Annotated in this window: 55 protein-coding genes (1 of these 55 only partly in view); 18 read left to right on the forward strand and 37 right to left on the reverse strand. The window is 68.7% G+C overall.

Annotation, left to right across the window (positions count from 1 at the left end; genetic code table 11):
• The 3 genes from AUL34_RS03955 to iolE form a co-directional block, all read left to right on the forward strand.
• Positions 1 to 1,413 (forward strand): PfkB family carbohydrate kinase (locus tag AUL34_RS03955; RefSeq protein WP_061931445.1); only part of this gene is annotated, 1,413 nt, incomplete at its 5' end.
• A gap of 42 nt (positions 1,414 to 1,455) precedes the next feature.
• Positions 1,456 to 3,309 carry a 3D-(3,5/4)-trihydroxycyclohexane-1,2-dione acylhydrolase (decyclizing) gene (gene iolD / locus AUL34_RS03960; protein ID WP_061931447.1) on the forward strand — a complete coding sequence of 618 codons (1,854 nt, stop codon included), beginning with the start codon at positions 1,456 to 1,458 and terminating at the stop codon, positions 3,307 to 3,309.
• Positions 3,310 to 3,343: 34 nt separating this feature from the next.
• Positions 3,344 to 4,246 (forward strand): myo-inosose-2 dehydratase, encoded by a 903-nt coding sequence (gene iolE, locus AUL34_RS03965; protein ID WP_061931449.1) that lies wholly within the window; start codon positions 3,344 to 3,346, stop codon positions 4,244 to 4,246.
• Here iolE and AUL34_RS03970 read toward each other — a convergent pair.
• From AUL34_RS03970 to AUL34_RS04010, 10 genes are all read right to left on the reverse strand, one after another.
• Entirely contained in the window at positions 4,243 to 4,782 is a 540-nt protein-coding gene (locus tag AUL34_RS03970) for a hypothetical protein (RefSeq protein ID WP_061931450.1), read from the reverse strand. The genes iolE and AUL34_RS03970 overlap by 4 nt on opposite strands.
• 62 nt (positions 4,783 to 4,844) lie before the next feature.
• Complete coding sequence (locus tag AUL34_RS03975) at positions 4,845 to 5,696, reverse strand: fumarylacetoacetate hydrolase family protein (protein WP_061931453.1); 852 nt, start codon at positions 5,694 to 5,696, stop codon at positions 4,845 to 4,847.
• An 11-nt stretch (positions 5,697 to 5,707) separates the two neighbouring features.
• The gene (locus AUL34_RS03980; protein WP_061931456.1) at positions 5,708 to 6,454 is read right to left on the reverse strand and encodes an SDR family NAD(P)-dependent oxidoreductase; all 747 of its coding nucleotides are present in this window, start codon (positions 6,452 to 6,454) and stop codon (positions 5,708 to 5,710) included.
• A 66-nt stretch (positions 6,455 to 6,520) separates the two neighbouring features.
• Positions 6,521 to 7,543, reverse strand: a complete 1,023-nt coding sequence (locus tag AUL34_RS03985) for a LacI family DNA-binding transcriptional regulator (protein ID WP_061931457.1) — start codon at positions 7,541 to 7,543, stop codon at positions 6,521 to 6,523.
• Positions 7,544 to 7,633: 90 nt separating this feature from the next.
• Positions 7,634 to 7,792, reverse strand: a complete 159-nt coding sequence (locus AUL34_RS22140) for a hypothetical protein (protein WP_156420773.1) — start codon at positions 7,790 to 7,792, stop codon at positions 7,634 to 7,636.
• Positions 7,793 to 7,873: 81 nt separating this feature from the next.
• Entirely contained in the window at positions 7,874 to 8,716 is an 843-nt protein-coding gene (locus AUL34_RS03990; protein ID WP_061931459.1) for a metal ABC transporter permease, read from the reverse strand.
• A complete protein-coding gene (locus AUL34_RS03995) occupies positions 8,713 to 9,576 on the reverse strand; it encodes a metal ABC transporter permease (RefSeq protein WP_061931460.1) in 864 nt (287 codons plus the stop codon). Before AUL34_RS03995 ends, AUL34_RS03990 begins: the two co-directional genes overlap by 4 nt.
• On the reverse strand, positions 9,573 to 10,376 hold the full coding sequence (locus tag AUL34_RS04000) for an ATP-binding cassette domain-containing protein (protein WP_082653143.1): 804 nt from the start codon (positions 10,374 to 10,376) through the stop codon (positions 9,573 to 9,575). The genes AUL34_RS03995 and AUL34_RS04000 overlap by 4 nt, the downstream gene beginning before the upstream one ends.
• Complete coding sequence (locus AUL34_RS04005) at positions 10,373 to 11,272, reverse strand: metal ABC transporter substrate-binding protein (protein WP_061931462.1); 900 nt, start codon at positions 11,270 to 11,272, stop codon at positions 10,373 to 10,375. The genes AUL34_RS04000 and AUL34_RS04005 overlap by 4 nt, the downstream gene beginning before the upstream one ends.
• A gap of 163 nt (positions 11,273 to 11,435) precedes the next feature.
• The gene (locus AUL34_RS04010) at positions 11,436 to 13,037 is read right to left on the reverse strand and encodes an alpha-amylase family protein (RefSeq protein ID WP_061931464.1); all 1,602 of its coding nucleotides are present in this window, start codon (positions 13,035 to 13,037) and stop codon (positions 11,436 to 11,438) included.
• 196 nt (positions 13,038 to 13,233) lie between these two features.
• Here AUL34_RS04010 and AUL34_RS04015 point away from each other — a divergent pair, with 196 nt between their 5' ends.
• Positions 13,234 to 14,025: a thermonuclease family protein gene (locus AUL34_RS04015; protein WP_061931466.1), complete on the forward strand. Its 792-nt coding sequence runs from the start codon at positions 13,234 to 13,236 to the stop codon at positions 14,023 to 14,025.
• Here AUL34_RS04015 and AUL34_RS04020 read toward each other — a convergent pair.
• Complete coding sequence (locus AUL34_RS04020; protein ID WP_061931468.1) at positions 14,014 to 15,663, reverse strand: lysine--tRNA ligase; 1,650 nt, start codon at positions 15,661 to 15,663, stop codon at positions 14,014 to 14,016. The genes AUL34_RS04015 and AUL34_RS04020 overlap by 12 nt on opposite strands.
• Before the next feature lie 112 nt (positions 15,664 to 15,775).
• Positions 15,776 to 16,642 (reverse strand): transporter substrate-binding domain-containing protein, encoded by an 867-nt coding sequence (locus tag AUL34_RS04025; RefSeq protein ID WP_244492434.1) that lies wholly within the window; start codon positions 16,640 to 16,642, stop codon positions 15,776 to 15,778.
• A gap of 137 nt (positions 16,643 to 16,779) precedes the next feature.
• Here AUL34_RS04025 and AUL34_RS04030 point away from each other — a divergent pair, with 137 nt between their 5' ends.
• Entirely contained in the window at positions 16,780 to 18,651 is a 1,872-nt protein-coding gene (locus tag AUL34_RS04030) for a glycosyltransferase family 2 protein (protein ID WP_192845683.1), read from the forward strand.
• A gap of 24 nt (positions 18,652 to 18,675) precedes the next feature.
• On the opposite strand, the gene AUL34_RS04035 is transcribed toward AUL34_RS04030, so the two are convergent.
• Entirely contained in the window at positions 18,676 to 18,933 is a 258-nt protein-coding gene (locus AUL34_RS04035) for a DUF2188 domain-containing protein (RefSeq protein WP_061931473.1), read from the reverse strand.
• Positions 18,934 to 19,245: 312 nt separating this feature from the next.
• On the opposite strand from AUL34_RS04035, the gene AUL34_RS04040 reads away from it, so the two are divergent.
• Positions 19,246 to 22,167, forward strand: a complete 2,922-nt coding sequence (locus AUL34_RS04040; RefSeq protein WP_061931474.1) for a calcium-binding protein — start codon at positions 19,246 to 19,248, stop codon at positions 22,165 to 22,167.
• 271 nt (positions 22,168 to 22,438) lie between these two features.
• Here the strand turns inward: AUL34_RS04040 and AUL34_RS04045 are convergent, their stop codons facing one another.
• The 6 genes from AUL34_RS04045 to AUL34_RS04070 all read right to left on the reverse strand — a co-directional run bounded on the left by AUL34_RS04045 (position 22,439) and on the right by AUL34_RS04070 (position 30,386).
• Positions 22,439 to 22,669: a hypothetical protein gene (locus AUL34_RS04045; RefSeq protein ID WP_061931476.1), complete on the reverse strand. Its 231-nt coding sequence runs from the start codon at positions 22,667 to 22,669 to the stop codon at positions 22,439 to 22,441.
• A gap of 419 nt (positions 22,670 to 23,088) precedes the next feature.
• Positions 23,089 to 24,423, reverse strand: a complete 1,335-nt coding sequence (locus AUL34_RS04050) for a DUF4167 domain-containing protein (protein ID WP_192845684.1) — start codon at positions 24,421 to 24,423, stop codon at positions 23,089 to 23,091.
• Between the two features lie 329 nt (positions 24,424 to 24,752).
• Positions 24,753 to 25,640 (reverse strand): peptide chain release factor N(5)-glutamine methyltransferase, encoded by an 888-nt coding sequence (prmC, locus tag AUL34_RS04055; RefSeq protein WP_061931554.1) that lies wholly within the window; start codon positions 25,638 to 25,640, stop codon positions 24,753 to 24,755.
• Positions 25,641 to 25,647: 7 nt separating this feature from the next.
• Positions 25,648 to 26,721 carry a peptide chain release factor 1 gene (gene prfA / locus AUL34_RS04060; protein ID WP_061931481.1) on the reverse strand — a complete coding sequence of 358 codons (1,074 nt, stop codon included), beginning with the start codon at positions 26,719 to 26,721 and terminating at the stop codon, positions 25,648 to 25,650.
• 52 nt (positions 26,722 to 26,773) lie between these two features.
• Entirely contained in the window at positions 26,774 to 29,041 is a 2,268-nt protein-coding gene (ptsP, locus tag AUL34_RS04065) for a phosphoenolpyruvate--protein phosphotransferase (RefSeq protein WP_061931483.1), read from the reverse strand.
• Between the two features lie 91 nt (positions 29,042 to 29,132).
• Entirely contained in the window at positions 29,133 to 30,386 is a 1,254-nt protein-coding gene (locus AUL34_RS04070) for an aspartate kinase (RefSeq protein ID WP_061931484.1), read from the reverse strand.
• Between the two features lie 234 nt (positions 30,387 to 30,620).
• Here AUL34_RS04070 and ubiG point away from each other — a divergent pair, with 234 nt between their 5' ends.
• The 3 genes from ubiG (at position 30,621) to AUL34_RS04085 (ending at position 32,728) form a co-directional block, all read left to right on the forward strand.
• On the forward strand, positions 30,621 to 31,364 hold the full coding sequence (gene ubiG, locus AUL34_RS04075; RefSeq protein WP_061931486.1) for a bifunctional 2-polyprenyl-6-hydroxyphenol methylase/3-demethylubiquinol 3-O-methyltransferase UbiG: 744 nt from the start codon (positions 30,621 to 30,623) through the stop codon (positions 31,362 to 31,364).
• Positions 31,365 to 31,470: 106 nt separating this feature from the next.
• On the forward strand, positions 31,471 to 31,947 hold the full coding sequence (locus tag AUL34_RS04080; RefSeq protein WP_061931488.1) for a hypothetical protein: 477 nt from the start codon (positions 31,471 to 31,473) through the stop codon (positions 31,945 to 31,947).
• 298 nt (positions 31,948 to 32,245) lie between these two features.
• Positions 32,246 to 32,728 (forward strand): Dps family protein, encoded by a 483-nt coding sequence (locus tag AUL34_RS04085; protein ID WP_061931490.1) that lies wholly within the window; start codon positions 32,246 to 32,248, stop codon positions 32,726 to 32,728.
• Between the two features lie 74 nt (positions 32,729 to 32,802).
• Here the strand turns inward: AUL34_RS04085 and AUL34_RS04090 are convergent, their stop codons facing one another.
• The 6 genes from AUL34_RS04090 to AUL34_RS04115 are packed head-to-tail and all read right to left on the reverse strand — an operon-like array spanning position 32,803 to position 35,788.
• Positions 32,803 to 33,084: a DUF1289 domain-containing protein gene (locus AUL34_RS04090; RefSeq protein ID WP_082653146.1), complete on the reverse strand. Its 282-nt coding sequence runs from the start codon at positions 33,082 to 33,084 to the stop codon at positions 32,803 to 32,805.
• A 35-nt stretch (positions 33,085 to 33,119) separates the two neighbouring features.
• Positions 33,120 to 33,413 carry a DUF1289 domain-containing protein gene (locus AUL34_RS04095; RefSeq protein WP_061931494.1) on the reverse strand — a complete coding sequence of 98 codons (294 nt, stop codon included), beginning with the start codon at positions 33,411 to 33,413 and terminating at the stop codon, positions 33,120 to 33,122.
• Positions 33,414 to 33,431: 18 nt separating this feature from the next.
• Complete coding sequence (locus AUL34_RS04100; RefSeq protein ID WP_061931496.1) at positions 33,432 to 33,875, reverse strand: DUF1178 family protein; 444 nt, start codon at positions 33,873 to 33,875, stop codon at positions 33,432 to 33,434.
• The gene (locus AUL34_RS04105; RefSeq protein WP_061931498.1) at positions 33,872 to 34,732 is read right to left on the reverse strand and encodes a carbon-nitrogen hydrolase family protein; all 861 of its coding nucleotides are present in this window, start codon (positions 34,730 to 34,732) and stop codon (positions 33,872 to 33,874) included. The genes AUL34_RS04100 and AUL34_RS04105 overlap by 4 nt, the downstream gene beginning before the upstream one ends.
• A gap of 11 nt (positions 34,733 to 34,743) precedes the next feature.
• Complete coding sequence (gene grxC, locus AUL34_RS04110; protein ID WP_061931500.1) at positions 34,744 to 35,001, reverse strand: glutaredoxin 3; 258 nt, start codon at positions 34,999 to 35,001, stop codon at positions 34,744 to 34,746.
• A 37-nt stretch (positions 35,002 to 35,038) separates the two neighbouring features.
• Positions 35,039 to 35,788, reverse strand: a complete 750-nt coding sequence (locus tag AUL34_RS04115) for a ComF family protein (RefSeq protein WP_156420776.1) — start codon at positions 35,786 to 35,788, stop codon at positions 35,039 to 35,041.
• A 115-nt stretch (positions 35,789 to 35,903) separates the two neighbouring features.
• On the opposite strand from AUL34_RS04115, the gene AUL34_RS04120 reads away from it, so the two are divergent.
• Positions 35,904 to 36,776: a methyltransferase domain-containing protein gene (locus tag AUL34_RS04120; protein ID WP_061931504.1), complete on the forward strand. Its 873-nt coding sequence runs from the start codon at positions 35,904 to 35,906 to the stop codon at positions 36,774 to 36,776.
• 9 nt (positions 36,777 to 36,785) lie between these two features.
• Here the strand turns inward: AUL34_RS04120 and AUL34_RS04125 are convergent, their stop codons facing one another.
• The 6 genes from AUL34_RS04125 to AUL34_RS04150 form a co-directional block, all read right to left on the reverse strand.
• Complete coding sequence (locus AUL34_RS04125; protein WP_061931507.1) at positions 36,786 to 36,989, reverse strand: Flp family type IVb pilin; 204 nt, start codon at positions 36,987 to 36,989, stop codon at positions 36,786 to 36,788.
• Complete coding sequence (locus tag AUL34_RS04130) at positions 36,983 to 37,243, reverse strand: hypothetical protein (RefSeq protein ID WP_061931509.1); 261 nt, start codon at positions 37,241 to 37,243, stop codon at positions 36,983 to 36,985. Before AUL34_RS04130 ends, AUL34_RS04125 begins: the two co-directional genes overlap by 7 nt.
• Positions 37,244 to 37,362: 119 nt before the next feature.
• Positions 37,363 to 37,770 (reverse strand): (deoxy)nucleoside triphosphate pyrophosphohydrolase, encoded by a 408-nt coding sequence (locus AUL34_RS04135; RefSeq protein ID WP_061931512.1) that lies wholly within the window; start codon positions 37,768 to 37,770, stop codon positions 37,363 to 37,365.
• Between the two features lie 75 nt (positions 37,771 to 37,845).
• Positions 37,846 to 38,646: a GNAT family N-acetyltransferase gene (locus AUL34_RS04140; protein ID WP_061931514.1), complete on the reverse strand. Its 801-nt coding sequence runs from the start codon at positions 38,644 to 38,646 to the stop codon at positions 37,846 to 37,848.
• On the reverse strand, positions 38,615 to 39,847 hold the full coding sequence (gene argJ, locus AUL34_RS04145) for a bifunctional glutamate N-acetyltransferase/amino-acid acetyltransferase ArgJ (protein ID WP_061931516.1): 1,233 nt from the start codon (positions 39,845 to 39,847) through the stop codon (positions 38,615 to 38,617). The genes AUL34_RS04140 and argJ overlap by 32 nt, the downstream gene beginning before the upstream one ends.
• Positions 39,848 to 40,010: 163 nt before the next feature.
• Positions 40,011 to 40,997, reverse strand: a complete 987-nt coding sequence (locus AUL34_RS04150) for a peptidylprolyl isomerase (protein ID WP_061931518.1) — start codon at positions 40,995 to 40,997, stop codon at positions 40,011 to 40,013.
• Positions 40,998 to 41,305: 308 nt separating this feature from the next.
• Between AUL34_RS04150 and secA the strand changes: the two genes are divergently transcribed.
• Positions 41,306 to 44,038, forward strand: a complete 2,733-nt coding sequence (gene secA, locus AUL34_RS04155; RefSeq protein ID WP_061931520.1) for a preprotein translocase subunit SecA — start codon at positions 41,306 to 41,308, stop codon at positions 44,036 to 44,038.
• A gap of 89 nt (positions 44,039 to 44,127) precedes the next feature.
• Here secA and AUL34_RS04160 read toward each other — a convergent pair whose 3' ends face one another.
• The 4 genes from AUL34_RS04160 to AUL34_RS04175 all read right to left on the reverse strand — a co-directional run bounded on the left by AUL34_RS04160 (position 44,128) and on the right by AUL34_RS04175 (position 47,648).
• Positions 44,128 to 45,162, reverse strand: a complete 1,035-nt coding sequence (locus AUL34_RS04160) for a murein L,D-transpeptidase family protein (RefSeq protein ID WP_156420777.1) — start codon at positions 45,160 to 45,162, stop codon at positions 44,128 to 44,130.
• Between the two features lie 246 nt (positions 45,163 to 45,408).
• Positions 45,409 to 46,368, reverse strand: coding sequence for an acetyl-CoA carboxylase carboxyltransferase subunit alpha (locus AUL34_RS04165; RefSeq protein ID WP_061931524.1), 960 nt, complete (start codon positions 46,366 to 46,368; stop codon positions 45,409 to 45,411).
• Between the two features lie 144 nt (positions 46,369 to 46,512).
• Complete coding sequence (locus AUL34_RS04170; protein ID WP_061931526.1) at positions 46,513 to 47,469, reverse strand: site-specific tyrosine recombinase XerD; 957 nt, start codon at positions 47,467 to 47,469, stop codon at positions 46,513 to 46,515.
• A complete protein-coding gene (locus tag AUL34_RS04175; RefSeq protein ID WP_061931528.1) occupies positions 47,466 to 47,648 on the reverse strand; it encodes a hypothetical protein in 183 nt (60 codons plus the stop codon). Before AUL34_RS04175 ends, AUL34_RS04170 begins: the two co-directional genes overlap by 4 nt.
• Positions 47,649 to 47,847: 199 nt before the next feature.
• Between AUL34_RS04175 and AUL34_RS04180 the strand changes: the two genes are divergently transcribed.
• Both AUL34_RS04180 and aroB read left to right on the forward strand, forming a co-directional pair.
• Positions 47,848 to 48,426, forward strand: coding sequence for a shikimate kinase (locus AUL34_RS04180; RefSeq protein WP_061931531.1), 579 nt, complete (start codon positions 47,848 to 47,850; stop codon positions 48,424 to 48,426).
• A gap of 3 nt (positions 48,427 to 48,429) precedes the next feature.
• Positions 48,430 to 49,560, forward strand: coding sequence for a 3-dehydroquinate synthase (aroB, locus tag AUL34_RS04185; RefSeq protein ID WP_061931533.1), 1,131 nt, complete (start codon positions 48,430 to 48,432; stop codon positions 49,558 to 49,560).
• 100 nt (positions 49,561 to 49,660) lie between these two features.
• Here the strand turns inward: aroB and AUL34_RS04190 are convergent, their stop codons facing one another.
• Positions 49,661 to 49,963, reverse strand: a complete 303-nt coding sequence (locus tag AUL34_RS04190) for a BolA family transcriptional regulator (RefSeq protein ID WP_061931535.1) — start codon at positions 49,961 to 49,963, stop codon at positions 49,661 to 49,663.
• 137 nt (positions 49,964 to 50,100) lie between these two features.
• Between AUL34_RS04190 and AUL34_RS04195 the strand changes: the two genes are divergently transcribed.
• The 5 genes from AUL34_RS04195 to AUL34_RS04210 all read left to right on the forward strand — a co-directional run bounded on the left by AUL34_RS04195 (position 50,101) and on the right by AUL34_RS04210 (position 55,437).
• Positions 50,101 to 50,727, forward strand: a complete 627-nt coding sequence (locus tag AUL34_RS04195; protein ID WP_061931537.1) for a J domain-containing protein — start codon at positions 50,101 to 50,103, stop codon at positions 50,725 to 50,727.
• 94 nt (positions 50,728 to 50,821) lie between these two features.
• A complete protein-coding gene (gene cobS, locus AUL34_RS04200; RefSeq protein ID WP_061931556.1) occupies positions 50,822 to 51,808 on the forward strand; it encodes a cobaltochelatase subunit CobS in 987 nt (328 codons plus the stop codon).
• Positions 51,809 to 51,912: 104 nt separating this feature from the next.
• Entirely contained in the window at positions 51,913 to 52,548 is a 636-nt protein-coding gene (locus AUL34_RS22145; RefSeq protein WP_156420778.1) for a hypothetical protein, read from the forward strand.
• Positions 52,508 to 54,400 carry a cobaltochelatase subunit CobT gene (cobT, locus tag AUL34_RS04205; protein WP_061931539.1) on the forward strand — a complete coding sequence of 631 codons (1,893 nt, stop codon included), beginning with the start codon at positions 52,508 to 52,510 and terminating at the stop codon, positions 54,398 to 54,400. The genes AUL34_RS22145 and cobT overlap by 41 nt, the downstream gene beginning before the upstream one ends.
• 2 nt (positions 54,401 to 54,402) lie before the next feature.
• On the forward strand, positions 54,403 to 55,437 hold the full coding sequence (locus AUL34_RS04210; protein WP_244492436.1) for an esterase-like activity of phytase family protein: 1,035 nt from the start codon (positions 54,403 to 54,405) through the stop codon (positions 55,435 to 55,437).
• A 4-nt stretch (positions 55,438 to 55,441) separates the two neighbouring features.
• On the opposite strand, the gene AUL34_RS04215 is transcribed toward AUL34_RS04210, so the two are convergent.
• A protein-coding gene (locus tag AUL34_RS04215; RefSeq protein ID WP_061931560.1) for a queuosine precursor transporter crosses the window boundary here: on the reverse strand, positions 55,442 to 55,563 show its end. Its footprint extends 571 nt past the window's final position; 122 of the gene's 693 nt are visible here — the last part of the coding sequence; its start codon lies off the right edge, out of view; it ends in the stop codon at positions 55,442 to 55,444.

The raw sequence follows: 55,563 nt of genomic DNA on the forward strand, positions 1-55,563 counted from the left end.
GTCTTCGACATCGACTACCGCCCCAACCTCTGGGGCCTCGGCGGCCACGACACCGGCGACAACCGCTATGTCGCCTCCGCCGAAGTCTCGGCGCACCTGCGCACGGTGCTGTCCGACTGCGACCTCATCGTCGGCACGGAAGAAGAGGTTCTCATCGCCTCCGGAGAGGCCGACCTCGTTGCGGCGCTAAAAACCATCCGCGCCCATTCGAGCGCTACGATCGTCCTGAAGCGCGGGCCGATGGGCTGCATCGTCTACGACGGCGCCATCCCCGACGATCTCGAACGGGGCATCGTCGGCAAGGGCTTCCCGATCGAGGTCTACAACGTGCTCGGCGCCGGCGACGCCTTCATGTCGGGCTTCCTGCGCGGCTGGCTGCGGGGCGAGCCGCACGCGACGTCCGCAACCTGGGCCAACGCCTGCGGCGCGTTCGCCGTCTCGCGCCTCCTGTGTTCGCCGGAGATCCCGACATGGGACGAGCTGCAGTATTTCCTGGAGCACGGCAGCCCGCACCGCGCGCTCCGCCGCGACGACGACATCAACCACATTCACTGGGCGACGACGCGCCGGGGCGACTGGCCGAGCCTGCGGGCGCTCGCCATCGACCACCGCGTGCAACTGGAGGAACTCGCCGGCAACGACGCGGAGCGCCTCGCGCGCATTTCCGCCTTCAAGCGGCTGGCGGTCCAGGCGGCGGCGAGGGTCGCGGACGGGCGCCCCGGCTTCGGCATGCTGATCGACGACAAGCACGGCCGCGAGGCGCTGTTCGACGCCGGCAAGCAGGGCTTCTGGGTGGGCAAGCCGATCGAGGAGCCGGGCTCGCGCCCGCTGCGCTTCGAGTTCGGGCAGGACCTCGGCAGCCGGCTCGTCGACTGGCCGGTGGACCATTGCATCAAGGTCCTCGCCTTCTTCCATCCGGACGATCAGCCTGAGATGAAGGCGGCCCAGATCGACAAGCTACGCACGGCCTTCGAGGCGGCGCGCAAGGTCGGCCGCGAGATCCTGATCGAGATCATCGCCGGCAAGCACGGCACGCTCGGACCCGACACGGTGGCGCGGGCCCTCACCGAGCTTTACGATGCCGGCCTCAAGCCTGACTGGTGGAAGCTGGAGCCCCAGGCGAGCGCGGAGGCCTGGCGGCAGGTCGATGCCGTGATCGCGGCGCGCGATCCCTGGTGCCGGGGCGTGGTGCTGCTCGGACTGGAGGCGCCGATCGAGGCGCTGCGCGAGGGTTTTGCGGCCTCGCGTCATGCCGGAACCGTCAAGGGCTTTGCGGTGGGGCGCACGGTCTGGGTGGATGCCGCGCGCGCCTGGCTGAACGGCGAGATCGACGACGATGCAGCCGTCGCCCAGATGGCCGATCGGTTCGGCACGCTGGTCGAGGCCTGGGACGGAACGAGCGCGACGGCTTGAAGGCTTGCGCGGCGACAGCATGATCGGGAGGCACGAGACACGATGAGCGCGACAACGGTTCGCCTGACCATGGCGCAGGCTCTCGCCCGCTTCCTGACGAAGCAGTTCGTGATCGAGGACGGCCGCCGAGTGCCGATCTTCGGCGGCGTCTTCGCGATCTTCGGCCACGGCAATGTCGCGGGCCTCGGCGAGGCGCTCTACGGCGTTCGCGACGAGATCACGACCTACCGGGCGCAGAACGAGCAGGGCATGGCGAATGCCGCCGTCGCCTTCGCCAAAGCCAGCTTCCGCCGCCGCTTCATGGCCTGCACGACCTCGATCGGCCCCGGCGCACTCAACATGGTGACCTCGGCCGCGCTCGCTCACGCCAACCGCCTGCCCGTTCTCTTCCTGCCGGGCGACGTCTTCGCCAACCGCCTGCCCGACCCGGTGCTCCAGCAGATCGAGGACTGGGGCGACGGCACGATGTCGGCGACCGACTGCTTCAAGCCGGTGTCGCGCTACTTCGACCGCATCGCGCGGCCCGAGCAGATCATGCCGGCGCTGCGACGCGCCATGCAGGTGCTGACCGACCCGGCCGAGTGCGGCCCCGTCACGCTCGCCCTCTGCCAGGACGTGCAGGCGGAGGCCTACGATTATCCCTTGAGCTTCTTTGCCGAAAAGGTCTGGGAACCCCGCCGCATCCGGCCCGACGAGGACGAACTCGCGCGTGCCGCCGCTTTGATCAAGGACGCGAAGCGCCCGCTGATCGTGGCGGGCGGCGGCGTTCTCTATTCCGGCGCATCGGATGCCCTCGCGCGCTTTGCCGAAGCGCACGGCGTCCCCGTCGCCGAGACGCACGGGGGCAAGTCCGCGCTGCCGCACGGCCACCGTCTGAACATGGGCGCCGTTGGCGTCACCGGCTCCTCGGCGTCCAACGCGCTCGCCGCGGATGCCGACCTGATCCTCGCCGTCGGAACGCGGCTTGCCGACTTCACCACCGGCTCGTGGGATCTCCTGCGCAAGCCCGGCCACAAGACGGTCGGCCTCAACGTTCAGCCCTTCGACGCCGGCAAGAACGGCGGTGAGACGCTGGTGACGGACGCGCGGGTCGGGCTCGACGTCCTCTCGGCCGCGCTCGATGGCTATTCGACCGGCGACGGGTGGACCGAGAAGGCGGAGGCGCTGAAGCGCGAGTGGATGGCTGCCGCGGATGCCGCGACCGCCCCGACCAACGCGCCGGCCCCGTCGGACGCGCAGGTGATCGGCGCGGTGCAGCGCGCGCTCGGCGGCCCGGAGACGATCCTGCTCTGCGCCGCCGGCGGGTTGCCGGGCGAGCTGCACAAGCTCTGGCAGGCGGAGCGGCCGGGCGGCTACCACATGGAATACGGCTTCTCGACGATGGGCTACGAGATCGCCGGCGGCCTCGGCGCCAAGCTTGCAAAGCCCGCGCAGGACGTCGTCGTCATGGTCGGCGACGGCTCCTATCTCATGCTGAACTCGGAGCTGTATTCCGCCGTGATGCTCGGCGTGAAGCTCACCGTCGTGCTCCTCGACAACGGCGGCTACGGCTGCATCAACCGGCTGCAGATGGCTTGCGGCGGCGCCAACTTCAACAATCTCCTCTCCGACACGACCCATGTCGAGCTGCCGCCGATCGACTTCGCCGCGCACGCCGCGTCGATGGGCGTGAAAGCCGAAAAGGTCGCGTCGATCTCCGAATTGGAAGAGGCGCTGAAGCGCTCGAAGGCCGAGACGGGCACGACGCTCGTCGTCATCGACACCGATCCGCTCGCAACCACCGAAGCCGGTGGCAACTGGTGGGACGTCGCGGTGCCCGAGGTCTCGGACCGCGAGGCGGTCCGCTCTGCGCGCGCCGCCTACGACACCGCCCTCGCCCGCCGCACCGCCGGCTAATTCTCCTTTCGCAGCCTCATTCGAGATCCGACTCATGATCCGTTTCGGCACCAACCCGATCGCCTGGAGCAACGACGACGACCAGACGATCGGGGCGCATATCAGCCTGGAGGAATGCCTCGACGACTGCCGGCGCATCGGTTTCGACGGGATCGAGAAGGGCCACAAGATGCCCTCCGACGGCGCCGCGCTGAAGGCGAAGCTGGCCGAGTTCGGCCTCGTCTTCGTTTCGGGCTGGCACTCTCTGAACCTTCTCACGCAGAGCGTCGAAGCGGAGAAGGCCGCCATCCAGCCGCATCTCGACATGCTGAAGGCCAACGGCTGCACGGTCTGCATCGTCTGCGAATGCTCGAACGCCATCCACGGCGACGACACGAAGGCCGTGCTGCGCGACCGGCCCGTCCTCGACGACGGACAATGGGCGGAGTTCGGGCGGAAGCTCGAGGAGGTCGCGGCCTTCTGCGAAGCCCAGGGCATTCACCTCGTCTACCATCACCACATGGGCACGATCGTCGAGAGCGAGGCCGAGATCGACCGCTTGATGGCCGAGACGGGTCCCGCGACGAAGCTTCTGCTCGACACCGGCCACGCCTATTTCGGCGGCGCAGATCCTGCGGCGCTCGCCCGGCGCCACATGGGCCGCGTGCGCCACATCCACGCCAAGAACGTGCGGCCGGCGGTGGCGCGCGAGGTCGAGACGGAGGACCTCTCGTTCCTCGAAGGCGTGCGGCGCGGCGTCTTCACCGTGCCGGGTGACCCGGAGGGCGGCGTCGACTTCCAGCCCGTCCTCGAGATCGCGGCCCAACACGGCTACGACGGCTGGCTGGTGATCGAGGCGGAGCAGGACCCGCTGAAGCGGAACCCGTTCGAATACCAGTCGATGGGCCTGAAGGCGCTCAAGGGTCTTGCGGCCGAGGCCGGTCTGACGAAAAGCTAAGCCGGGTTCCGCGCGGCGGCTTCCGCGCGCCGTGCGGCCTCACACCAGAGCTGGCGCTCGCGTTCGGCATCGCCCAGCGCCCGGTGATCCGGGGTCGCCTCGCGGCCCATGCGCTCGATCTCCTTGAGGATCGCCTGGGCCTCCTCGGCGCGATCGGACCCGAGATGACGCGCGACGATGTCCGCCCGCGCCTCCTCCGTATCCTTCAGGCGCAATGCATGGCGCGGCTGGCCGCCACCACGCAGGAGGACGCTCAGCCACTTGCCGTCCCATGAGGGGGCGCTGGCATAAAGGGCGTGCGGTGCCAGCACCTCCAGCATCCGCCCCGCGAGCGCTTCGGCGGCGAGCCCCTCCCGTTCCAGCCGCTCGCGGGTGATGCCGTGGATGCCTTCGGCCTCGGCTTCCCAATCGGTCCAGTCCGGCTCCGGGCGGATCAGGTGGCTCTCCCCCTCGCCCGTCTCGAAGACCCAGGCGACCTCGACGGGAAAGCTCTTGCGGTTGAGGGACGAGGCCTCGAAGTCGAGAAAGACGATCATGGGCTCCCAACGAAGAAGGCCGGCGGATCGCTCCGCCGGCCTTTCGATTCGGTCCGCCGCTGTCAGCCCTGATAGGCCTTCACGTTCTGGCGCTGCTCGCCAAGGCCTTCGACGCCGAGGCGCATGACGTTGCCGGGCTTCAGCCAGACGGGCTCAGGCTTGATGCCCATGCCGACGCCGGGCGGCGTGCCGGTGGTGATGACGTCGCCCGGCTGCAGGCTCATGAACTGCGAGATGTAGTGGACGAGATGAGCGACGCCGAAAACCATCGTCTTCGTGGAGCCGTCCTGGTAGCGGTGGCCATCGACCTCCAGCCACATCGAGAGCGCTTGCGGATCCGCGACCTCGTCTCGCGTCACGAGCCAGGGGCCGATCGGGCCGAACGTATCGGCCGACTTGCCCTTCACCCACTGGCCGCCGCGCTCGGCCTGGAAGTGGCGCTCGGAAATGTCGTTGACGACGCAGTAGCCGGCAACATGGTTCAACGCGTCGGCTTCCGAGACGTAGCGCGCCTCGGTGCCGATCACGACGCCGAGTTCGACCTCCCAGTCGGGCTTGATCGAGCCCTTGGGAATCACAACGTCGTCGTTCGGGCCGACGATGGCGCTCGTCGCCTTCATGAAGAGGACGGGCTCCGCCGGCACCGCCATGCCGCTTTCCGCGGCGTGGTCGGCATAGTTCAGGCCGACGCAGATGAACTTGCCGACGCGACCGACGCAGGGGCCGATGCGTGGGCTCCCCTCGATCGCCGGGAGCGCATTCAGATCGGCCGCGCGGATCTTCTGGAGCCCGGCATCCGACAGCGCCTCGCCGGCGATGTCGTCGACGATGCCGGACAGATCGCGGATGCTGCCGTCCTCCAGGCGGATGGCCGGGCGTTCCTGACCGTTCGGACCGACGCGGAGAAGCTTCATGGGTTCGTCCCTCAGTAGGTGGTTCGGCCGCCCGACAGGTCGAAGACCGAGGCGGTGGTAAAGGAATTGTCCTTGGAGACGAGCCAGGCCACCATCGCGGCGGCCTCCTCGACCTCCAGGAACCGGCCGCGCGGGATGCGCACCAGCATGTAGTCGATGAACTCGGGCGTCAGCGTCTCGAGGATGCGCGTCTTGGCGGTCGCGGGCGTGATCGCGTTGACGGCGATGTCGTGCTTGGCGAGTTCCTTGCCGAGCGACTTCGTCAAGCCGATGACGCCGGCCTTGGCGGCCGAATAGGCCGAGAGGTTCGGGTTACCCTCCTTGCCGGCGACCGACGAGATGTTGACGATGCGCCCGTAGTTGCGCGCCTTCATCGCCGGCACCACCGTACGGTTGACGTAGAACGTGCCGTTCAGGTTGATCTCGACGACACGGCGCCATTCCGCCGGGTCGTATTCGTCGACGGGCGCGTTGTTGCCGGCGACGCCCGCCGAATTCACGAGGATCGAGACCGGCCCGACCTCGGATTCCGTCGCCACGTGGGCGCGGCCGAGACCCTCGAGATCGGTGATGTCCACGGTCTGCGAGAATGCGGCCTCGCCCAACGCCGCCTTGGCGTCTTCGAGAAGGCCGGCGTCGAGGTCCCACAGGCTGACGCGGGCGCCGGACGCGATCAGGCGCTGCGCCACGGCGAAGCCTATGCCTTGCGCGCCGCCGGTGACGACGGCGACCTGCCCGTCGAGGTCTATACGGTTCATGGCTTCCCCTCCCAAGGTCGCGATGCCCCTAGTTTAACGTTACACGCCTTGTGCGGCAAGCCAGTCTCAACCTGTCTCCCCGGGCAGGAAGGCGACGGGAAGGCAGAGATCCTGCGCGTCGAAGCGCCCCGTTTCCAGCCGCTTCAGCATCGCCTCGCCCGCCCGCTCGCCGAGTTCGTAGGCCGGGGACGCCAGCGTCGTCAGGCGCGGGCGGGCGTGGCGGTGGGCGGGAAAGTCGTTGAAGCCGACCACGCGCACGGTGCCCGGCACGGCGACGCCCCGGTCGAGGAGATGGAGAAGCGCGGCGGAGGCGATCTGGTCGTTGGCGCCCCACACCGCGCCGGGCAGGCCATGGGCGCCGATCCAGGCCCCGAGCGCCTCCTGCACGGCGGAGAAATCGTCGTGATCGACCGGGAGCATGCCCATGGGAGGGGCTCGGAACCCCTGCGCCAAGCCCGCCAAGCGATTCTCGATCGCCGGCCAGGTCTGGCGCGGCAGCATGGCGAGGACGGACGAAACGCCGAGCCGCGCCAGATGCTCGCCGATCCGGCGCCCTCCCCCTTCGTCGTCCTGACGCACGAGGCAGAGGTCGAGCCCGGCGGGGTCGATCACTTCTTGGAACAGCACCACCGGCTGCCCGAGGCCGCAGAGACGGCTGACCACGTCGAGGCGCGCGTCGCGCGTGCCCGAGACCATGGCGCAGAGCCCTCCGACATCGTAGTTGCGCATGAGGCCGGAACTCGCGAGCGCATCCGGGTGCAGGCCGGAGAGGGTGAGCGTCCAGTCCGCGCGGTTGAGGACGTTGGCGAGGCCGGCCACCAGCTGGGCGGTGAAGAAGTTGGCGAGGAAGGCCGGCGATTCGTCGACGATCACCATGCCGATCGACCGTGGTCCCGCGCCGCGCAGGTTTCTTGCGCTCGCTTGCCTCCGATAGCCGAGCCGCTCGATCGCCGCCTCGACGCGCGCGCGGGCCGCGGCGCCCACGAACTGCGTCTTGTTGTTGATGACGTTGGAGACGGTCATCGCCGAGACGCCGGCCTCGCGCGCGACATCCTTGATCGTCGCCCGGCTCTGCCTGTCGGCGCTCATGCGTCTCCATGTCTCCGCCCCGGACGCCGAGCGGCGCCGCCGGCACAAGTCATAGCGAGGGAACGCGCCCCCCGCCAAGCCCGACGAGCCTCAGGTCGGGTTGTTCGGCGGGGTCGTGGTGCCCGGTGCCATCTCGGTGCCCATCAGGCCGAACCAGTCCGACCAGAGCCCGATCAGGAACAGGGCCACTAGTATGGCCACCACGATCAGAACCGTCGCCTGACCCCGCGTCCGCTTTCCCTCTGGCATGATGCCCCTTTCGCTAAACCCTGTCGGAAACTCCCAACGGCTGCGGACCACCCGAGTTTCCTGCAAAATCGTCAGCCGGGATCAGGACCCCGCGGCTTCCTCTACTTCACGCGGCGCCCGGTGGCCGAAGAGGAGAGCGAGGATCCAGCCCGCCGACATGACGAGAACCACGGTCGGAGCCGGCGCGCTGTCGAGCAACACCGAAAGGTAGATGCCGAGCGTCGAGGCGAAGGCGGCAACGACGCTCGCCACTACCAGCATGCGGCCGAAGGAACGGGTGAGGAGGAAGGCCGTCGCGCCCGGTGCGATCAGGAGGGCCACCACGAGAATGATGCCGACCGCCTGCATCGATGCGACGATCGCCGCCGACAGCGCGGCGAGAAGTCCGTAATGCAGGAAGCGCACCGGCAGGCCCGATACGCGCGCCTGAACCCCGTCGAAGCTGTGAAGCAAGAGGCTGCGCCAAGACAGGAGCACGAAGAGAAGAACCGGCAGGACGATCAGCGAGATCTCGAGGAGATCGCCGGGCACGAGGCCGAGGAGGTCGCCGAACAGGATGTGGTCGATATGAAGACCGGAGCGCACCTTGGCGTGGAGCACGATCCCCAGCGCGAACATGCCGGCGAAGGCGACGCCCATGGCGGTGTCTTGCCGGATGCGGCTGTTGTTCTTGAGGAACCCCGAGCCTGCCGCGCAGAAGAGGCCGGCGGCGAACGCGCCGAGCGCCAGCGGCAGGCCGGCGGCATAGGCCAGCACGATGCCGGGCAGGACGGCGTGGGAGACGGCGTCCCCCATCAACGACCAGCCCTTCAGCACCAGGAAGCAGGACAGGAGCGCGCACGGCACTGCGATCAGCAGTCCAGCCAGGAAGGCGACTTGCAGGAAATCGATCTGGAAGGGGAAGACGAGATCGGCCGCACTCATGCCCCTGCCCCGCGCGTCGCCGCGTCCGCGCGCCGCCGCGCGGCGAGCATGCCGTGACGGGGCGCGAAGACGAAGGCGAGAAGGAAGAGAACGGTCTGGAGAACGACGATGACGCCGCCCGTCGCCCCGTCGAGGAAGTAGCTGCCGTAGGCGCCGACCCCGCTCGTGACGGCACCGATGGCGACGGAGAGCGCGATCATTCGGTCGAACCGGTCGGTGAGGAGATAGGCCGTCGCGCCCGGTGTCACCACGGCGGCGACCACGAGAAAGGCGCCCACCGTCTGCATGGCGGCGACAGTCGAGGCGCTGAGGAGCGTGAAGAACAGGGCGCGCCAGAGCGTCGGGTTGAGGCCGATCGTGCGCGCGTGGTTCTCGTCGAAGAACACGGCCATGAGGCTGCGCCAGGCGAGGAGCAGGATCGCCAGCGTCACGACCGAGATGATGACGAGCTGAGCCGTGTCGGCCGGGGTGACGGCCAGGATGTTGCCGAGCACGATCGCCTGGATGTCCACCGGCACCGGCGAGATCGACACCATGAAGAGGCCGAGGCCGAAGAACGAGGTGAAGATCAGCCCGATCACCACGTCCTCCTTGAGCCGCGAGACGCGCGAGATGAGGAGGATGGCGACGGCGGCGAGGCCGCCGGAGAGGAAGGCGCCGACCGAGAAGGGCAGACCCAGCATGTAGGCGCCGGCGACGCCCGGCACGATGGAATGGGACAGGGCGTCGCCGATCAGCGACCAGCCCTTCAGCACCACGAAGGCGGAGAGAAAGGCGCAGACGCCGCCGACGAGGGTCGAGACCCAGATGGCGTTGCGCATGTAGTCGTAGGTGAAGGGCTCGAGGAGCACGGCGCTCACGCGTAGGCACCCACCGGCTCGGGCGTGGCGCCGTCCATCGGCGGCACCGCGCCGGGCAGGACGCCGCCGCGCAGTGCCCCGCCGAACGCACGCTCCAGGTGGGCTCGCGTGAAGACTTCCGCGGTCGGACCGACGGCCAGCACCGTGCGGTTGACGAGGATCGCCCGGTCGCAGAAATCGGGCACGGCGGCGAGGTTGTGGGTCGAGACGAGCATCGCGGCGCCTTCCCTGCGCAGATCCTTCAGAAGCGCGATGATCGCCTCTTCGGTGCGAAGGTCGACGCCGGTGAAGGGCTCGTCGAGAAGGATCACCTCCGCCCCTTGCGCCAGCGCGCGGGCCAGGAAGACGCGCTTCTTCTGGCCTCCCGAGAGCTCGCCGATCTGGCGCTTGCGGAAGTCGGCCATGCCGACCCGCGCGAGCGCCGCGCTCACTGCTTCACGGTCCCGGGGTTTTGCTCGCCGCAGCCAGCCCATGTGACCGTAGCGGCCCATGGTGACGACGTCCTCCACGAGGACGGGGAAGTTCCAGTCGATCTCCTCGCTCTGCGGCACGTAGGCGACGCGGTTGCCCGTGAGCGCCTGGGTAACCGGCGCGCCGAGGATCGAGACGCGGCCCGCCGACTGGGGCACGAGGCCGAGCACCGACTTGAAGAGCGTCGACTTGCCGCCGCCGTTGACGCCGACCAGCGCCGTGATGGATCCCCGCGGAACGGTGAAGGACGCCTCGCGTAGGGCGACGTGGCCGTTGCGGTAGACGACGGTGAGGCCGCTCGCCTCGATGCCGAGGGATGACGCGCTCACGAAGAGAAACCCGCGGCGATGGTCTCGGTCGTCACGCGCAGGAGGTCGAGATAGGTCGGAACGGGCCCGCCCTCGGCACTGAGGGAATCGACGTAGAGGACGCCGCCGTAGCGCGCGCCGGTCTCGCGCGCGACCTGGTTTGCCGGATCGGGCGAGACGGTGCTCTCCGAAAAGACGACGGGGATCTTCTCCGCTTTCACCGTATCGATCACGCGGCGCACCTGCTGGGGTGTCCCTTGCGAATCCGCGTTGATTGGCCAGAGGTAGAGTTCCCGCAGCCCGAAATCGCGCGCGAGGTAGGAGAACGCGCCTTCGCTGGTGACGAGCCAGCGATCCCCCTCTGGAAGCGCCGCGAGCCCCGCGCGCAGCGGCTCGACGCTGGCCATGATCTCGCCCTTGTAGCGGCCGGCATTGGCGGCGTAGGTGCCGGCGTTCGCAGGGTCCTGCGCGACGAGCGCGTCGCGGATGTTGTCGACATACGTGAGCGCGAGGGTCGGCGACATCCAGGCGTGCGGGTTGGGTTTGCCGGCATAGGGCCCTTCCGCGATCAGGATCGGCTCGATGCCCTGCGTCAGCACCGCCGAGGGCTTGTCCCCGAGCTGGCGGAAGAAGCGCTCGAACCAGAGCTCGAGCCCGAGCCCGTTCCACAGCACGAGATCGGCATCGCGCACGGAGAGGATGTCGCGCGGGGTCGGCTGGTAGTTGTGGATCTCGGCGCCCGGCTTGGTGATGGAGACGACGTCGGCTTTGTCGCCCGCGACGTTGCGCGCCATGTCGGCGATCACGGTGAAGGTCGTGGCGACCTTGAGTTTCTCGGCGGCGCGAGCGGGCGCCGCTGCGAAGGCGGCGGCCAGCGCGAGGGCGGAGAGGGCGAGGGTTCGCCGGAGAAAGGTCACACGGAACTCCTGAGGGCCTGGGACGAGACCAAGATATGCAACTGCGAATGGTTTGCAAGTAGGAACGTTCCGTTCGGCCCTGTGACGCTTTTGCGAGGCAGGACTTGATCCCGGTTCCGCCTCGCGGTGCCTTCCCGATGGGTCGCGCCCGGCGGGCCGTGCCTCAGGCGAGGCGTAGCCACTCGAAGCCGAACGGTCCGAGCCGCCATTCGCCGCCGGACGTGCCGGGTTCGCCGGCACCCTGCCGCAGCAGGTTGATGCAGCGCCGACCGTCGATCACGGACGCGAGGTCCACCGTCGCCGGTCGGTCCGCGAGATTGTGCAGCGTCACCACCTCGCCGCCCCGCCAGCGGGCACGAAGGGCAAGGATCGACGGAGCGCCGAGATCGAGCACCTCCGCTTCCGCCCAGCCGATCTCGCGGGCCGCGCGACGCGCGCGCACCAGCCGCTGGATGGTCGAGAACAGCGAATCCCCCTCCACCTTCTGCGTCTCGGCATTGACGAAGGCCGGCGCGAACGGGCCCTGCAGGACGGGCGCGCGCACCCAGGCGCCGGGGTCGGCGACCGAAAAGCCACCGGCACCCTCCGGCGTCCACTGCATCGGCGTGCGCACGGGATGGCGCTCGGGCAGGTCGAGGTTTTCGCCCATGCCGATCTCGTCGCCGTACCAGAGGACCGGCGTGCCCGGCAGGGCGAGCATCAGGCTGAAGGCCAGGCGGATCCGTCGCTCGTCGCCTCCCAGCATGGGCGCGAGGCGCCGGCGCAGGCCGCGCTCGTAGAGCTGCATGTTCTCGTCGGGACCGAACGCGGCGAAGACCTCTTCGCGCTCGGCGTCGGTCAGACGCCCGAGGTCGATCTCGTCGTGATTGCGCAGAAAGGTCGCCCATTGGGCGATCGCGGGAATGGCGGGAAGGCTGCGCAGCATCTCGGCGACGGGGCCGGCATCGTGGCGGGCGAGGCCCAGGAACAGCCGCTGGTTCAGCGGGAAGTTGAAGATGAGGTGCAGCCGGTCCCCGTCGCCGAAATACTCGTCGGCCTCGTCCATCGGGATGTTGGCTTCCGCGAGCAGGATCGCTTCCGCGCGCCGCCAGGACAGGAAGGACTGGAGCTCGGCGAGATAGGCGTGCGGGTCGCCCTCCAGCCCTTCGAGCATGAAGGGCGCGGCGTCGATGCGAAATCCGGAGACGCCGAGGGCCAGCCAGAAGCCCATGATCCGCTGGATCTCCTCGCGCACTGCGGGGTTGGCGATGTTGAGGTCGGCCTGATGCTCGTAGAAGCGGTGGTTGTAGTATTCCCGCCGCTTCCGGTCGAAGGTCCAGGTGGTCTTCTGGACACCGGGAAAGATCACGCCCTCCTCGGCGTCCGCCGGTTTCTCCTTCTGCCAGACGTACCAGTCGCGATATGGCGAATCGGGATCGGAGCGGCTCGCCTGGAACCACGGGTGCTCGACCGAGGTATGGTTCACCACGAGGTCGACGATGACGCGAAGCCCCCGGTCGCTCGCCGCTTGCATGAACTCGGCGAAATCGCCGAGCGTGCCGTAGCGCGGATCGACGTTGTAGTAGTCGGCGACGTCGTAGCCGTTGTCGCGGTTGGGCGACGGGTAGAACGGCAGGAGCCAGATACAGGTGGCGCCCAGCGCCTCGATATGGTCGAGGTGGTCGGCAAGGCCGCGGAAGTCTCCCACCCCGTCGCCATCGGAATCCTTGAACGCATCGACGTCGACGCAGTAGATCACCGCGTTCTTGTACCAGAGGTTCTGCATCCGCCGCCTTCCCGCTTGAGCCTTCGGCCTTAGCTAGGAAGCGAAGGGGATACGGGCAGGTCGCCGGGGTGACGCCGGTCATCGCCGGCGCGACGCAGTCGTCGCCGGGTCTGTCGTCGGCGCGCGCGAGGCGCTAGTTTGCACCGGACCGGCCAGGCGGCCGGACGGCCGGCGGAGAACAGGAGGGACGGCGCCCATGCAATCGCTGCGGATCGCACTCGGCCTTCTGTTTCTCGTCGCGACGTTCTTCCTGATCCTGCCGGCGGAGCCGACGCTGTTTGCCGCGCATGGCGGCATCGAACACGCTGCGATCGCGACGGCGGAGACGGTTGCACCGTCGCCTGCCGAAAAACCCGCGCCCGAGCCCGTCGTGGCCGCCCCGGTGCGCACCATCGGCTCGACCCCGATCGAGACCACGGCGCTGACGCGCCTGCCGCCGGTCGCGAGCGGAGCGGCGACGCCGCGGACCGCCGAGGAACCGGGCACCCAGGCCGCTGCCGCCGAGGTGGAGACTGCCGCGACTGAAACCCGACCCGACGCCGCAACGGAGCCCGCGCCTGCCCCTGCCAACGACGGCCCGGCCATGCGCGTCTTCGCCCGGCCCATCGCGGTCGACGCGGGCACGCTGAAGGCCGGCGAGTTCACGCTCGTGGTGGCCGGTGTCGCGCCGTTGGCGAGCGATGCGCGCTGCACCGACGGGGCGCAGGCCTGGCCCTGCGCGACGCGGGCCCGCACCGCGCTGCGCAGCTGGCTGCGCGGGCGCTCCGTGCTCTGCTCCGTGCCGCCGGACGCCGCCGACGCCCGCGAGATCGAGGCGTCCTGCCGCATCGGCGAGGAAGATATCGGCGAATGGGTCGTGCGCAACGGCTGGGCGCACGCCGCGCCCGGCAGTCGCTACGAGGACGCCGAGCGGGACGCGCGCGAGGCGCGGCGCGGCATCTGGGCCTATGGCCTCGACGAGGAGGTCACGGCTCGCTCAGGTGGTTGAGGCCAGCGATCCGTCGAGCGCGCTTGCGATCAACGCCCGCGTCTCCGGCACGCCGTAGAGCGCGACGAAGGAGCCGAAGCGCGGGCCCCGCTCCTGCCCGATCAGGATCTGGTAGAGCGCCGAGAACCATTCCAGCGACACGCCGGGACCGCCGTCCGGCCCCTTCTTCTTCTCGTCCTGGTAGCGCGGGATGGGACGCGCCGCGTCGAGCACCGCATCCTGGATCGCGGCGGCGTCAGCGCCCTCGGGCAGCGCGGCCAGTCGACGGTCGAGGTCTTCGAGCGCCGCCCGCTCCACCTCGTCGGGCGCGCGGAAGCGCTTCGTCGGGCGCACGAAGTCCTCGAAGTAGCGCAGGGCATAGCCGACCAGCCGGTCGAGTTCGGGATCGGTCTCGGCCGTCACGCCCGGCGCATAGCGCGAGATGAAGCCCCAGAGCGTCTTCGGATCCGAGGCGTTGGACGCCGACACGAGATTGAGGAGCAGCGCGAAGGAGACCGGAATGCCCGTCACCGGCGGCGCGCCACCGTGGATGTGGAAGGTCGGGTTCTGCAGCCGGGACTTGGCGTCCTGCCGCTCGTAGGCGGAGGCGAAGGCGTAGTAGTCCTCGACCGCCTTCGGGATGACGTCGAAATGGAGCCGCTTGGCCGCGCGCGGCTTGCCGAACATGTAGAGGCCGAGGCTTTCCGGCGAAGCGTAGGTCAGCCATTCCTCGATCGACAGGCCGTTGCCCTTGGACTTCGAGATCTTGGCGCCCTCGGCATCGAGGAACAACTCGTAGACGAAGTGTTCGGGGGCCTCGCCCCCCAGGATCTCGCAGATCCGGTCGTAGACGCTGGCGTTGGTCTGGTGGTCCTTGCCGAACATCTCGAAGTCGACGCCGAGCGCGGCCCAGCGCATGCCGAAGTCGGGCTTCCACTGAAGCTTCACCTGGCCGCCGGTGACCGGCAGCGTGGTTTCCGTGCCGTCCTCGTCGAGGAAGGTGATCGTACCCGCCTTCGCATCGACGTGGCGCATCGGCACGTAGAGGACGCGGCCCGTGGTCGGCGAGATCGGCAGGAACGGGCTGTAGGTCGCCTGGCGCTCGGCCCCGAGCGTCGGCAGCATCACGCCCATGATGTCGTCGTAGCGCTCCGCCGCGCGCAGCAGCACCTCGTCGAAGCGGCCGGAGCGGTAGTACTCGGTCGCGCTCGCGAACTCGTAGTCGAAGCCGAACGTATCGAGGAAACGGCGCAGCATCGCGTTGTTGTGGCCCGCGAAGGTCGCCTCCCCGCCCCCGAACGGGTTCGGCACGTCCGACAGGGGCCGCTGGAGGTGAGGCTCCAGGGCGGCCCGGTCGGGCACGTTGTCCGGGATCTTGCGCATCCCGTCCATGTCGTCGGAGAAGCAGATCAGCCGGGTCGGGATCTCGTCGTTCGTGAGAACGCGGAAGGCGTTGCGCACCATGGTGGTGCGCGCCACCTCGCCGAACGTGCCGATATGGGGCAGGCCGGACGGGCCGTAGCCGGTCTCGAACAGGGCCTCGCGCTTTCCCGTGCGCCCGAGCCGGGCGACGATCTTGCGCGCCTCCTCGAAGGGCCAGGCCTGCGAGGTCTGCGCGGCCTCGAAGAACTCCGACACCGTTCCGCCCTCGATCGTCATGATGGATCAACCTTTTCGTACCGCGGCCTCGCGCACTGAAGACGGGCGGGGCTCGCATCTCATGGCACGGTCTATGGTTTGCGGCGCGCCGCCGTCAACGCAAGACGGAGCCTCAGAAGGCGCTGACGGGAAAATAGCGCAGGAGAAGCTCCGACAGGCGCCCGCTCGCCACGATCCGCCCGATCGCATACTCGAACGCGTCGCGCAGGTCCTCGTCCTCGGGCTTCACCGCGATCGCCAGCCCTTCGCCGAGGAAATGGTCGGACAGATAGGGCCCGCCCGCAAAGGCGCAGCAATCGGCCGCCGCCTCGCTGGATAACCAGAAGGACAGCCCGACCCCGTCGCCGAAGACGGCCCGCACTCGCTCCGCCCGCAACGCATCGAGCGCCGCCTCGCGCGTCGGCAGGCCCACGGCCTCTGCACGCGGGAAGAAGGCGCGCAGCATGGCCTCGTGCGCGCTGCCCGAGACGACGGCGACCTTGATGCCGGCAAGGCCCGTCTGCAGTTCGCTGTCCATCGGCTGGGCAGCCAGCGTCACGAACCGTGCGGGGTAGCGGAAGAAGGGATGGGTGAAGGCGAAGCGCGAGCGGTTGTCCGCATTGATCGCAAGCCCCGCGATCACCGCCTCCGCGTCGCCTGCCGCCAGGGCGGCCCCCAGTTCGGCGAAGGGGCGGGCCTCGATCTGGCACCGCGCCGCGACGTCGAGCTCCTCGCAGATCGTGCGCGCGAGATCGACATGGAAGCCCGCGAGGCGGCCACGCTGGTCGAGGAAGTTGAACGGCGCGAAGTCCACGGAGGTGAGAAACCGGATGCGCGCGCGGCCGGCGAGGTCCGGCTGGGTGAAGCGCTGCCCCTGGTCCCAGAAGTTGGGAGTCGGCACAGCCGGCGCAGCAGCCGGCGCGGGTGCCTGTGCATGCCCGGCATTCGGCACAACCGAAAGGAGCATCACGACAAGCGCCAGGGTTGAAAATGCACGCAAAGGTTTCTTCTCCGTGGCGGATTGCGAGTCCAGGATGTACCCATCTCGGGGCTCGGCCCGTATTTGGGGGCAGTGTGCTGCGTGTATCGGAATATGCCCTCGCGGATGCGGACGCCAGCCGGAATGGCGTGTCGCTCGTGGCTCCACCTCTCGACGGTGCGATCGTGCCGGCGGCTTCCGCCGCCTTTGCCCCGCCGGCCGTCCTCCAGCACGCCCTCGACCGCCTCCGGCTCGGGCCGGACGATTACGATGCGGCTTGCCGCGCGGCCGCGCGGAACGGGTCGAGCGTCGACGAGGAACTGATTGCCGCGGGCCTCGTCGACGAGGCGACGCTGGCGGAAGTGTTCGGCGCGGTCCTCGGCCTGCGTGCCGAGCCCGTCGCGCCGGGAGCCTCGCTGCTGCGCGACGGCCGAGGCGCCTTCGACGCGTCCGAGCGGCACGCCAAGACCTGCGACAGCGCCATGCGGCCGCGGCTCTACCTCGCGCCGCGGCTCGATCGCCTGGCCTCGCTCGCCGAACGCCTCGCCCGTTCGCCCGACCTCGCCGCGACGCTTCGCATCACGACCCTGTCCGGCATCGCACGCCTGCGGGCGGGCGCGGATGCATCGGAGCGTTCCACCCGCGCGCGTCTCAGTCTCGCCGCCGACCACAACCGATGGTCCGCCCGCGACGTCGTGACGGCGGCCCAAGCCGTCGTGGCGGTTCTCGTGGCTGTGGCCCTCGCCCACCTCTGGCTGGCCTTCCCGGATCTGTTCTGGCCGGCCGCGCACGCGACGGCCAGCCTGTGCGCCTTCTGCTTCACGCTGTTCCGGCTGCGGATCCTGATCGGCACCATCACCTCCCGGCATGCCTCCCGCCGGCCGGTGCCAAACCCCACTGAAGCTCCACTGCCGATCTATTCCGTTCTCGTCGCGCTTCACCGCGAGGCCGCGATGGCCGAGCCGCTCGCCCGCGCGATGGCTGCGCTGGACTGGCCGCGCTCACGCCTCGAGGTCTTCTTCGTCTGTGAGGCCAACGATCCGGAGACCATCGCGGCGGTGGAATGCGCCATCGCCGACGAGGCGAACTTCTCGGTGATCGCGACACCGCGCAGCAATCCGACCACCAAGCCGAAGGCGCTGAATTTCGCGCTGCCGCTGACGCGTGGCGAATACGTGGTGCTCTACGACGCCGAGGACCGGCCCGCGCCCGATCAACTCCGATCCGCGCATGCCGCCTTCCGGACCGCGCCGGCGACCCTTGCCTGCGTGCAGGCACCCCTCGTCATCCGCAACGCGGCGAACGGCTGGCTCGAGACCCTGTTCGCCCTCGAATATGCCGTCCTATTCCGCGCCGTCCTGCCGTGGCTCGCGGCTCAGGGCCTGCCGCTGCCGCTCGGCGGCACGTCCAACCATTTCCGCCGCTCGGCTCTCGTGGAAGCGGGCGGCTGGGACAGCCACAACGTCGCCGAAGATGCCGATCTCGGCATCCGTCTGTCGCGGCTCGGCTACCGAATCGGCACGATCTCGTCTCCGACCTCGGAGATCGCACCCTCGCGCTTCATCGACTGGCGCAACCAGCGCACCCGCTGGATCAAGGGTTGGTGTCAGACCTGGCTCGTCCACATGCGCGATCCGCGCCTTGCCTGTCGGCAGCTCGGCCTGCGCGCCTTCGTGACCTTCCAGATCCTGTTCGGGGGCATGATCGCGGCGAGCCTGATGCATGTCGTCTTCGCCGGACATCTCATCACGGCGATCCATGCCTATCTCGCGTCCGGCGAAATCTACATGTCCGCCGGCATCCTGGCGGCGGTCGACTTCCTCAACATCGTGCTCGCCTATGCCGTGTTCATCCTGACGGCGAGGCTGGTGGCCAACGACGCGGAACGCCCACTCCTGCACCGTCTCTGGTCACTTTGGTTCTACTGGCTGATCGTCAGCCTCGCGGGGCTGCGGGCGATCGGCCAGCTCGTGCACGCGCCGCACATGTGGGAAAAGACCCCGCACCGCGAGCCCGCACCCAATTCCTGATCACCAGGCCGGGGCCCCGCTCCGTCAGGAGCGAGCCGCCCCAACGTCCACGACGTCGGCATGCGGCCGGTCGTCGCCGCGCGCGACCTCGTCGTGCCAGACGCCGCTGCCGTCCTGGTATCGGATCCCCGACGTTTCCCCGGCGAGTTCCTGCCGCGCCGAAGCGTCCTTGGCGGCCGCCAGCGCGTGGTCGTGAGTCGGGAAGGTTTCCGAGAACACGCCTCCCACCTTGTAGGCCCAACCGCCGTCGTGCTCGACGATCGTGTAGTGGATATCGGACATCGGCTTCCTCCTGCGCATTTCGACTGACACGCAAACGCCCCCCGTGCCTGCCTGTTCCGAACAGCGCCGATCTCCGATTTCTGCCGCAGCCGATGTCAGATTACCGCAATCACGCATTCCGTTGCAGGAATACCACCTCCCCGCAATCATAGATTGCAAACGCAATTTTCAGTTGCAATGCTGTCCGGACTCGGACTTATCTGCGGTTGCAACCTATAGTAGGTTCATTAATCGCAACTGCGCCCTTCATGCGTGTGGTGGGGTGCGTATCGTGGGGGCGTTATGCCGCTATCAGTCATCATTGACGGGGTCGTGGATCCCATTGTCGACGGCGTTCTCGATCTGGTCAACGTTGACCCGGACGCGGTTGTCGAAGTCACCGGGCTTGTACCAGGCGGCGACATCCTGAATCTCGATATCGACAGCCTTAATATCCTTGGCCTTGCCGAAGTCGACGGGGACGTCCGACTGACACTGAACAACGGGCTCCAGATCCTCCTCGTTGATGTGGATCTTAATGCTCTGGATGGGCTGTTGCAGGTTGGTGGACAGCTCGTGCTTCTGCCGGTCGACGGGGAAGTCGACGGAACTCCTGACGACGACATCATCATCGGCGACGACGGCGACAACACGCTGATCGGCGGCGACGGAGACGACACGATCATCGGTGGCGACGGCGACGACACGATCGAGGGCAACGAGGGCGACGACTTCATCAATGCTGGCGACGGCGACAACACCGTCTATGGCGGCCAGGGCAACGATACGATCACCGCCGGCGACGGCGACAACCTGATCTATGGCGGCGAAGGCGACGACACGATCACCATCGTGGGCGACGGCGACAACACCGTCTACGGCGGCACCGGTCCGAACGACCCGACCGACGGCGACGACGACATCACCATCGACGGCAACGGCGACAACCTCGTCTACGGCAACGGCGGCGACGACCTGATCCAGATCGACGGTATCGGCAGCAACACCGTCTATGGCGGCGAAGGCAACGACATCATCATCGTCGGCTCCGAAGGCTCCAACGGCGACAATCTGATCTACGGCGGCGGCAACGACAAGGCCACGCTCGGTCCCGCCATCGACGTCCTGATCGAATCCGGGCTCAACCTCGACACGTTCGCCGAGAACATCGACGAGGCCGGCATCGACGTCATTCTCGTCGAGAGCAACGGCAACAACACCGTCTATGGCGGCGACGGTGCCGACGACGCGGAGGACGGCAGCGACGTCATCTTCGTCCAGGGCAACGGCGACAACCTTCTCTACGGCAACGGCGGCAGCGACATCGTCGCGGTGCTCGGCACCGGCAACAACACGATCTATGGCGGCCTCGGGGGCGACGTGCTTCTGGCCGGCACGCTCGACGGCCTGCTGGGATCCGGCGAGGCGGGCAACGGCTCGAACCTCGTGGTCGGCGGCGACAACGACGGCGACAGCTATACCAACCTCCTGCCCGAGGGCCTCAACCTCGGCGCCATCGACATCGAAGCGATCTTGGATCGCGTCGATCCGACCGCGGGCGTCGACGTCATCGCCGTTCGCTCCAACGGCGACAACACCGTCTACGGCGGCGACAGCGCCGAAGATGCCGAAGACGGCGGCGACGTCATCCTGGTGCTCGGCGAAGGCGACAACCTCGTCACCGGCAACGGCGGCGACGACCTGATCGTCGTCTCGGGCTCCACCTTCGGCCAAGGCGACGGCGACAACACCGTCTACGGCGGCGAAGGCGACGACGAGGTTCTCGTCAACTCCAATCGCGCGTCGGTCTACGGCGGCACGGGCGACGACCTCCTCACCGTTTCCTTCGGCGCCGAGGCGCTTGTGGTCGGCGGTGAAGGCGACGACGAGATCACCGTCACCGGCGAGGGCGACGCCACCGTCTACGGCGGCGGCAGCGACGTCGATCCGGAAGACGGCGACGACGACATCTTCGTCGATGTCGGCGGCAACGCGCTGATCTTCGGCAACGGCGGCGATGACTTCATCGAGTTCGATGCCGAGGAGGCCACCGTCTACGGCGGTACCGGCAACGACACGATCTACGGCGGCAACGATTTCGGAGAGGGTGGATTCGACCTGACCGGCCGTTCCCTCGTCTACGGCGGCGCCGGCGCGGACGTCATCGACATCCGCTCCTATGACGACGTGACCGTCTACGGCGGCAACGGCCCGGTCGACCCGACCGACGACAGCGACGACATCCTCGTCGAGACGCTGGGCACCGCCCTCGTGTTCGGCAACGGTGGCGACGACGACATCTACGTCGACGCGAGCGCGGCCACTGTCTTCGGCGGCGTCGGCAACGACACGATCGAGGCCTATGTGTCGGATGCCGTCGGGTCGAACTCGCAGGTTTCCGGCGATCAGGGATCCGACGAGATCTATGTCGAGATCGGCGACGGCAACCTCACCGTGTACGGCGGCCAGACGGGCGTCGACCCGACGGACGCGGCCGACGACATCTATGTCGACGTCTACGGTGCGGGCAACGCCCTAATCTTCGGCAACGGCGGTGCCGACGACATCACGCTCGACTTCGACTTCTCCGAGGAAGACGACGTCGACTCCAGCCAGTCCACGATCTACGGCGGCGTCGGAAACGACACGATCACGGTCTTCGACGGGACAGCCGCACAGGACGTGACGATCTACGGCGGCGAGGACGCGGACTTCATCGACCTCAGTGACTCCAGCGTCACCGCCACCGTCTACGGCGGAACCGGCGCGCTCGATCCGACCGACGGCGACGACACGATCCTGCTCGGGTCCGGCAACTCGCTGGTCTACGGCAACGGCGGAAACGACCGCATCGTCTCGGGTGATGGCGACAACACCATCATCGGCGGCGCGGGCGCGGATACCATGGTCGCGGGTGCCGGGATCGATACGTTCGTGTTCGGGGCCGGTTCCTCGAGCACGGCCTTGAACGCCTGGGACCGCATCGAGGGCTTCGGCGTCGGCGACGACATCCTGGACTTCGGCCTTGCGGCCGGTTCGGACGTCACCTTCGGCTCCGGTTCGGCGGTCACCTACGACGCGGCGCTGATCAACGCCAACGCCGCCTTCGCCAGCGCCACGGGGCCGACGCTCTACAGCTTCCAGGCGGTCGGCTCCAACGGCTACCTGTTCGTGGACAGCGACCAGAACGGCACGGCCGATCTGGTGGTCCAGCTGGCTGGTGTCACCAACCTCGACGCGACGGACATCGTCTGACGCACAGCTGATGGGCGGGCCATCCTGTGGCCCGCCTCCCCTCAAGGCGCCGACCTAGGAGCCCCACACTACTCTCAAGACTGGTCGCCTTGCGCGCTCGCTCCTGCCCAAAGGGAGCGAGCGCATTCGTTTGGGCCGACGGATCCCGCGTTCCGCGCGATGCCGCGAAGAGGCTTTCGGCACCGCAAGTTCCGGACAAAAAAACGCCGGCAAACGCCGGCGCCAAGAGCATCATGCTTGATATCGCCGCCCGTCGGAGCGGCGGTCCCGATTACTCGTCCGTGCCGTCCTCGATCTCGGCGATCGCGTAATCGATCATGCCGGCGATGGCGCTGTGATCGCGGCGCAGAAGCTCGCGCGCCAAGGACAGGAGATAGACGGCGGTGCGCTCGTCGACATCGCGCGGCGACTGGGACGGATCCGACGAATCCACAGCATCCGGCTGCGTACCGGCAGCCCTGAGCGTCTGGCTGTTCGATCCCAGCCTCGGCTCCGTCGTCATACCTGCTCCTCCCGCATTCGTTGAGAACATACCAGACCGCAGATAATCGCTTTCCCGGCCGACCGGGTTCCCATGCAGATCCAAGACCATCGATGCGTCCATCCCCTTGCTCTCTTGCCGACAACAATAGGTTGCACCACGAATGGAATGCAACCGGTTCTTGAATGGTTCCCGAAGGTTAAGCCCCGGCACCGGGATGCGGTGGCGCACCCGCAACAGCTCCCGTTTTCCCGATCGTTGCCGCGTTCGCCATCGGCGGGACGCAGTGTCCCTCCGACCGGGGATCAGGCAGATGTGTCCTGGCGGGCCCGTCGACCAAGGCGATCGCAAGGGAAGCCATGGCGTCCCCCGGAACGAAAAAGCCCGGCACACGGTGCCGGGCTCTTGGACCATTCACAGAGGTTGCGCTGGGTCGCAGCTCAGCTGTCCGAGGTCAGAAGCGCCGGCGTACCATCCGCGCTACCGTCCGCCTCGCCATCCTCCTTCTTGCGGCGGGGCCGCGGAGCGCGGCGCTTGGGCGCTGCCTCGTCCTCGGCAACGACCGGCGTTTCCAGCACTGGCGCGGCTTTGGCGGCCCGGCGGCGAGCGGGCGCGGGAGCAGCGCTCTCGTTCGGCGTCTCGGCGGCAACCGGAGGCTCGACCACGGCAGCCACCGCCACGGGTGTTCCGGCATCGTCCGAGGCGACGTCGCGGCGGCGGCGTCCGCGTCCACGCGTCTCGCCGGCCTTGTTTTCGTCGCCCGTTCCCGCGGACACCGACGGCGCGACGTCCTGAACCGCCGGCTCGTTCACGGCGACCGGCGCCGACGGGATCGGTGCGGGCATCTCGTCGCGCGGCTCCGGCGCTTCAGCCACCGGCGCGTCGCCACGCTCCTCGTCGCCAGAGCGCTGACGCCCGAAGCGTTCCTCGAAGCGGCGCTCGCCGCTCCGGTCGTTCATGCGCGAGCGCTCGCGGCGGCTCTCGCGACGCCCGCCTTCGAAACGCGGGGCGTCCTGGCGGGGCGCGGCGCCCTCGCCCTCGAACTCGGGTCCCTGCGGGAAGGGCTGCGGGCCGGTTCCGGGCTGCCGGTTATCGCGATTGTCGCGGTCACGCCGGTCGTCCCGGTTCTGGCCGTCGCGGTAGCCGTTGTCGCGCGAAAAGCCTTCGCGACCCTGCCCCTCACGACCCTGCCCCTCACGACCCTGGTTGTCGCGGTTCTGGTTGTCGCGGTTCTGGAAGGGCCGGTCGCCGCGATTGTCGCGGCGGTCGCCGCGCATGTTCTGGCCGTTCTGACCGTTCTGTCCATCGCGGAACGGCGGGCGGTCGCCCTGCTGGCGCTCTCCACCCTGCCGTTCGCCGCCCTGCCGATCGCCGGCATGCTGGCGCTCGCCGTTGAAATTATTCTGAGGGCGGTCCCCATTGCCGGCATAGGGCTGCCCCATCTCGGGCCCCTGGCCCTCCTCGCCGTCCTCCTCGTCGAAGTCGGCGTAGTCGCGCTCCGGCTGGCTCGGCTGGAACGCTCCTTGCGCGGCGGCGACGATGCGCCCGTAGTGCTCGGCATGCTGGAGATAGTTCTCCGCCATCACCCGGTCGCCGGCAGCGGCGGCATCGCGCGCCAGCGTCGTGTACTTGTCGGCGATATGCTGGGCCGTGCCGCGGATCTTGACGTCGGGACCGTTGGACTCGAAGCTCCGCGACAGCGGATTGGGTCCCTTGCGCCCGCCGCGCCCGCGCATGCGCTGCTTATTCTGCTGCTGCTGGTGTCCTGGCCGCATGCTCATCCTGTTTCTGGATCGCCCGGCCGCTGGCCGGTTCTTCCTTTCGTTGCGAGCGCGATCGCGTCACCTCGCAGGGAACTGTCTGGCGTTCGGCCGCCGGGCTCGGGAGAGCCGGCTCGCAACGCCCTGCATGGAAGCTTCATGTCCGGCGCGGCGCTATCCCTTGCCGACTTGCCGGACGGGGCGGCTGCATTCGAGCGACCCGTCTGGGGCGCGTTCCGACGCAGTGATCGAGGGACACACCCTCGCGGCATCCGCCTTTGCCGCAAGACACTAGTGATTCGCCCGCCCCCTCACAAGAGGCAAAGGGTTCCAAGCGCCGGAAATCAGGCGCTTTCCACGGTCAATCCCGCCTCGCTGTCGCGCCGGAACCACAGCGCCCGTACGATACCGGACAGATCGGCACGCGCCTCGACACTCCGAAAGCCCACCGCCTCCGCCAGCCGGCTGACGTCCCCGTCCTGGCCCCGACCGATCTCGAAAAGGAGATCCCCGTCCGGCCGCAGGCAGCGTGCGGCCTGCCGCGTCAGCTGGCGGTAGGCGACGAGCCCGTCGGGGCCCCCGTCGAGCGCCAGCGCCGGATCGAAGCGGCGCACGCCGGGATCGAGCTCGTCGATATCGGCGGTCGGAATATACGGCGGGTTCGACACCACGCAGTCGAGCGGCGGGCGAAGGGCCGAGAGATAGTCCGCGCGCAAGGCCATAAACCGGTCCGCGACGCCCGCGGCCGCAGCGTTCCCCTTCGCGGTCTCGAGCGCCCCTTGCGACAGGTCGATCGCGATGCACCGGCTTTGCGGAAAGCGGGCGAGGAGGCAGACGGCGATCGCGCCCGTGCCGGTGCCGACATCGGCGAAGAGCGCGGCGCCATCGCCCCGTCGCGCCAACGCCTCGGCAGCGAGATCCACCAGCGTCTCGGTGTCGGGCCGCGGCTCCAGCGTCTCGGGCGACAGCGCGAACTCGTGCTCGCCGAAGGCGCGGCGCCCGAGAATGCGGTGCACCGGCTCGGCGAGGAGCCGCCGCGACGCCATCGCCTCGATCCGATCGGCGGCATCCGCTGGGACGGGCTGGTCGGAACGCAGGATCAGGCCGGCGGCATCCAGTCCCAGCGCCTCACCGACGAGAAGGCGCGCGTCGAGATCGGCGCTGGCAATCCCGGCGGCGCGAAAGCGCGCGCGCGTCCGTGCCAGGATCGCCCCGACGAGGATCGCGGTCACGGCCGGCTCAGGTGCCCATGGCGGCGAGGCGGGCGGCCTGGTCGTCGGCAACCAGCGCCTCGACCAGTTCGTCCATGTCGCCCTCGATCACGCGGTCGAGCTTGTAGAGCGTAAGGTTGATGCGATGGTCGGTGACGCGCCCCTGCGGGAAGTTGTAGGTGCGGATGCGCTCCGAGCGGTCGCCCGACCCCACCTGCGCCCGCCGGTCGGCCGAGCGCTCGGCGTCGATGCGCGAGCGCTCCATGTCGAAGAGGCGCGCGCGCAGGACCTGCATGGCGCGCGCGCGGTTCTGGTGCTGCGACTTCTCCGACGAGGTGACGACGATGCCGGTCGGCAGGTGGGTGATGCGCACCGCCGAATCCGTCGTGTTGACGTGCTGGCCGCCGGCGCCCGACGAACGCATCGTATCGATCCGGATGTCCTCGTTGCGGATGGCGATGTCGACCTCCTCCGCCTCCGGCAGCACGGCGACCGTCGCGGCGGACGTGTGAATGCGTCCCGACGATTCGGTGGCGGGGACGCGCTGCACGCGGTGGACGCCGGATTCGAACTTCAGCCGCGAGAAGACGCCGACCCCCGTCACCGAGGCGACCACCTCGCGGTAGCCGCCGGCCTCGCCTTCGGAGGCTTCCATCACCTCGACGCGCCAGCCTTTTCCTTCCGCATAGCGCTGGTACATGCGGAACAGGTCGCCGGCGAAGAGCCCGGCCTCCGAGCCGCCCGTGCCGGCGCGGATCTCGAGGATCGCGCCCTTGGCGTCGGCGGCGTCCTTCGGCAGGAGCAGGATCAGGAGGTCCCGGGACAGCCCTTCCAGCCGCTCCTCGACCTCACCGATCTCCGTGCTGGCGAGGTCGCGCATCTCGCGGTCGGCGGCGGGGTCGGCCAGCATCTCGCGCAGGCCCGCCAGCTCGGCCTCGGCCGCGCGGTGGGCGCGGATCCCGGCCACGACGTCCTCCAGCCCCGCATATTCGGCGGCGAGCTTCGCATAGGTCTCGTGATCGGGGCCGGACGCCATTTCCGAGACCAGCTGATCCGCGCGACGCAGGATCTCGGTCATGGTGTCGGCGGGAAGAATGGCCATGCATGTCGTCCGGTGCGGGCGCGCCGGACCGTCGGGCCGGATCGCGCGCGTCTCAAAGAGGGATGGCGTTCGCCTGCGCGTATGCCTCCAGCATCTGCCGGAAGGTCTGGCGCGGGTGACGCTCGGCGAGATGGGTGGTGATGGCGCGGTGAAGCTCGCCCGCGTCGAGGTCGAGCAGCATCGCCTTCACCGGCCCGATCGCCGACGAAGTCATGGATATGGACCGGAAGCCGAGCCCGATCAACGCCATGGCCGACAAAGGCCGCCCCGCCATCTCGCCGCACAGCGTGACGGACACGGAATGACGCTGGCCGGCATCGAGGATCTCGCGCAGCGCCCGCATGAAGGGCGTCGACAGGTCGTCGAAGCGATTGGCGATCTGCGCGTTGCCGCGGTCCACCGCGCAGAAGAACTGGAACAGGTCGTTCGAGCCGATCGAGACGAAGTCGACCAGCTGCATCAGCTCGTCGAGCTGGAACAGGAGCGAGGGCACCTCGATCATGGCGCCGAGCTTCAGGCGGCGCGGCATCGCGTGGGCGAAGCGCGTGAGGTGCTTGAACTCGCGGCTGATGAGATCGCGCGCCTGGCGCAGTTCCTCGAGATCGGTGACCATCGGGAACATGACGCGCAGCTCGCGGCCCGCCGAGGCCTTGAGGAGGGCGCGCAGCTGGGTGCGCATGAGGCCCGGCCGGTCGAGCGCCAGGCGCAGCGCGCGGTAGCCGAGCGCCGGGTTCTCCTCCGGGCTCTGATGAAGGTAGGGCAGGACCTTGTCGCCCCCGACATCCAGCGTGCGGAAGGTCACGGGCTTGCCGTCCGCCGCGTCGAGGACCGCCGAATAGAGCCGCTCCTGGTCGCTGGTCTTGGGCATGGTGGAGGCGATCATGAACTGCAGCTCGGTGCGGAACAGCCCGATGCCCGCCGCGCCCGCCGCCTCGACCTGCGGCAGGTCGACCAGGAGGCCCGCGTTCATGAGAAGGGCGATGTCCTGCCCGTCGCGCGTCCTCGCCGGCACGTCGCGCAGGGCCTGGTAGCGCTGCTGGCGCTTGGCGCGGAACTGGACGCGCTCAACGAAGACCTTTTCCACGTCGGCGGGCGGGCGCAGGTGCACCGCGCCCTCCTCGCCGTCCACGATCACGGCGTCGCCCTTCTCGGCCATGGACACGGCGCCCTTGACCTGCCCGACCACCGGGATGGCGAGCGCGCGCGCCACGATCACCACGTGGCTCGTCGGGCCGCCCTCCTCCAGGACCAGGCCGCGGATCTGCTCGCGGCGGTAGTCGAGAAGCTCGGCCGCGCCCATCGAGCGCGCCACGATCACGACGTCGCCGGCGACGCCATCGCCGAACATGTCGCCCGCCCGGCCCATCAGCTGGCGGAGCAGGCGGTTGGCGAGGTCGTCGAAATCGTGCAGGCGCTCGCGCAGGAAGGGATCCGACGCGTGCACCATGCGGGCGCGCATGTCGTTCTGCACCTTCTCCACCGAGGCCTCGGCGGTCAGGCCGTTGCGCACGGCTTCCTCGAGCCGCCGCACCCAGCCGCGATCGTGGGCGAACATGCGATAGGCTTCGAGCACCGCGCGGTGCTCGCCCTCCACCGCCATGTCGCGGCGCTGCAGCATGTCCTCGATCGAGATGCGCAGCGAGGACACGGCCTTCTCGAGACGCACGACCTCGGCCTCGGCATCCTCGTTGAAGAGATTGGTGACGACGACGCGCGGCTCGTGGAGGATGACGTGACCGAGGCCGATGCCGTCGGCGAGCGCCAGTCCGTCGAAATGCACGGGACGCGACAGGTCGAGGACGACGCCGGGACGCGACAACCCTTCGAGGCTGCCGGCCGCGATCATCTCGGCAACCACCATGGCCACCGTCTCCAGCGCCTCGGTCTCCTCGTCGCGGTAGACCCGCTTTTCCTTGTTCTGGACGACGAGGACGCCAAGCGTGCGGCCCGCGCGCAGGATCGGCACGCCCATGAAGGAGTAGAAGATCTCCTCCCCGGTCTCGGGCAGGTAGGTGAACGCCGGGTGCTTCTGCGCGTCCTGCAGGTTCAGGGCGCGGGCGGTGGCCGCGATCGTGCCCACCAGCCCCTCGCCGAGGCGAAGCTGGGCAAGGTGCACGGAGCCGGGATTGAGGCCTTGCGTGGCGTAGAGTTCGAGGACGCCGTCGGCGCGCAGCACATAGAGCGAGCAGACCTCGGCCACCATGTTGGCCGCGATCTGGCGCACGATCTCGTCGAGGCGCGCTTGCGCCTCGATGGGTTCGGCCATCAGTTCCCTGATCCGGCGCAGAAGGATGCGCGGTCCCGAGGAGTCGCTTCGCATCAGGCACGTCTTCCGTCGGTCGGCGAACGATCCCGGCCCGCGTCGAGAATCAGGCCGGAGGGGATTCGCGCGCCGGATCGGCGCGTCGGACTCAAGCTTTGTCGAGACCGTAGACGGAATGCAAGGTGCGCACGGCGAGTTCGGTGTACTCGCCGTCGATCAGGATGGAGATCTTGATCTCCGAGGTGGTGATGGCGCGGATGTTGATGCCCCGTCCGGCCAACGCCTTGAAGGCCGTGGCGGCGACGCCGGTGTGCGAGCGCATGCCGATGCCGATCACGGACACCTTGGTGAGGCCCCGCTCGGACTGGACGACGTCGAAGCGCATGGAGGCCTTGGCGTCCTCGATCACCTTCTGCGCCTTGGCGAGATCGCCGGCCGGCACGGTGAAGGTCATGTCGGTGCGCGTGCCGTCCTCCGAGACGTTCTGCACGATCATGTCGACGTTGACGCCGGCGTCCGCCAGCGGCCCGAAGATGGCGGCGGCCACGCCCGGCTGGTCCTCGACGCGGCGCAGCGAGATCTGCGCCTCGTCCTTGGCGTAGGCGATGCCGGTGACGACCTGCTGTTCCACGATTTCATCCTCGTCGCAAATAAGGGTCCCCGGAGGGTTCAGGAAGTCGCCCATGCCCGGCGCGTCGGGATCGGCGAAGGAGGACCGCACGAAGGTTCGCACCTTGTGGACCATGGCGAGCTCGACGGAGCGCACCTGCAGCACCTTGGCGCCGAGCGAGGCCATCTCCAGCATCTCCTCGAAGGAGACGCGGGCCATGCGGCGGGCCTTGGGTTCGATGCGCGGGTCGGTGGTGTAGACGCCGTCGACGTCGGTGTAGATATCGCAGCGATCGGCCTTCAGCGCCGCGGCGACGGCCACCGCCGAGGTGTCGGAGCCGCCGCGCCCGAGGGTCGCGATGCGGTTGTCCGGGGCGAGCCCCTGGAAGCCCGCGATCACGGCGACCTGCCCCTCGCCGAAGCGGCGCACGATCTCGGAGCCGTCGATCTCCTGGATGCGCGCCGAGGCGTGGGCGCCGTCGGTGCGGATCGGGATCTGCCAGCCCTGCCAGGAGCGGGCGTTGATGCCCATGTTCTGCAGCGTGATCGCCAGGAGCCCGGCGGTCACCTGCTCGCCGGACGCCACCACCGCGTCGTATTCGCGCGCGTCGTGCATGGCGGAAGCCTGCGTGCACCAGCCGACCAGCTCATTGGTCTTGCCCGACATGGCGGAGACGACGACCGCCACCTGGTGGCCGGCGTCCACCTCGCGTTTGACGTGGCGGGCGACGTTCCGGATCCGGTCGATGTCGGCGACGGAGGTGCCGCCGAATTTGAGAACGAGACGCGCCATGGAAAAGACCGATGCCGAGCGGGCGGCCCGCCGATCGGCGCGGGAGCCCGTCCATTCTGGAGGAAACACGAGCGCCCGCGCGCACGCTCTGGCGAGCCGGGCGGCAGGCGGCCCCGGTTAGCCGAAGCGGGCGTGAAGCGCAAGGCGACCGGCGCCACCCTGCCGCGCTTGACTTCCCGCGCCCAAGCGGAACATGCGGGACCAACACGGTTTTTTCGGCAACGGACGGACATCATGAGCGAGGCACGGCAGACCACGATCGACGCCGGCGAGGTGGAGCGCTTCTCGCGGCTCGCCGCCGAGTGGTGGAACCCGCGCGGCAAGTTCAAGCCGCTGCACAAGTTCAACCCGGTGCGCCTCTCCTATATCCGCGAGCAGGTCGGCCTCAACTTCGGGCGCGATCTCCACTCGCTGAAGCCCTTCGAGGGCCTGCGGATGCTGGACATCGGCTGCGGCGGGGGGCTGATCGCCGAGCCGCTCGCCCGTCTCGGCGCCGCCGTCGTCGGGGCCGACGCCTCCGCCACCAACATCGAGGTGGCGCGCCTCCATGCGGCCGAAAGCGGCGTTGCGGTGGATTACCGCGCCGAAACGGCCGAGGCGCTGGATGCGGCAGGCGAGCGCTTCGATGTCGTGCTGGCGCTGGAAGTCGTGGAGCACGTCTCGGACGTGAACCTCTTCCTCACGTCGGCCGCGCGTATGGTGAAGCCCGGCGGGCTCCTGTTCGTGGCCACCATCAACCGCACGATGAAGGCGATGACCTTCGCGATCGTCGGGGCGGAATACGTCCTCGGCTGGCTGCCGAAGGGCACGCACCAATACGCCAAGCTCGTGCGCCCTCCGGAGATCGAGGCGCCCCTGCGCGCCGAGGGCCTGACGTCGGTCGACGAAACCGGGGTCGTCTATCATCCGCTGGCGGACGAATGGCGCCGCTCGCGCGACATGGACGTCAACTACATGGTCCTCTACCGCCGGCCCTGAATCGGGCCCTTCCGGTCGCCGCCGCGATCTGATAGGGAATGCTTCCGTTGAAAGTCAGGTTTGATTTCGCGGGGCTTCCGGGCCCGGCGAAAGCCGGGAATTCTCGATGTCAGCATCCCTTGCGCGGCTCCCCCTTTCCCACGACGCGGATCGCCGGGTCGTCGCCTTTCCGCGCTGCCCCACCGCCGAACGGATCACCGCGGCGCGAAGCCTTTCGGCCGACCAGCGGCTCGACCTCGAGCGTCTTCGCTGGCTGGCGCTGCGCTCGCAGCTCGCCCCCCGCGCCGATCTCGAGCGGGCCTGCTACGTCCTGGCGGGCCAGCCGGCCGCCTCGCTCGACCGTCTCGCCACCGTGTTCTTTCGAGGCCTCTCGGAGCGTGCGTCCTCGGAGATGGTGATTTACCGGCCCGGCGCGGTGGCCGTCAGCGACGACGAATGCTGGCTGCTGCGCCTCGTCGCCGCCTGTCGCAACGGGCAGGACGCCGCGGCGGGCGCCCTCGTCGCCTGGCGCGTCACCCCGTCGGCGCGCCGCTGGATGCGGTTCCTCTCCGCGGCGATGGTCCGCGCCCTGGACGCCGCCTGACGCATGGGCGGCGGCCGGCTTCCAGCCAGTCGCCAGCCCACTTGTTCGAACACGCACACCCCTCCTCGCGATGCGTCCGGCCGAACGGCGGCCCGGCAAGCAGCCTCGACCTCCACGGCGTTTGCCGTCACGATGTCGCGCGGCCGCTCGACCCTGGCCGTTCGCCAGTTTAGAATGATTCAAAAGAGAGTTGAAACCGGAGCGCTCCGGGTCTAGTTTAGAACCATTCCAATCCAGCCTCGCAACTACCGGCGAGGCATCGCGTTGAAAAGCGCATCAAGCACCGAGGAGAACCACCATGGGTCTGGTTGCCGCCAAGATCGAGCCGAGCGCCAAGGAAGAGATCGTCAACGGCCTGACGCAGGCCCTGGCCGAGACCGCCATCGAGACGCTGAAGGCGCAGAACTTCCACTGGAACGTGACGGGCATGAGCTTCGGCTCGCTGCACGAGCTGTTCCAGGAGATCTACGAGGATCACTTCGAGGCGCAGGACCTGCTCGCCGAGCGCATCAAGGCGTTCGACGCCCATGCCGAAGGCCGCTACTCGATCTATCTCGAGCGCAGCGCCGTCGAGGAGCATGACGGTCGCACCGACGCCAAGACCATGATCGAGGTCCTGATGAAGGACCAGGAGACCCTGTCCTCCACCCTGTCCTCGCTGGCGCAGGTCGCCGAAGAGCACGGCGACTGGGCGACCAACGACATGGCCACCGGCCGCATCGAGAAGCACGACAAGTTCGCCTGGATGCTGCGCGCCCATCTGAAGTCGACCGCCGCCTGAGCGAGCGCGTCCGTCCGACAGAACGAAGGCCCGCCGGAGCGATCCGGCGGGCCTTCGTCGTTGACGACCCGGCGTCAGACGCCGGCTTCCTCCTCGTCCAACGGACAGGGCACGCCTTCCATCTGGCACTTGCGGCGATAGGCGATGGCCCAGAAGGCCGGGTTCTTGTGCTCGGCCCGAAGGCGCGCCAGAAGCGCGTCGAAGAACGCCTTCTTGCGCTCGGCGCTGCCCGAATGGGGAAACGAGTCCTTCTCCATCTTCGTCATCATGCAGCCGACGCAGCGCCCCGCGCGCTTGTACTTGCACACGTCGACACAGGGGCTCGGGGCATCGGCCCAGGCTGGCGATACGCTCATGGACGGATCTCTGGCTCCCACTGGAACCGTTGGAGTTAGGCAGCCTCGCGATGCTTGTCGAGGCCGGCTTCCAGCTTGTCGAGCGGGCACGGACGGCCCTTCTTCTCGCAGCGGCGCCGGTACATGCGCGACCAGTAGGCGTAGCGCCCCGCCGCCTGCAGCCGGTCGCTGAGCATCACGAGGAAAGCGCGCTTCTCGCCCTTGCCCTCCAGCCGCTTGAACCGCTTCTTCTCGGGCTTGGTCATGCGGCAGCCGATGCACTGGCCGTCGATCTTGAACTTGCAGACCGAGATGCAGGGGCTCGGCGCCTTGGCGAAGGTCTTGGCCATCCGGCTTCGAAGGTCCTGTCAGTTCTTGTCTTCGGGCAAAGGCGGCAGCGGCAGGGCGGCGATCCCCTCCTCAAGGAGGCTGCGCACCTCGTGCCCGCTCGCCTCGCCGTAAATCTGCCGGCCCTCCGCCTCGCCGTGATGGATGCGCCTGGCCTCCTCGGCAAACGCCGCGCCGACATAGGTGCCCTCCGAGCGCACCTTGCGCGCCAGGTCCTGCAACTGACGGAAGAGCGCGGCGGCTTCCCCTGACGGCGCGCTCGTTACTACGCCGCCCGGCGACGCCGGCCCTTGCGGTGCGGCAGCGACCGCCGGGCTCATCAAGGCCTTGTCGACGCCGTGCCCGTCGCAGACGGGACAGGTCAGGAGACCCCGCGCGCCCTGCGTGTCGAAGTCCGCGGAGGATCGGAACCAGCCGTCGAAGCCGTGGCCGCATCCCCGGCACTTCAGCGCGTAGCGGATCATGCCTGCTCGGGGACGCGCGCCGTCGATGCCTCGAAGGGCCGCCGGTTCTTCAGGTTCGGGATCTTGGCGCGGACGCTGGCCACGAGCTCCGTGTCGATCGTGGCAAGCGCCACGCCCGGCTCGTCGCCCTTCACCTCGGCGATCACCCGGCCCCAGGGGTCCGCGATCAGCGAGTGGCCGAAGGTCTCGCGCCCGTCCTCGTGTCGCCCGCCCTGGGCGGCCGCGATCATGAAGGCGTTGTTCTCGATCGCGCGCGCGCGCAGGAGCACGTGCCAGTGAGCCTCGCCGGTCTGGCGGGTGAAGGCGGCCGGCGCGGTCAGCACCTCGGCGCCCGCCAGCGCCTCTGCCCGGAAGAGCTCGGGAAAACGCATGTCGTAGCAGACCGCGAAACCGATGCGCGCCGTGCCGTCGGCGAAGGCGACGTCGGCCAGCCCCGAGCGGGTGCCCGGCAGGTAGGTCGCCGATTCGCGCCAGCTCTCGCCGCCGTCGAGGTCGACGTCGAACATGTGGATCTTGTCGTAGGTCTCGATCGTCTCGCCGTCCGGCCCGAACAGGAAGGCGCGGTTGGCGGCCATGCCGTCGTCGGCGGCGATCGCGGTCGAGCCGAGATGGAGCACGATGGCATGACGCCGGGCGAGCGCGCGGGCGGCCTCCACAACCGGATCGGCCTCGGCGGGCATCAGCCGGGCGCGGAGGAGCTCCCGGTCGCGGGCCAGCATGCCCGTCATTTCCGGGGTCTGGACGTAAGTCGCGCCGCGCTCGGCAGCCTCGGTCACCAGCGCTTCCATCGCCTCGATGTTGCGGGCCGGGTCCTGCCCGGAACGCATCTGCACCACGGCGGCTCGAAAAACGGTCATCGGATCAGCCCTCAGGACGCGAGAAGCGGGTCGAGCCGGCCGGCCCGGTCCAGCGCATAGAGATCGTCGCAGCCGCCGACATGGGTGCTGCCGATGAAGATCTGCGGGAAGGTCGTGCTGCCCGGCGCCCGCGTCATCATCTCCTGGCGGAACGCCGGCTCGACGGTGGCATCCTTCTCGGCGAAGGCGACGCCCTTCTTCGTGAGGAGGTCCTTGGCGCGCGCGCAGTAGCCGCAGAATTGCCGGGTGTAGATGGTGACGGGGGGCATCGGGCGTCCTCCAGATGGGGCGAGCGCTGATATGCGATCATCCCGCGCCCGCCGCAACCCTCGCAAAGACGAGGACGCTGACTTCGGCGGCGCCCGCCCGCTTGAGGGCGCGCGTCGCCGCCGAGACGGTGGCCCCGGTGGTGAAGACGTCGTCCACGAGGAGGACGCGTCGCCCCCGGACCTCCGCCTCGCGCCCCGCCGTCACCTCGAAGGCGCCGCGCACGTTCTCGAGCCGCTCCGCCGGCCCGAGGCCGACCTGGCTGAGCGTCGCACGCTTGCGACGGAGGCACAGCGGCGCATAGGCGAGGCGCTCGGCCCGCGCGATCGCGCGCGCCAGTTCGGCCGACTGGTTGAAGCGGCGCGCGATGAGGCGCCGGGCATGGAGCGGCACCGGCACGACGATGTCGCAATCCGCGATCGCCTCCCCCCCGGCCCGCCGCATCCAGGCGGCCATCAACGGAACGAGATCGGCGCGGTCGGCGTATTTCAGGGAAGCCACCATGCGCGCGGCCAGCGTCTCGTAGACCAGAGCGGCGCGCAGGCGCGCGAACACGGGCGGATCGGCGATCGCCTCCGCCGACAGGAAACCGCGCCCGAGATCGTAGGAGAAGGGAAGGCCGAGTACCTCGCAATAGGGCCGCTCGATGAAGCGCAGCGAGCGCCAGCAGCCGGGGCACACGGCCGGCGCCTCGGCCAGCGCTCCCCCGCAGCCGGCGCAGACGGGCGGATAGATGATCCGGCCGATCGGCCGCGCGAACCGGGACAGGCCCCGTCTGACGAACTCCATGCCCATGCCTCCCCCCGACGCCTCCCCCAGCGCTTTCCTTCCACCCCGCCCGACGATACTCCCGCCCGGGCGCACCACAAGACCCCTCTTCGCCCATCTGAGCCGGAGCCCCGCGATGACCGCCAACGCCCCCTTCGACCGCGCCCTCCTCGACCGCCGGCGACTGCGCGCGGCGCGGCGCGGGGCGTCCGGCGCATCCTTCCTGCTCGATGCGGTCGGCGGCGAACTCGCCGAGCGCCTGTCGCTGGTCCAGCGGCAGTTCGCGGTGGGTGTCGAACTCGCCGGCCATACCGGCGTGCTGGCTGAGCGACTGCGGGTCGGGGGACAGGTAGAGCGGCTCGTGCGCATCGAGCGCGACGCGCGGTTTCTCGATGCCGGCGAGGGCGTGGTGGCCGACGAGGAGGCGCTGCCGCTCGCCGACGAGAGCGTCGATCTCGTGGTGTCGTCCCTGTCGCTGCACCTCACCAACGACACGCCGGGGGTTCTGGTGCAGATCCGGCGGGCGCTCCGGGGCGACGGGCTGCTTCTGGCGGCGCTGCTCGGCGGCGAGACGCTGAACGAACTGCGCTCGGCGCTTCTGGCGGCCGAGGCCGAGATCTCGGGAGGCGCGAGCCCGCGCGTCGCGCCCTTCGCCGACCTCCGGGAAGCGGGCGGGCTCCTCCAGCGCGCCGGTTTCGCTCTGCCGGTGATCGATCAGGATCGGCTCACGGTGCGCTACGGGTCGATGTTCGAGCTGATGCGGGACCTGCGCGACATGGGGATGAGCAACATGCTGCATGCCCGCGTGCGACGACCGGCCGGACGGCGCCTGTTCTTCCGGGCGGCGGAAATCTATGCCGAGCGTTTCGCCGACCCCGACGGACGGCTGCGCGCGACCTTCGATGTCATCTACCTCTCGGGATGGAAGCCGCACGAGAGCCAACAGAAGCCGCTGAAGCCCGGCAGCGCGACGCACAGCCTGGCCGAAGCGCTGAAGCCGAAAAGCTGACGCGCTGCGTCAGCTGCTGCTCATCGCCTCGCTCACCCGTTCCATCACGTTGTTGAACATGGCGGCGACGCTGTTGCTGGTGTTGCCGAGGCCCGCGAGCAGGACCACGGCCACGAGGCCGACGATCAGCCCGTACTCGATCGCGGTCGCGCCCGAGCGATCGCGCAGGAACCGATGGGCCGGCCGGGTCCGAAGCGGGGCCGGCTTCAGCATGCGCCCCCCTGGCGGCCGACGGCCAGACGCAGACATCCGCCGCCGGGAGCGAAAGTGAAGCGGGAGGCGGAAACGGAGCCCGTGGTCATCGTATCGATGCCCTCCGAGCCGTTGGCGGCCACGAGGCGATCGGCCCCGCGCGGCGCGATGCCGAAAGCGATGGCGCCGGCGAGCGGGCCGACGAGAAGCGCGGCGCGCAGAAGAGCCCCGGCGACCCCGGCGCGGCGTGGCGATCGATTGGACGTGTTGCGCATGCGATCCGGCTCCGGTCCCGTCCGGCCGGCCGAGCGCCCGAACGTCCGAGATCATGCGGCGCGGACGTAAAGGTCGCTTTAAGCGACATGCTTAACGGGGCGTCCTCCCACGGTTCGCGTCAGAGGAGATCGGTCAGGAAGGGAATCAGCGGCAGGTCGGCGGGCGGCATGGGGTGGTCGCGCAAATGCGCCGCGCGCACCCATTTCAGCGCCTGGCCTTCCATCGAGCGGGGGATGCCCTCGTAGCGCCGGCAGACATAGAGCGGCATCATGAGGTGGAAGTCGTCGTAGGTGTGGCTGGCGAAGGCGAGCGGGGCGAGGCAGTCGGCCTTGGTCTCGACCCCGATCTCCTCGCGCAGCTCGCGAATCAGCGTCTCCTCCGGCGTCTCGCCGGTCTCGACCTTGCCGCCGGGAAACTCCCAAAGCCCCGCCAGCGACTTCCCCGGCGGACGCTGCGCCAGGAGGATGCGGTTGTCGGCGTCGAGCAGCGCGCAGGCCGCGACGAGAAGCAGGCGTGGCGTCGGCATGGGCGGCGGCTTCCATGAAGCATGTCCGGCGAGGCGGAAACGCCCGGCGGCCGGATCGATGCGGCGCGAACGGGTTCAGACGATGATGCCCGGAGGGGCGCGGTAGACGTAGCGATAGGCCTCGGAAAAGCCGAGGCGCGCGTAGAGCGAGCGGCCGGCGGCGTTCTCGGCCTCGACCTGCAGCCAGCCGGTGCGCGCACCCTTGTGCAGGGTATGGCGGAGCGCGGTGGCCACGAGGTCGATGCCGATGCCCTGGCGGCGGGCCGACGGGGCCACCGCGACGTCGAGAATCCCCGCCAGATCGTTGTCCGTGATCGCCAGCGCGACGGCGACCGGCACGCCCTCCTCGCTCTCGCGCACGAAGAAGGCGGCGGGCGGCCGGATGGAGGTCAGGACCGCTTCCAGCCCTTCGCGAAGGGCGGCGGGACGGCGGTGCACGGCAAGCGACGCCTCGAGATAGCGGCGGGCGTCCTGAAGCGGGATCCGATCGATCGCCTCCTTCAGGTCGAGGGAGGCGAGATCGGCGGTATAGACGATCGATTCGCCGAAACTCGACCAGCCGGCGTCGTCGAGGTAGCGGATCAGGCGCGGCGGGGCGAGCGGCGACTGGCGGAAGACGAGCGGCCGGCCGGCGGCGCGGAACCGTTCGCCCACGCGCTCGATGCGCGCCTCGATGGCGGTGTCGTCGGCCGGGTCGAGCGGGTTGACCGAGTTCAGGCGCTTGGCCGGGAAGCTCGTGGTCAGACGCACCGCCCAGGTGCCGTCGTAATAGGTCGAACTCGCGGGCCAGGCGCGGAAACCCGCGGCCTCCAGCCGTCGGACCACCGTCAGCCGCGGCACCCGTTCAGCTCCGGTAATCGCCATTGATCGCGACATACTCCTTCGTGAGGTCGCAGGTGTAGACGGTCCAGCGCCCGGTCCCCAAGCCCAGCTCGACGCGGATCGCGATCTCGTCGCGTTTCATCTGCGCCGACGCGTCGGCCTCCGAGTAGGCCGGGTCGCGCTCGCCGTCGACGGCCACGCGCACGTCGCCGAAGGAGATCGCGAGGCGGTCGCGCTCGGCGGGCTCGCCGGCCTTGCCGACCGCCATCACGACGCGGCCCCAGTTGGCGTCCTCGCCCGCCACGGCCGTCTTGACCAGCGGCGAGTTGGCGATCGAGAGCGCGATGCGTTTTGCCGACCGGTCGTCGACCGCGCCCTCCACGGTGACGATGATCTCCTTGCGCGCACCCTCGCCGTCGCGCGCCACCTGCCGGGCGAGGTCGAGGAGCACGGCGGCGAGAGCCTCGCGGAACGGCCCGAGGCGCGGATCGGCGACGTCGGCGACCGGCGCGTTGCCGGCCGCACCGGTGGCGAAGAGAAGCAGGGTGTCGGAGGTCGAGGTGTCGGAATCCACCGTCACCGAATTGAAGGTCGGGCCGACGGCTTCCGACAGGAGCGCCTGAAGCACGGCCGGCTCGATCGCGGCGTCGGTGGCGAGAAACGACAGCATGGTCGCCATGTCCGGCGCGATCATGCCGGCGCCCTTGGCGATGCCGTTGAGGCGCACGCTCGTCTCGCCCAGCGCCACGTCGCGCGTGGCGACCTTCGGATAGGTGTCCGTGGTCATGATGGCGTCCGCCGCCTCGCGCCAGCGCGCGCCCTCGCCTCCCGAGAAGAGGCCGGCGAGAAGCGGCGTGATCTTGGCGGCGTCCAGCGGCTCGCCGATTACGCCGGTCGAGGCGAGAAAGACTTCGGAGGGCGTGCAGCCGACGGCTTCGGCCGCCGCCGCCGCGGTGGCATCCGTGGTGGCGACGCCCTTGCGGCCGGTGAAGGCGTTGGCGTTGCCCGAATTGACGACGAGCGCCCGGGCCCGGCCCCCCGGGAGGCTCGCGCGGCAATGGTCCACCGGCGCTGAGGGACACTTCGAGGTGGTCAGGACGCCCGCGACGCTCGTGCCCTCCCGGAAGGTCATGGTGAGAACGTCGGTCCGGCCGCGGTACTTGATGCCCGCAGCGCCCGTCGCGATGGAGACGCCCGCCACGGCCGGCATGTCGGGCGCGGTGCGGGGAGCGAGCGGGGAAACGGGATGGGACATGGCGCGGCCCTTCACGGCAGGGGTGGTCGGCTGATCCCCCCCCCTGTGCCCCAAGCGGCGCCCGAGCGGCAAGCGACAATTGCGCGACGGCCGGGGAGCGATGCGAAAAGGGCGCCGGATCGGCTCCGGCGCCCTCGGGTTCAGGATGGGATGAATTGAGCCGTCACTGCGCGGGCGCGGGCGCCGCCTCGGTCTCGGCCTCGTCGGCCGCGGCCTCCGGCTCGTCGGCGCCGGTGGCCATGGCCTTTTCCATCGTCTCCATCTGCGCCTTCAGCGCGGGATCCTCGTAGGTCACCGCCTCTTCGGCGCGGGCGGCCTGGACGAGCTCGACATACTTCTCGCGCATCACGACCTGGCGCACCTGGTCGGCGACCTGCTCGAAGGCGGGCGGCTGCTGCGGGCGCTTCTCCAGCACCTTGATGACGTGCCAGCCGAACTGCGTCTGGACCGGCTCCTTGGTATAGGTGCCCGGCTCGAGCGCGTAGGCCGCGGTCTCGAAGGCCGGCACCATCTGGCCGGGGCCGAAGAAGCCGAGGTCGCCGCCCTGCGGTCCGGTCGGGCCGGTCGACTTCTCGGCGGCCAGCGCGTCGAAGTCCTTGCCGGCGTCGAGCTCCTTGATGGCGGCTTCCGCCTCTTCCTTGGTGGGCACGAGGATGTGCTTGGCGTGCAGCTCCTCGACCGGCGTCATGGCGGCCACTTCCTTGTCGTAGCGGGCGCGCACCTCGGCGTCGGTGATCGCGGCGATCCCGTGCTTCTCGAAATAGGCGTTGTGCAGGGCACGCTCGCGCAGGAACGCGATGCGGCGCGCCGTCTCGGCATCGTCGGCGAGCTTCTCGGCCTCGCCCTTGGCGGCCAGCGCCTTGATGTCGATGAGGGCGGCGAGCGTGGCGAGGCGGCGCTGCTCGGGCGGCAGCTGGGCGAACTGCGAGCCGAGATCGGCGCTGGCGGCCTCGAGGTCGGCCTGCGTGATCTTGGCGCCGCCGACCGTGACGAGCACCGTGTCGGGCGCGACGGGGGCAGGAGCCGGAGCCTGGGCCGGGGCCGCAGCGGGCGCGACCGGCGCGGCGGCGTCCTGCGCTTGGGCGCTGCCCGCCAGTGCGGCGAGCACGAGACCGGAGGTGGCGAGCGCCAGGCGGAGCGAAGTGAGCATGAGGCTTGAGCCTTCCCGTCGACGGAAAACAAGGGGGGTGAACCGGGCCTTGAAGCCCGGCGGGGCGGATGCGCGTCGTAGCTCCCGCGCTTCGCAAAGAGCCGACTTTGCGGTGTTTTGAGGGCCAAATCCACGCGCGGGACGCGGCGTTGACTTCCTCCGGGGGCCCTCTTATCTCTCGGGCGTTCCCAAAGTCCAGCCGCCGCGTCCCGGAGCGCGGGCTTGCGGATCGGCGACGATCCCCGGCGGCGGACCCGCGAGGCGGTTCGCGCCTGCGACAATCTGGTTTTCCTGGAAGGACGTTTCGGATGGTGAGTTTCGGCGGTCTGGCCCGCAAGCTGCTGGGGTCCTCCAACTCGCGCCGGGTCCGCAAGTTCGAACCCACGGTCAAGGCGATCAACGCGCTGGAGGCCGAGCTTTCCGGGCTCACCGACGACCAGCTGCGCGCCCGCACCGACGAGTTCCGCGCCCAGCTGGCGTCCGGCACGACGGCGGACGACCTCCTGGTGCCGGCCTTCGCCACCGTGCGCGAGGCCTCCAAGCGGGCTCTCGGCCTTCGCCACTTCGACGTCCAGATGATCGGCGGCATGGTGCTGGCAGGCGGCGCGATCGCCGAGATGCGCACCGGCGAGGGCAAGACCCTGGTCGGCACCCTGCCGGTCTACCTGAAGGCGCTGGAAGGCAAGGGCGTCCACGTCGTCACCGTCAACGACTACCTCGCCACGCGCGACTCGGGACAGATGGGCCGGGTCTACAATTTCCTCGGCCTGTCGGTCGGCGTCATCGTCCACGGCATGTCGGACGAGGAGCGCCGTGCGGCCTACGCCTGCGACATCACCTACGCCACCAACAACGAGCTCGGCTTCGACTACCTCCGCGACAACATGAAGTACGAGCGCGACCAGATGGTCCAGCGCGGGCACTTCTACGCCCTCGTCGACGAGGTGGACTCGATCCTGATCGACGAGGCGCGCACGCCCCTCATCATCTCCGGCCCGCTCGACGACCGGTCCGACCTCTACCGCACGATCGACAGCTTCATCCCGCAGCTCAGCGAGGAAGACTACGAGGTCGACGAGAAGCAGCGCCAGGTCTCCTTCACCGAGGACGGCACGGAGAAGCTCGAGCGCATGCTCGAGGCGGCCGGCCACCTGCACGGCCCCTCGCTCTACGACATCGAGAACGTCACGATCGTCCACCACGTCAACAACGCGCTGAAGGCCCGCAAGCTCTTCCAGCGCGACAAGGACTACATCGTCCGGGGCGACGAGATCGTCATCATCGACGAGTTCACCGGCCGCATGATGCCGGGCCGCCGCTTCTCCGAAGGCCTGCACCAGGCGTTGGAGGCCAAGGAAGGCGTCACCGTCCAGCCCGAGAACCAGACGCTCGCCTCGATCACCTTCCAGAACTACTTCCGCATGTACAACCGCCTGGCCGGCATGACCGGCACGGCGGCGACGGAAGCCTCGGAATTTGCCGATATCTACGGGCTCGACGTGATCGAGATCCCGACCAACCTGCCGGTCCTGCGCCTCGACGAGGACGACGAGGTGTATCGGACGGCGGAAGAAAAGTTCCGCGCCATCGCCAAGGAGATCAAGGCGTCGGCCGAGCGGCGTCAGCCGATCCTCGTCGGCACGACGTCGATCGAGAAGTCCGAGATGCTGGCCGAGCGCCTGCGCGGCGAAGGCCTGAAGGACTTCCAGGTCCTCAACGCGCGCTACCATGAGCAGGAAGCCTACATCGTCGCACAGGCCGGCGTGCCCGGTGCGGTGACGATCGCCACCAACATGGCCGGCCGCGGCACCGACATCCAGCTCGGCGGCAATCTCGACATGCGCATCGAGCACGAGCTCGCCGAGGTGCCCGAAGGCCCCGAGCGCGAGGCTGCGATCGCGGCGATCAAGGCCGACATCCAGCGCCTCAAGGGCGAAGCGCTCGCCGCCGGCGGCCTCTACGTGCTCGCCACCGAGCGCCATGAGTCGCGCCGCATCGACAACCAGCTTCGCGGTCGCTCGGGTCGCCAGGGCGATCCCGGCCGCTCGAAGTTCTACCTGTCGCTCCAGGACGACCTGATGCGCATCTTCGGGTCCGAGCGCATGGACACGATGCTGACCCGCCTCGGGCTCAAGGAGGACGAGGCGATCGTCCATCCCTGGATCAACAAGGCCCTCGAGAAGGCGCAGAAGAAGGTCGAGGCGCGCAACTTCGACATCCGCAAGAACCTTCTGAAATACGACGACGTGATGAACGACCAGCGCAAGGTCATCTTCGAGCAGCGGCTCGAGCTGATGGACGCCGCCTCGCTCGCCGAGACCGTCGCCGACATGCGTCACGAGCTGATCGAGACGCTCGTCGCCAAGCGCATGCCGGAAAATGCCTATCCCGAGCAGTGGGAGACGGCGGAGCTGACGGAGGAGATCCGCGAGTTCCTCAACCTCGACCTGCCGATCGCCGCTTGGGCGGACGAGGAGGGGATCGACGATCAGGATGTCAAGAAGCGCATCTTCGAGGCCGTGGACCAGGCTGCGAGCGCCCGCGAGGAGCGGTTCGGCGGCGACATCATGCGCTACATCGAACGCTCCGTCGTGCTGCAGACGATCGACGCCCTGTGGCGCGAGCATCTCGTCAACCTCGACCACCTGCGCTCGGCGGTCGGCTTCCGCGGCTATGCCCAGCGCGATCCGCTGAACGAGTACAAGTCGGAAGCCTTCGAGCTCTTCCAGGTGATGCTGGACCAGTTGCGCGAGCGCGTGACGCAGCAGCTGATGCGCGTCGAGCTGGTGCGTCCCGAGACCGACGAGCCGGTGCTGCCGGAGATGCAGGCGCACCACATCGACGCCACCACCGGCGAGGACGAGTTCGGTCGGGGCGCCGCGCGCCTCACCGCCGACTTCAACCCGCCCGGCACCGATCCGCTGCAGCGCGATCCCGCGCGCCCCGAAACCTGGGGCGAGGTCTCGCGCAACGAGCCCTGCCCCTGCGGCTCGGGCAAGAAGTTCAAGCACTGCCACGGCGCCTACGCGCAGATCGCCTGAGGCGGGGCGAGCGTTGAATGTAAAAAGGGCCGGTCGCTGTGAGGCGACCGGCCCTTTTCCATGGAAGATCGTGCGAAGGCGGCCGGGGCTCAGTCGCCGCCGCCCGGCATGGCCGGCTTCTTCTGCAGGAGGTTCTTGAACATCGAGGATTTCGCCGTCTGGATCGGCTTGCCGTCCCGGTCGTAGCCCTGGCGGCGATGCTGCTCGGCGGCATAGGCCTCCGCCGAGATCGGCGTGCCGGTCTTGTAGGTCGAGGCGGTGGTGATGGCGAAGTCCTCGGGCGCCATGGTGGCGGCGATCTTCTTCTGCAGTTCCTCGTCGGCCATCTGCTTGGCCACCAGTTCGGCCGGCGTCTGGATCGCCGGGCAATGGCCTTCGGCGTCGAGCTTGCGGCCGTCCGTCAGGGTCTCGTCGAAGACGTAGCGCTTCTCGCAGACCGCGACCGCCACCGGCTTGTGGGTGAGATCGAAGCGGTCGGTGCCTTCCTTCAGCATCTTCCAGAAGGCGACATGCGGCGAGTTCTGGTGGCGCGCCATGTTCTGCGGCGTCATGCGGAAGGGCAGCGCCTGGATCTGGATCGCCTTCTGGCCGCCCTGGAAGGCGTGGTTGGCCAGCGAATAGAGTTCCTCCATCTGCCAGTTGTCCATGGCGTAGCAACCCGACGAGTTGCACGAGCCATGGATCATCAGATGGGTGCCCGACGCGTCGTTCGCGCGGTCGTAGGCGTTGGGATAGCCCATGTCGAAGGCGAGGTGGTAGTTCGAGGCGGGGTTCATGAGGCCGGGCGTCAGATGGTAGAAGCCCTCGGGCGCCTGCCGATCGCCCTCCTTGCGCTTGGGTCCGAGCTGGCCGGACCAGGCGCAGATCGGATAGGTCTTGAGGAGCGCGAAGGTGCCGTCGGTCTTCTGCTTCCAGACCTCGACCTCGGACTCCTCCTTGTAGAGGCGCACGAGAATAGGAGAGTTCTCGCCCATCTCCTTCGCCCGGATGACCTTGACGAGCGCCGGCGGCAGGGGCGCGTTGGGGCCGACGAGATCGGCGAACACGTCGTCCTGCTGGCAGGCCGACAAGGCCATGAGACCAAGCCCGAGCATGGCCATCGTCCCAAGACGTCGTGCCGTCATTCCGATCCCCACGATGCGGGCCGACCCTCAAGGGGTCCGCACCCTCCAACCGATCCATGCGCCCCCTGGGGTCCGCGGCATACGCGGCTCGGGGACATTACCCTCTTTTCGGACCGGGACGGTTACCGGAAGCTTAACGACCGGGTGGGAAACGTCCGAAAATTCCTTCCCCTCGGGAAGGCTCCATAGCGCGGATCGAAGACCGTTTGAAGGCGGAGGTCGCAGCCGCGGCGACGGTGGGCCCGCTCAGACCTTCAGATCGCGGCCGATCGCGAGGAATTTCTCGCGGCGCTGGCGCTTCAGCTCGTCGCCGGAGAGGGGCGAGAGTTCGGCGAGCGCCGCTTCGATCCGCTCGCCCGCCGTCTCGATCGCCCTTTCGCGTCCGCGATGGGCGCCGCCCAGCGGCTCGGACACGATCTCGTCGATGATGCCGAAGCCCTTGAGGTCCTGCGCGGTGATCTTCATCGCCTGCGCGACGTCCTTCGCCCGGCTGGAGTCCCGCCACAGGATGGAGGCGCCCGCCTCCGGCGAGATCACCGAATAGATCGCGTGCTCCATCATCAGGACGCGGTTGGCCGCCGCGATCGCGATCGCTCCGCCCGATCCCCCCTCGCCGATGATGAGCGAGACCAGCGGCACGGTGAGGCCGAGGCAGACCTGCGTCGAGCGGGCGATGGCTTCCGCCTGGCCGCGTTCTTCCGCGCCGATGCCGGGATAGGCGCCGGCCGTGTCGACCAGCGTCACCACGGGCAGCGCGAAGCGCTCGGCCATCTCCATGATGCGCACGGCCTTGCGGTAGCCTTCCGGCCGGGCCATGCCGAAATTGTGCTTGAGGCGCGTCTGAGTATCCGAGCCCTTCTCCTGGCCGATCACGGCCACGGGCTGCCCCTTGAAGCGTCCGAAGCCCGCGATGATCGCGTGATCCTCGGCGAAGTACCGGTCGCCGGCCAGCGGCGTGAAGTCGGTCACGAGGGTCGAGAGGTAGTCGACGCAGTGCGGCCGGTCGGGATGACGGGCGACCTGCGTCTTCTGCCAGGGCGTCAGTTTGCGGTAGAGATCGGCCAGCGCGTCGGCGGAGCGTGTCTCCAGGCGCTGGATGTCCTCCGAAACGTCGATCCGCCCCTCGGCATCGCCGATCTTCTTCAGTTCGATGATCTGGCTGTCGAGATCAGCGACGGGCTTTTCGAAGTCGAGATAGTTGTGCATTCAGCCGGGCCTTGCGCCGTCCTGGGACGGTTCGGCTGCGACCCCTCGCGCCCGCCGGCCGAAACGGCCGACCGGCTGGCTCGGCCGCACGCCGAACCATGGGGTTCGCGTCGGCGCGCAAACTGGCGATCCGCCATCCGAATGTCAAGAAAGGCCGGTGTCCCGGTCCTCGGCAAGGCTGGATAGCGGGTGATGGTCGGTCACCAGCGCCAGGAGCCGCTCCTCGAGGACATGGGTGTAGATCTGGGTCGTGCCGATGTCGGCATGGCCGAGGAGTTCCTGCACCACGCGCAGGTCCGCGCCGTTCTGGAGGAGGTGGCTGGCGAACGCGTGACGCAGGACATGGGGGCTGACGCGGGACGGCGCGATCCCCGCGCGGACGCTGAGGTCCTTCAGATCGCGCGCGAAGGCCTGGCGCGTCATGTGCCCGCTGTCCGACAGGGCGGGAAAGAGCCACGTCTCGCTCGATCCCGGCAGGTCCTTCAGCGAGAGCGCGAACGCGTCCATCGCATCGCGCGCCCGCTCGCCGATCGGCACCAGCCGCTCCTTGTTGCCTTTGCCGCGTACCACGATCAGCCGGCCGCGCGAGCGCAGGACCGCGCGCGGCAGGGAGACGAGCTCCGAGACGCGCAGACCCGTGGCATAGAGGATCTCGACGAGAGCGTGCATCCGGCGGGCCCGCGCCAGCGCTGCCCCATGCAGCTCGGGATTGCCGGCAGAGGCCTCGGCCTCGCCGATCAGCCGGTCCACCTCGTCTTCCGAGAGGATCTTGGGGATCGACCGCTCCTTGCGCGAGCCCTCGATCGGCGAGGTCGGATCGTCCGGACGCCGCCCCTCCGCATACAGGAACTTGAAGAACTGGCGCAGCGAGGACAGGCGCCGTTGCCGCGAGGAAGCGGCGAACCCCTGCGTATCGAGGCCCGCCATGTAGGCGCGCAGGGCGTCCGTCGTCGCCTCCGACAGGGACGTGCCGCCGGCCTTCAGCGCCGCGCGGGCGTGGTCGAGATCGCGGCCATAGGCGGCGAGCGTGTTCGCGGAAGCGCCGCGCTCCACCGCCATCATTTCGAAGAACGCGTCGAGATGGGCCGCGTCGCGCGTCATGGCGCGACGCCCGTCTGGGTGTTGGGCGCGACGGGCGCCGGCTGGAGGGCGGGGATCGGCACCTTCACCGTGACCGGCACGGGCTGCGGCTCCACGAAGGCCACCAGCGCCGCCATCACCGCATAGACCGCGCCGACGAGAAGCGCGAGGAAGGTCAGAAGACGCGTCAGGGTGGGCATCGGGCGGCACGGCTTTCGACGATGAGGCGGGGCGGACACTAGAGGCTGCGGTCGGCCAGGGACAGTGCCCGCGCGCCCCATTGCCGGGCGAACAAGGCGGGGCCGAGGCGAACGGGTCGATCGCCGCTTGCTTGACGGCCCTGGGCTTTTCTGGTCTCACCCAGGGCGAACCAGCCTTTCGTTCCTGACCCTTGAGCCGATGATCGAGACCGCCGGGACGCTGCCCGTCCCCTCCTCGCAGAGCCCTCTCGCCGCTCGACGGCCGGTGGTGCTCGTGGGACTGATGGGCGCGGGAAAGACCACGGTCGGGCGCAAGCTCGCCCAGATGCTGGACCTGCCCTTCGTCGACACCGACCACGAGATCGAGGATGCCTCGCGCATGACGATCTCGGACCTCTTCGCCAGCTATGGCGAGGCCGAGTTCCGGGCGCTGGAGGCGCGGGTGGTCGCCCGGCTCCTCGACGACGGGCCGCGGGTGATCGCGACCGGGGGCGGCGCCTACATGAACGAGGGCACCCGCAAGCTTCTCGCCGAGCGCTCCGTGACGGTGTGGCTGAAGGCCGAGCTCGACGTCCTGATGGAGCGCGTCTCCAAGAAGCCGACGCGCCCGCTCCTGCAGACGCCCGATCCGCGCGCGACCTTGAAGGCGCTCATGGACCAGCGCTATCCCGTCTATGCGCTTGCCGATCTCCACGTCCAGACGCGCAACGTGCGCCGCGAGGCGGTGGCGCGCGAGATCCTCGACCTCCTGGAACGCCATCCCCTCTTCAAGGTCTGAGGCATGAGCCAGACACCTGTCGCCGCCCCCGTCCGCGTCCGTGTGGACCTCGGGCCCCGCAGCTACGACATCCTGATCGGGCCCGGGCTTCTCGGCGAAGCCGGACGGCATCTCGCCGCCGCGCTGCCGGGCGCACGCGCGCTGGTGGTCTCGGACGAGACGGTGGCGGGTCTCCACGCCGATCGGCTCCTTGCCGCGCTTTCCGAAGCCGGCATCGCGGCTTCGCTTCTGACGCTGCCGCCCGGCGAGACGACCAAGTCCTTCGACCATCTGATCGCCGTGGTGGACCGCATCCTCGCCGAACGGCTTGAGCGGGGCGATGCGGTCGTGGCGTTCGGCGGCGGGGTGATCGGCGACCTGTCGGGGTTTGCCGCGGGCATCGCGCGGCGCGGCATGCATCTGATCCAGGTACCGACCTCGCTCCTGGCGCAGGTGGATAGCTCGGTCGGCGGCAAGACCGGCATCAATTCGCCCTGCGGCAAGAACCTCGTCGGCGTGTTCCACCAGCCCGCGCTGGTGCTGGCCGACACCGACGTCCTCGATACCTTGTCGGAGCGCGAGTTCCGCGCTGGCTACGCCGAGGTGGTGAAGTACGGCCTGATCGACCGGCCGGACTTCTTCGAGTGGCTGGAGCGCAACCGGGCCGCGATCTTCGCGGGCGGTGCGGCGCGGGTCGAGGCGGTGGCGCAGAGTTGCCGGGCGAAGGCCGCCGTGGTGGCCGGCGACGAGCGCGAGGACGGCGACCGCGCCCTCCTCAACCTCGGCCACACGTTCGGCCACGCGCTCGAATCGGTCGCCCGCTACGATCCCGCCCGGCTCGTGCATGGCGAAGGCGTCTCGATCGGCATGGCGCTGGCGCACCGCTTCTCGGTGCGGCTTGGCCTCTGTCCCGGCCAGGATGCCGGGCGCGCCGAGGCGCACCTGAGAGCGGCGGGCCTGCCGACCCGCATCCAGGAGATTCCCGGAGACGGATTCACGCTGGACGCCCTGATGGACAGGATCGCGCAGGACAAGAAGGTCTCGCGCGGCGCCCTCACCTTCATCCTGACGCGCGGGCTCGGCCAGGCGTTCGTCGCCCGCGACGTGTCCCCCGACGCCTTGCGGGACTTCCTTCTGGACGAGCTCCGGGCCTGAGGCCGGCCGAGGCGACTGCCGGCGCGCCCTTTTGACGCGACGAGATCGACATCAGGGCGCCGCCGGGCGCCGGTTTCCCGGATCCCTGCGGCGCGGCCGATCAGAAGCGCGTGGGCTCGCCCGGCGCGGCGGCCTCGATGGCGAGCGCGTGGACGCCACCGTCCAGCTCTGCGGCAAGGAGCGCGTTGATGGCGCGGTGCCGTTCCAGGCGGCTGCGGCCGGCAAAGGCCGCCGACACGATGCGCACGCGAAAATGCGTCTCGCCGGTTCCGTCGAAGGCCCCGTGATGGCCGCTGCCCTCGTGGTGATGCCCGGCGTGGAGATGGCTCTCGTTCACCACCTCCAGCCGCTCGGGCGCCAACCCTCGCGTCAGCTTCGCCTCGATCTCGGCTGTCTTGGTCATGATGTCGCCTCGCCGGTCTGTGAACCCGTTCGGCCCCGCGCCGAACCACGGCGCGTCGCCGGCTTTCGGTTTTGGTCGGGTTTTCCGTTCTGTCAATTCTTGTTCGCACGGGGGCCGGCCCCCATAATCGCGGTCTGATGAAGCTCGACTCCAAATATTTCGACAAGATCCGGGTTCGCCCGGCCCGCTCCGGGCCGGAACCCGAGCGCGCGCCGGTCTGCATGTGGGAGGGTTGCGAGGAGCCGGGGTCGCACAAGGCCCCGCGCGGACGCGACCACGAGGGCCAGTACCTCCACTTCTGCGTCGACCACGTGCGCGTCTACAACAAGTCCTACAACTACTTCTCGGGGCTCGGCGACGACGACATCCAGAAGTACCTCAAGGATTCGCTCACCGGCCACCGGCCGACCTGGACGATGGGCTCCAACAATTCCGGCGGGGCGAAGGTCTCGCCGACGCCCTCGACCAAGCCGAGCGGGCGCCCGCGCCGCTTTAACGGTGGGCGTCCGCGCGACAGCTTCAACCTGTTCGGCGACGGCGAGGCGGCTGCGGCCCCGCGCCGCAAGGCGAGGACGCTGGAGATCAAGGCGCTGACCACGCTCGGCCTCGCCGAGAACGCCAATGGCGAGGCGATCCGCGTGCGCTACAAGGCTCTCGTCAAGCAGTATCACCCGGACGCCAACGGCGGCGACCGCAGTTCGGAGGACCGGCTTCGCGAGGTCATCCAGTCCTACAAGCTTTTGAAGGCGTCGGGCTTCTGTTAAGGCCTGACGTCGGCCCTGTTCGACGCACGCCGACCGGCGACGCGCCATGCGAGATGACGGCCTGCCGAGACGCGGCAGCGCCCCTGGAGGTATGATGAGTGCAGCGGAACTGGAAGTGGCGAACCTTCCCGACGCCATGGTCTCCGTCCGCGAAACCTTCGGTTTCGACAGCGACCTGAAGGTCCCGGCCTTCTCCAAAGCCGATCCCCACGTCCCCGAGATCGACCCGGACTACCTGTTCGACCGGCAGACGACGCTGGCGATCCTGGCGGGCTTCGCCAAGAACCGCCGCGTCATGGTGTCGGGCTACCACGGTACCGGCAAGTCGACCCATATCGAGCAGGTCGCCGCCCGGCTCAACTGGCCCTGCGTTCGCATCAACCTCGACAGCCACGTCTCCCGCATCGATCTCGTCGGCAAGGACGCGATCACCGTCCGGGACGGGATGCAGGTCACCGAGTTCCGCGACGGCGTCCTGCCCTGGGCCTACCAGAACAACGTCGCGCTCGTCTTCGACGAGTACGACGCCGGCCGGCCGGACGTGATGTTCGTGATCCAGCGGGTTCTGGAATCGTCGGGCCGCCTGACGCTCCTCGACCAGGCGCGCGTCATCCGCCCGCACCCGGCCTTCCGTCTCTTCGCCACCGCCAACACGGTGGGCCTCGGCGACACGACGGGCCTCTATCACGGCACGCAGCAGATCAACCAGGCGCAGATGGACCGCTGGTCCATCGTCACCACGCTGAACTACCTGCCGCACGACAACGAGGTCGGCATCGTCCAGGCCAAGGCCAAGCACTTCCAGACGAAGGAAGGTCGCACGCAGATCTCCAAGATGGTCAGGGTCGCCGACCTCACGCGCTCGGCCTTCGTCAACGGCGACCTGTCGACGGTGATGAGCCCGCGCACGGTGATCACCTGGGCCGAGAACGCCGAGATCTTCGGCGACATCGGCTTCGCGTTCCGCCTGACCTTCCTCAACAAGTGCGACGACCTCGAGCGCCCGCTGGTCGCCGAGTTCTACCAGCGCGCCTTCGGCGAGGACCTGCCGGAGGCGGCGTCGAATCTCGTCCTCGACTGATGGAAACTTTAAAAGGCGTTTTTTTCACGGTCCTTGGCGTTATTCTTTCGACGTTATTCAGCGCATACTTACAATCATCGTCTCAGCCGAGACTATCTTATGCTGTGGAAGCAGTAAGTTTTCCAATTCCAGAGGTTGAGGGTTTTCCCTATCGCGACATCAGAGCAAATCAAACTACATTCACCTTTTCGACACCTACCTTCATTCAAATTTCTGTAGAGAACGCAGGAAATCGTCGCTCAGGCCAGATAGAATTGCGAGCGCAAAATGTAAGAGTTGCGTTCCTTTGCCCTGATGGAAACTGCTACAGGCCAAAAATTGTTGAGCCAACAGACTCCTACTACACGTTTGGGGAACTATTTCCCTCATCTAACTTAAAAATCTATGTAATAATTGATGGTAATTATTTTCCTTCCTTTAATGATATAATTCTTACTGAAAGCGGTTCGTCAATAGACAGGAGACTGGTTCCAGCATCTTTGCAAGATCCATTCGGTTTCATTGAGTTTACATCTGCAAATCCGTTTGTTACATTTATATTATTATCATTCATCTTACTTATGCTTCTCGTTGGGGTTTATGCGTTAACTGTACAATTACTAGCTGAGAAGTACGATACCGTTTTCTCTCAGTTCTACGATGAGAAAGTATTGCGGGAACGACTTGATCGATTGAAACGGATTAAGGGCGGGGACTTAAGTGAGCAACACCAAGAGCCCGCGGCAGATCAAGACAGTTGACCGCGAGCCGTTCCGCCGCGCGGTGGCCGGCTGCATGCGCGCCATCGCCGGGGACGGGGAACTCGAGATCTCCTATGGCAACGAGCGGCCGGGGCTGACGGGAAACCGCGCCCGCCTGCCCGAACTGCCCAAGCGCGCCGGCGCGAGCGACGTCTCGGTGGTGCGCGGCCTCTCGGACGCCATGGCGCTGCGCAAGGCGCGCCACGACGCGCGCGTCCATGCCACGCTCTCGCCTGACGGGCGCGGTGCGCGCGCCGTGTTCGACGCGCTCGAGCAGGCGCGCTGCGAGGCGATCGGCGCCAACGCCATGCCGGGCGTCGCCGACAACCTCGCGGCGATGCTGGAGGACAAGTACCACCGCTCCAACCTCGCTGATGTCACCGACCGGGCCGAGGCGCCGCTGGAGGACGCCCTGGCGCTTCTGGTGCGCGAGAAGCTCACGGGCCGCCCCGTGCCGCCGAGCGCGCAGGCGCTGGTCGACGTCTGGCGCGACTGGATCGAGGACAAGGCGGGGCCGAAGTTCGAGCGGCTCGGGGCAACGGTCGAGGACCAGCGCCTCTTCGCGCGCGCCATCCGCGACATGCTCGTCTCCATGGAGATGGCCGAGGAACTCGCCGACGACCAGCAGTCCGAGGACGAGGAATCGCCCGAGGAGGCCGGCGACAACCAGAGCCGCGACAACGAGGAGAGCGGCGCGGAGAAGGACGCCGGGCAGGACGAGGCCGAGCCCGAGCAATCGGAGGGCGAAGCCGAATCGACTGACATGTCGGAGTCCGAGACCTCCGAGGTCACCGCCGAGGAGCAATCCGACGAAGAGGAACCCGATTCCGAGACCCCGGGCGATTCGCGTCGGCCGAACCAGGCGATGCCGCGCGATCTCGGCGACACGGACTACCGCGTCTTCGACGAGAGCTTCGACGAGACGATCGGCGCGGAGGAACTGTGCGACGAGGCGGAGCTCGACCGCCTGCGCGCCTTCCTCGACAAGCAGCTCGTGTCGCTGCAGGGCGCGGTCGGGCGCCTCGCCAACCGCCTGCAGCGCCGCCTGATGGCGCAGCAGAACCGCGCCTGGGACTTCGACCTCGAAGAGGGTTATCTCGACACCGCACGCCTGACGCGGCTCGTCACCGACCCGATGCAGCCGCTCTCCTTCAAGATGGAGCGCGACACCCAGTTCCGCGACACGATCGTCACCCTCCTCATCGACAACTCCGGCTCGATGCGCGGCCGGCCGATCACGGTGGCCGCCACCTGCGCCGACATCCTGGCGAGGACGCTCGAGCGCTGCGGCGTCAAGGTCGAGGTGCTCGGCTTCACGACCAGAGCCTGGAAGGGCGGCCAGTCGCGCGAGGCCTGGCTGAAGGCCGGCAAGCCGCAGCGGCCGGGACGGCTCAACGACATCCGCCACATCATCTACAAATCGGCCGACGCACCCTGGCGCCGCGCCCGTCGCAATCTCGGCCTGATGATGCGCGAGGGCCTCCTGAAGGAGAACATCGACGGCGAGGCGCTGATCTGGGCGCACAACCGGCTGCTCGGCCGCCCCGAGCAGCGCCGCATCCTGATGATGATCTCGGACGGCGCGCCGGTCGATGATTCGACCCTCTCGGTGAACCCCGGCAACTACCTCGAGCGGCACCTGCGCGCGGTGATCGAGGAGATCGAGACGCGCTCGCCGGTGGAACTGCTCGCCATCGGCATCGGCCACGACGTGACGCGCTACTATCGCCGCGCCGTGACGATCTCCGATGCCGAGGAACTCGCCGGGGCGATGACCGAGCAGTTGGCCGCCCTCTTCGCCGACGAGGGGGAGATGCCCGTCCGCCTGCGTCGCGCCGCCGGCCGGCGCTGACGGTGCCCTTGCGTCTGGCCGCGGTCGGCCGCTGGGGGCTCGTTGCCGCGCTTCTCGTCGCCGGGGCGACGCTGAGCCCCGCCCCGCGCGCCCTGTCGGCGGAGACGCAGGTCCGCGCGCAGCCGATCGCGCGCTTCGCCATCGGGCGCGACACGGTGCGCTTCGGCGCGCTCGACTATGTCGGCGGCTTTTCCTACAGCTCGTCCGACCGGCGCCTCAAGGGCGTCTCCTCCATCCGAATGCGGCCGGAGGGTGCCGGCTTCCTGGCGCTCACCGATACCGGGTTCTGGTTCGCCGGCACGATCCGCCGCGACGCGGACGGACGACCCGTCGGCATCGCGGATGCGCGCATCGCCCCCATGCTCAACCCGGCCGGGCGCACCATGCCGAACAAGGGCCAGGCCGATGCCGAAGGGCTGGCGATCTCGGGCGACGAAGCGCTGGTCAGCTTCGAGCGCGACCACCGCATCGAAGCCTTTTCTCCCGCCTGGGCGCCGTTCGAAGCCAGGGGTCGGCGCGTTCCCCTGCCGATCCCGCGCGGCGAGCTGCGCGGCAACGGGGGAATCGAGACGATCGCCGCGTCACCGAAGGATTCGCCGCTCGGCGGGGCCGTCGTGATCGTGGCCGAGAGGTCGATCGACGACGCCGGCAATCTCCTGGCGGCGATCCTCGGGCGCGGGCCGTTCACCGTGAGGCGCGACGAGGTTTGGGCCGTGACCGACGGCACGTTCCTACCCGACGGCGATCTCCTGCTCCTGGAGCGTCGGTTCGAGGGGTTCGGGCGTGTCGGCATGCGCATTCGCCGCATCGACGGCGCGTCCATACGCCCCGGCGCTCTGGTCGACGGGCCGGTCCTGATGGAGGCCGATCTCGGCGAGGAGATCGACAACATGGAGGGGCTGGACGCCTGGCAGGGCAGCGACGGCCAGATCTACCTGTCGCTCGTCTCCGACGACAACGGCTCCTTTATCCAGCGCAACCTCTACCTCGAGTTCCGCCTCGCCGAGGACCGGCAGGCGACCGCCGGCGAGCGTTGAACCGTCAAGCCGCCGCCGCCGGGGCCTCGCGATAGGGCAGGAAGGCGTTGACGACGACGCGGTAGGGCACGAGGCCGAAGACCGCGATCACGAGCTTCACCCCGAAGTCGCCGAGCGCCCAAGACA

The sequence above is a fragment of the Aureimonas sp. AU22 genome, from assembly GCF_001463745.1.
In the GTDB taxonomy this organism is placed as follows: domain Bacteria; phylum Pseudomonadota; class Alphaproteobacteria; order Rhizobiales; family Rhizobiaceae; genus Aureimonas.

Coding starts and splice junctions, on each gene's coding strand:
- AUL34_RS03985 (WP_061931457.1), bottom strand. CDS start 7,543: ATGAGCGCCGACAGGCAGAGCCGGGCGACGATCAAGGATGTCGCGCGC.
- secA (WP_061931520.1), top strand. CDS start 41,306: ATGGTGAGTTTCGGCGGTCTGGCCCGCAAGCTGCTGGGGTCCTCCAAC.
- grxC (WP_061931500.1), bottom strand. CDS start 35,001: ATGCCCCCCGTCACCATCTACACCCGGCAATTCTGCGGCTACTGCGCG.
- AUL34_RS04190 (WP_061931535.1), bottom strand. CDS start 49,963: ATGACCAAGACAGCCGAGATCGAGGCGAAGCTGACGCGAGGGTTGGCG.
- AUL34_RS04095 (WP_061931494.1), bottom strand. CDS start 33,413: ATGGCCAAGACCTTCGCCAAGGCGCCGAGCCCCTGCATCTCGGTCTGC.
- AUL34_RS04020 (WP_061931468.1), bottom strand. CDS start 15,663: ATGACGATCGAGGGCGGAACGGTGTCGGAGTTCTTCGAGGCCGCGCAG.
- AUL34_RS04135 (WP_061931512.1), bottom strand. CDS start 37,770: ATGCCGACGCCACGCCTGCTTCTCGTCGCGGCCTGCGCGCTGCTCGAC.
- AUL34_RS04070 (WP_061931484.1), bottom strand. CDS start 30,386: ATGGCGCGTCTCGTTCTCAAATTCGGCGGCACCTCCGTCGCCGACATC.
- AUL34_RS04125 (WP_061931507.1), bottom strand. CDS start 36,989: ATGCTGAAGCCGGCCCCGCTTCGGACCCGGCCGGCCCATCGGTTCCTG.
- AUL34_RS22140 (WP_156420773.1), bottom strand. CDS start 7,792: ATGCCAGAGGGAAAGCGGACGCGGGGTCAGGCGACGGTTCTGATCGTG.
- AUL34_RS04045 (WP_061931476.1), bottom strand. CDS start 22,669: ATGACGACGGAGCCGAGGCTGGGATCGAACAGCCAGACGCTCAGGGCT.
- AUL34_RS03980 (WP_061931456.1), bottom strand. CDS start 6,454: ATGAACCGTATAGACCTCGACGGGCAGGTCGCCGTCGTCACCGGCGGC.
- AUL34_RS03990 (WP_061931459.1), bottom strand. CDS start 8,716: ATGAGTGCGGCCGATCTCGTCTTCCCCTTCCAGATCGATTTCCTGCAA.
- iolD (WP_061931447.1), top strand. CDS start 1,456: ATGAGCGCGACAACGGTTCGCCTGACCATGGCGCAGGCTCTCGCCCGC.
- iolE (WP_061931449.1), top strand. CDS start 3,344: ATGATCCGTTTCGGCACCAACCCGATCGCCTGGAGCAACGACGACGAC.
- AUL34_RS03975 (WP_061931453.1), bottom strand. CDS start 5,696: ATGAAGCTTCTCCGCGTCGGTCCGAACGGTCAGGAACGCCCGGCCATC.
- AUL34_RS04180 (WP_061931531.1), top strand. CDS start 47,848: ATGATCGAGACCGCCGGGACGCTGCCCGTCCCCTCCTCGCAGAGCCCT.
- AUL34_RS04165 (WP_061931524.1), bottom strand. CDS start 46,368: ATGCACAACTATCTCGACTTCGAAAAGCCCGTCGCTGATCTCGACAGC.
- AUL34_RS04010 (WP_061931464.1), bottom strand. CDS start 13,037: ATGCAGAACCTCTGGTACAAGAACGCGGTGATCTACTGCGTCGACGTC.
- ptsP (WP_061931483.1), bottom strand. CDS start 29,041: ATGCGAAGCGACTCCTCGGGACCGCGCATCCTTCTGCGCCGGATCAGG.
- cobS (WP_061931556.1), top strand. CDS start 50,822: ATGAGTGCAGCGGAACTGGAAGTGGCGAACCTTCCCGACGCCATGGTC.
- AUL34_RS04170 (WP_061931526.1), bottom strand. CDS start 47,469: ATGACGCGCGACGCGGCCCATCTCGACGCGTTCTTCGAAATGATGGCG.
- AUL34_RS04015 (WP_061931466.1), top strand. CDS start 13,234: ATGCAATCGCTGCGGATCGCACTCGGCCTTCTGTTTCTCGTCGCGACG.
- AUL34_RS04100 (WP_061931496.1), bottom strand. CDS start 33,875: ATGATCCGCTACGCGCTGAAGTGCCGGGGATGCGGCCACGGCTTCGAC.
- argJ (WP_061931516.1), bottom strand. CDS start 39,847: ATGTCCCATCCCGTTTCCCCGCTCGCTCCCCGCACCGCGCCCGACATG.
- AUL34_RS04120 (WP_061931504.1), top strand. CDS start 35,904: ATGACCGCCAACGCCCCCTTCGACCGCGCCCTCCTCGACCGCCGGCGA.
- AUL34_RS04175 (WP_061931528.1), bottom strand. CDS start 47,648: ATGCCCACCCTGACGCGTCTTCTGACCTTCCTCGCGCTTCTCGTCGGC.
- AUL34_RS04105 (WP_061931498.1), bottom strand. CDS start 34,732: ATGACCGTTTTTCGAGCCGCCGTGGTGCAGATGCGTTCCGGGCAGGAC.
- aroB (WP_061931533.1), top strand. CDS start 48,430: ATGAGCCAGACACCTGTCGCCGCCCCCGTCCGCGTCCGTGTGGACCTC.
- AUL34_RS04150 (WP_061931518.1), bottom strand. CDS start 40,997: ATGCTCACTTCGCTCCGCCTGGCGCTCGCCACCTCCGGTCTCGTGCTC.
- AUL34_RS04140 (WP_061931514.1), bottom strand. CDS start 38,646: ATGTCGCGATCAATGGCGATTACCGGAGCTGAACGGGTGCCGCGGCTG.
- prfA (WP_061931481.1), bottom strand. CDS start 26,721: ATGGCCATTCTTCCCGCCGACACCATGACCGAGATCCTGCGTCGCGCG.
- AUL34_RS04160 (WP_156420777.1), bottom strand. CDS start 45,162: ATGACGGCACGACGTCTTGGGACGATGGCCATGCTCGGGCTTGGTCTC.
- AUL34_RS04115 (WP_156420776.1), bottom strand. CDS start 35,788: ATGGAGTTCGTCAGACGGGGCCTGTCCCGGTTCGCGCGGCCGATCGGC.
- AUL34_RS04035 (WP_061931473.1), bottom strand. CDS start 18,933: ATGTCCGATATCCACTACACGATCGTCGAGCACGACGGCGGTTGGGCC.
- AUL34_RS04080 (WP_061931488.1), top strand. CDS start 31,471: ATGTCAGCATCCCTTGCGCGGCTCCCCCTTTCCCACGACGCGGATCGC.
- AUL34_RS04050 (WP_192845684.1), bottom strand. CDS start 24,423: ATGCGGCCAGGACACCAGCAGCAGCAGAATAAGCAGCGCATGCGCGGG.
- AUL34_RS04090 (WP_082653146.1), bottom strand. CDS start 33,084: ATGAGCGTATCGCCAGCCTGGGCCGATGCCCCGAGCCCCTGTGTCGAC.
- AUL34_RS03970 (WP_061931450.1), bottom strand. CDS start 4,782: ATGATCGTCTTTCTCGACTTCGAGGCCTCGTCCCTCAACCGCAAGAGC.
- ubiG (WP_061931486.1), top strand. CDS start 30,621: ATGAGCGAGGCACGGCAGACCACGATCGACGCCGGCGAGGTGGAGCGC.
- AUL34_RS04195 (WP_061931537.1), top strand. CDS start 50,101: ATGAAGCTCGACTCCAAATATTTCGACAAGATCCGGGTTCGCCCGGCC.
- AUL34_RS04085 (WP_061931490.1), top strand. CDS start 32,246: ATGGGTCTGGTTGCCGCCAAGATCGAGCCGAGCGCCAAGGAAGAGATC.
- AUL34_RS04130 (WP_061931509.1), bottom strand. CDS start 37,243: ATGCGCAACACGTCCAATCGATCGCCACGCCGCGCCGGGGTCGCCGGG.